The organism is Paraburkholderia sp. D15 (genome assembly GCF_029910215.1).
Taxonomy (GTDB): Bacteria; Pseudomonadota; Gammaproteobacteria; order Burkholderiales; family Burkholderiaceae; genus Paraburkholderia.
The window spans coordinates 2,986,692-3,044,362 of record NZ_CP110395.1; the positions used below are offsets into that span (position 1 = coordinate 2,986,692).

The 57,671-nt window shown below is 64.2% G+C and carries 49 protein-coding genes, 1 pseudogene and 1 riboswitch (2 of these 51 cut by a window edge); of the genes and pseudogenes, 23 read left to right on the top strand and 27 right to left on the bottom strand.

All coding sequences use genetic code 11. The features are described from left to right. Positions 1 to 58: the start of a DUF4397 domain-containing protein gene (locus tag LFL96_RS12805; RefSeq protein ID WP_280995604.1), read on the bottom strand. Its footprint begins 752 nt before the window's first position; the window shows 58 of its 810 coding nt (coding positions 1-58); it begins with the start codon at positions 56 to 58; its stop codon lies off the left edge, out of view. 349 nt (positions 59 to 407) lie between these two features. On the opposite strand from LFL96_RS12805, the gene LFL96_RS12810 reads away from it, so the two are divergent. Next, the gene (locus LFL96_RS12810; RefSeq protein WP_280995605.1) at positions 408 to 2,492 is read left to right on the top strand and encodes an NADPH-dependent 2,4-dienoyl-CoA reductase; all 2,085 of its coding nucleotides are present in this window, start codon (positions 408 to 410) and stop codon (positions 2,490 to 2,492) included. A gap of 23 nt (positions 2,493 to 2,515) precedes the next feature. Here the strand turns inward: LFL96_RS12810 and LFL96_RS12815 are convergent, their stop codons facing one another. From LFL96_RS12815 to LFL96_RS12835, 5 genes are all read right to left on the bottom strand, one after another. Continuing rightward, positions 2,516 to 3,508, bottom strand: coding sequence for an EamA family transporter (locus LFL96_RS12815; protein WP_280995606.1), 993 nt, complete (start codon positions 3,506 to 3,508; stop codon positions 2,516 to 2,518). A gap of 403 nt (positions 3,509 to 3,911) precedes the next feature. Beyond that, entirely contained in the window at positions 3,912 to 4,160 is a 249-nt protein-coding gene (locus LFL96_RS12820) for a pentapeptide MXKDX repeat protein (protein ID WP_280995607.1), read from the bottom strand. Between the two features lie 137 nt (positions 4,161 to 4,297). Next, positions 4,298 to 5,104 (bottom strand): molybdopterin-dependent oxidoreductase, encoded by an 807-nt coding sequence (locus tag LFL96_RS12825; protein WP_280995608.1) that lies wholly within the window; start codon positions 5,102 to 5,104, stop codon positions 4,298 to 4,300. Between the two features lie 76 nt (positions 5,105 to 5,180). Next, the gene (locus LFL96_RS12830; protein WP_280995609.1) at positions 5,181 to 5,831 is read right to left on the bottom strand and encodes a cytochrome b/b6 domain-containing protein; all 651 of its coding nucleotides are present in this window, start codon (positions 5,829 to 5,831) and stop codon (positions 5,181 to 5,183) included. 71 nt (positions 5,832 to 5,902) lie between these two features. Next, positions 5,903 to 6,787: a DUF1223 domain-containing protein gene (locus tag LFL96_RS12835; RefSeq protein WP_280995610.1), complete on the bottom strand. Its 885-nt coding sequence runs from the start codon at positions 6,785 to 6,787 to the stop codon at positions 5,903 to 5,905. Positions 6,788 to 7,313: 526 nt separating this feature from the next. Between LFL96_RS12835 and LFL96_RS12840 the strand changes: the two genes are divergently transcribed. The 6 genes from LFL96_RS12840 to LFL96_RS12865 all read left to right on the top strand — a co-directional run bounded on the left by LFL96_RS12840 (position 7,314) and on the right by LFL96_RS12865 (position 14,805). Next, complete coding sequence (locus LFL96_RS12840) at positions 7,314 to 7,724, top strand: GreA/GreB family elongation factor (RefSeq protein ID WP_280995611.1); 411 nt, start codon at positions 7,314 to 7,316, stop codon at positions 7,722 to 7,724. Between the two features lie 140 nt (positions 7,725 to 7,864). Beyond that, a riboswitch (TPP riboswitch) is annotated at positions 7,865 to 7,983 on the top strand. A 198-nt stretch (positions 7,984 to 8,181) separates the two neighbouring features. Then, positions 8,182 to 10,113 (top strand): phosphomethylpyrimidine synthase ThiC, encoded by a 1,932-nt coding sequence (gene thiC, locus LFL96_RS12845; protein ID WP_280995612.1) that lies wholly within the window; start codon positions 8,182 to 8,184, stop codon positions 10,111 to 10,113. Positions 10,114 to 10,470: 357 nt separating this feature from the next. Next, complete coding sequence (locus tag LFL96_RS12850; RefSeq protein WP_280995613.1) at positions 10,471 to 10,683, top strand: glycine zipper 2TM domain-containing protein; 213 nt, start codon at positions 10,471 to 10,473, stop codon at positions 10,681 to 10,683. A gap of 179 nt (positions 10,684 to 10,862) precedes the next feature. Beyond that, positions 10,863 to 11,429 (top strand): hypothetical protein, encoded by a 567-nt coding sequence (locus LFL96_RS12855; RefSeq protein WP_280995614.1) that lies wholly within the window; start codon positions 10,863 to 10,865, stop codon positions 11,427 to 11,429. A gap of 448 nt (positions 11,430 to 11,877) precedes the next feature. Beyond that, on the top strand, positions 11,878 to 13,476 hold the full coding sequence (locus tag LFL96_RS12860; RefSeq protein ID WP_280995615.1) for an L-lactate permease: 1,599 nt from the start codon (positions 11,878 to 11,880) through the stop codon (positions 13,474 to 13,476). A gap of 402 nt (positions 13,477 to 13,878) precedes the next feature. Next, a complete protein-coding gene (locus LFL96_RS12865) occupies positions 13,879 to 14,805 on the top strand; it encodes a DMT family transporter (RefSeq protein WP_280995616.1) in 927 nt (308 codons plus the stop codon). A gap of 490 nt (positions 14,806 to 15,295) precedes the next feature. On the opposite strand, the gene LFL96_RS12870 is transcribed toward LFL96_RS12865, so the two are convergent. Both LFL96_RS12870 and bamC read right to left on the bottom strand, forming a co-directional pair. Continuing rightward, positions 15,296 to 15,457, bottom strand: a complete 162-nt coding sequence (locus tag LFL96_RS12870; RefSeq protein WP_280995617.1) for a hypothetical protein — start codon at positions 15,455 to 15,457, stop codon at positions 15,296 to 15,298. A 237-nt stretch (positions 15,458 to 15,694) separates the two neighbouring features. Beyond that, complete coding sequence (bamC, locus tag LFL96_RS12875; protein ID WP_280995618.1) at positions 15,695 to 16,927, bottom strand: outer membrane protein assembly factor BamC; 1,233 nt, start codon at positions 16,925 to 16,927, stop codon at positions 15,695 to 15,697. Positions 16,928 to 17,336: 409 nt separating this feature from the next. On the opposite strand from bamC, the gene LFL96_RS12880 reads away from it, so the two are divergent. Then, the gene (locus LFL96_RS12880) at positions 17,337 to 17,768 is read left to right on the top strand and encodes a DUF2844 domain-containing protein (RefSeq protein ID WP_281000734.1); all 432 of its coding nucleotides are present in this window, start codon (positions 17,337 to 17,339) and stop codon (positions 17,766 to 17,768) included. A 136-nt stretch (positions 17,769 to 17,904) separates the two neighbouring features. Here LFL96_RS12880 and LFL96_RS37060 read toward each other — a convergent pair whose 3' ends face one another. Continuing rightward, positions 17,905 to 18,168, bottom strand: coding sequence for a hypothetical protein (locus LFL96_RS37060; RefSeq protein WP_348638397.1), 264 nt, complete (start codon positions 18,166 to 18,168; stop codon positions 17,905 to 17,907). Between LFL96_RS37060 and LFL96_RS12885 the strand changes: the two genes are divergently transcribed. Next, positions 18,167 to 19,198 (top strand): DUF3443 domain-containing protein, encoded by a 1,032-nt coding sequence (locus tag LFL96_RS12885; protein ID WP_348638398.1) that lies wholly within the window; start codon positions 18,167 to 18,169, stop codon positions 19,196 to 19,198. The genes LFL96_RS37060 and LFL96_RS12885 overlap by 2 nt on opposite strands. A 206-nt stretch (positions 19,199 to 19,404) precedes the next feature. Then, a pseudogene (locus LFL96_RS12890) lies at positions 19,405 to 21,285 on the top strand (glycosyl transferase family 1). Positions 21,286 to 21,408: 123 nt separating this feature from the next. Here LFL96_RS12890 and LFL96_RS12895 read toward each other — a convergent pair. After that, complete coding sequence (locus tag LFL96_RS12895; protein ID WP_280995620.1) at positions 21,409 to 22,023, bottom strand: hypothetical protein; 615 nt, start codon at positions 22,021 to 22,023, stop codon at positions 21,409 to 21,411. Positions 22,024 to 22,473: 450 nt separating this feature from the next. Between LFL96_RS12895 and LFL96_RS12900 the strand changes: the two genes are divergently transcribed. Then, the gene (locus tag LFL96_RS12900) at positions 22,474 to 23,160 is read left to right on the top strand and encodes a cadmium resistance transporter (RefSeq protein WP_280995621.1); all 687 of its coding nucleotides are present in this window, start codon (positions 22,474 to 22,476) and stop codon (positions 23,158 to 23,160) included. Positions 23,161 to 23,485: 325 nt separating this feature from the next. On the opposite strand, the gene LFL96_RS12905 is transcribed toward LFL96_RS12900, so the two are convergent. Next, positions 23,486 to 23,815, bottom strand: coding sequence for a hypothetical protein (locus tag LFL96_RS12905; RefSeq protein ID WP_280995622.1), 330 nt, complete (start codon positions 23,813 to 23,815; stop codon positions 23,486 to 23,488). 197 nt (positions 23,816 to 24,012) lie between these two features. On the opposite strand from LFL96_RS12905, the gene LFL96_RS12910 reads away from it, so the two are divergent. From LFL96_RS12910 to LFL96_RS12920, 3 genes are all read left to right on the top strand, one after another. Continuing rightward, positions 24,013 to 24,933, top strand: coding sequence for a methyltransferase (locus LFL96_RS12910; protein WP_280995623.1), 921 nt, complete (start codon positions 24,013 to 24,015; stop codon positions 24,931 to 24,933). 412 nt (positions 24,934 to 25,345) lie between these two features. Next, positions 25,346 to 27,064 carry a 2-isopropylmalate synthase gene (gene leuA, locus LFL96_RS12915; protein ID WP_280995624.1) on the top strand — a complete coding sequence of 573 codons (1,719 nt, stop codon included), beginning with the start codon at positions 25,346 to 25,348 and terminating at the stop codon, positions 27,062 to 27,064. A gap of 468 nt (positions 27,065 to 27,532) precedes the next feature. Next, entirely contained in the window at positions 27,533 to 27,964 is a 432-nt protein-coding gene (locus tag LFL96_RS12920; RefSeq protein WP_280995625.1) for a heme-binding protein, read from the top strand. A 67-nt stretch (positions 27,965 to 28,031) separates the two neighbouring features. Here LFL96_RS12920 and LFL96_RS12925 read toward each other — a convergent pair whose 3' ends face one another. From LFL96_RS12925 to LFL96_RS12965, 9 genes are all read right to left on the bottom strand, one after another. Continuing rightward, positions 28,032 to 28,943, bottom strand: a complete 912-nt coding sequence (locus LFL96_RS12925; RefSeq protein ID WP_280995626.1) for a LysR family transcriptional regulator — start codon at positions 28,941 to 28,943, stop codon at positions 28,032 to 28,034. Between the two features lie 71 nt (positions 28,944 to 29,014). Next, a complete protein-coding gene (locus tag LFL96_RS12930; protein WP_280995627.1) occupies positions 29,015 to 29,782 on the bottom strand; it encodes an amino acid ABC transporter ATP-binding protein in 768 nt (255 codons plus the stop codon). Continuing rightward, positions 29,782 to 30,459: an amino acid ABC transporter permease gene (locus LFL96_RS12935; protein WP_280995628.1), complete on the bottom strand. Its 678-nt coding sequence runs from the start codon at positions 30,457 to 30,459 to the stop codon at positions 29,782 to 29,784. The genes LFL96_RS12930 and LFL96_RS12935 overlap by 1 nt, the downstream gene beginning before the upstream one ends. Positions 30,460 to 30,481: 22 nt before the next feature. Continuing rightward, positions 30,482 to 31,270, bottom strand: coding sequence for an amino acid ABC transporter substrate-binding protein (locus LFL96_RS12940; protein ID WP_280995629.1), 789 nt, complete (start codon positions 31,268 to 31,270; stop codon positions 30,482 to 30,484). A 394-nt stretch (positions 31,271 to 31,664) separates the two neighbouring features. Then, positions 31,665 to 33,116 (bottom strand): dihydropyrimidinase, encoded by a 1,452-nt coding sequence (gene hydA / locus LFL96_RS12945; RefSeq protein ID WP_280995630.1) that lies wholly within the window; start codon positions 33,114 to 33,116, stop codon positions 31,665 to 31,667. 110 nt (positions 33,117 to 33,226) lie between these two features. Continuing rightward, entirely contained in the window at positions 33,227 to 34,738 is a 1,512-nt protein-coding gene (locus LFL96_RS12950; protein WP_280995631.1) for an NCS1 family nucleobase:cation symporter-1, read from the bottom strand. Positions 34,739 to 34,813: 75 nt separating this feature from the next. Further along, positions 34,814 to 36,127, bottom strand: a complete 1,314-nt coding sequence (gene preA, locus LFL96_RS12955; protein WP_280995632.1) for an NAD-dependent dihydropyrimidine dehydrogenase subunit PreA — start codon at positions 36,125 to 36,127, stop codon at positions 34,814 to 34,816. A 173-nt stretch (positions 36,128 to 36,300) separates the two neighbouring features. Further along, positions 36,301 to 37,650 (bottom strand): NAD(P)-dependent oxidoreductase, encoded by a 1,350-nt coding sequence (locus LFL96_RS12960; protein WP_280995633.1) that lies wholly within the window; start codon positions 37,648 to 37,650, stop codon positions 36,301 to 36,303. A 149-nt stretch (positions 37,651 to 37,799) separates the two neighbouring features. Continuing rightward, entirely contained in the window at positions 37,800 to 39,080 is a 1,281-nt protein-coding gene (locus LFL96_RS12965; protein ID WP_280995634.1) for a Zn-dependent hydrolase, read from the bottom strand. Between the two features lie 363 nt (positions 39,081 to 39,443). On the opposite strand from LFL96_RS12965, the gene LFL96_RS12970 reads away from it, so the two are divergent. The 3 genes from LFL96_RS12970 (at position 39,444) to LFL96_RS12980 (ending at position 42,041) form a co-directional block, all read left to right on the top strand. Next, on the top strand, positions 39,444 to 40,205 hold the full coding sequence (locus LFL96_RS12970; protein WP_280995635.1) for a TetR/AcrR family transcriptional regulator: 762 nt from the start codon (positions 39,444 to 39,446) through the stop codon (positions 40,203 to 40,205). 290 nt (positions 40,206 to 40,495) lie between these two features. Continuing rightward, on the top strand, positions 40,496 to 40,756 hold the full coding sequence (locus tag LFL96_RS12975; protein WP_281000736.1) for a helix-turn-helix transcriptional regulator: 261 nt from the start codon (positions 40,496 to 40,498) through the stop codon (positions 40,754 to 40,756). Continuing rightward, the gene (locus tag LFL96_RS12980; RefSeq protein WP_280995636.1) at positions 40,746 to 42,041 is read left to right on the top strand and encodes a HipA domain-containing protein; all 1,296 of its coding nucleotides are present in this window, start codon (positions 40,746 to 40,748) and stop codon (positions 42,039 to 42,041) included. The genes LFL96_RS12975 and LFL96_RS12980 overlap by 11 nt, the downstream gene beginning before the upstream one ends. A gap of 24 nt (positions 42,042 to 42,065) precedes the next feature. On the opposite strand, the gene boxA is transcribed toward LFL96_RS12980, so the two are convergent. The 4 genes from boxA to LFL96_RS13000 all read right to left on the bottom strand — a co-directional run bounded on the left by boxA (position 42,066) and on the right by LFL96_RS13000 (position 47,653). Further along, positions 42,066 to 43,325 carry a benzoyl-CoA 2,3-epoxidase subunit BoxA gene (boxA, locus tag LFL96_RS12985; protein WP_280995637.1) on the bottom strand — a complete coding sequence of 420 codons (1,260 nt, stop codon included), beginning with the start codon at positions 43,323 to 43,325 and terminating at the stop codon, positions 42,066 to 42,068. A 27-nt stretch (positions 43,326 to 43,352) separates the two neighbouring features. Further along, entirely contained in the window at positions 43,353 to 44,780 is a 1,428-nt protein-coding gene (boxB, locus tag LFL96_RS12990; protein ID WP_280995638.1) for a benzoyl-CoA 2,3-epoxidase subunit BoxB, read from the bottom strand. Positions 44,781 to 44,877: 97 nt separating this feature from the next. Further along, positions 44,878 to 46,548, bottom strand: coding sequence for a 2,3-epoxybenzoyl-CoA dihydrolase (gene boxC / locus LFL96_RS12995; RefSeq protein WP_280995639.1), 1,671 nt, complete (start codon positions 46,546 to 46,548; stop codon positions 44,878 to 44,880). Positions 46,549 to 46,675: 127 nt separating this feature from the next. Further along, complete coding sequence (locus tag LFL96_RS13000) at positions 46,676 to 47,653, bottom strand: helix-turn-helix transcriptional regulator (protein ID WP_280995640.1); 978 nt, start codon at positions 47,651 to 47,653, stop codon at positions 46,676 to 46,678. A 203-nt stretch (positions 47,654 to 47,856) separates the two neighbouring features. On the opposite strand from LFL96_RS13000, the gene LFL96_RS13005 reads away from it, so the two are divergent. From LFL96_RS13005 to LFL96_RS13020, 4 genes are all read left to right on the top strand, one after another. After that, positions 47,857 to 48,324: a DUF4863 family protein gene (locus LFL96_RS13005; RefSeq protein ID WP_280995641.1), complete on the top strand. Its 468-nt coding sequence runs from the start codon at positions 47,857 to 47,859 to the stop codon at positions 48,322 to 48,324. 16 nt (positions 48,325 to 48,340) lie between these two features. Continuing rightward, complete coding sequence (locus tag LFL96_RS13010; RefSeq protein ID WP_280995642.1) at positions 48,341 to 49,936, top strand: 3,4-dehydroadipyl-CoA semialdehyde dehydrogenase; 1,596 nt, start codon at positions 48,341 to 48,343, stop codon at positions 49,934 to 49,936. A 204-nt stretch (positions 49,937 to 50,140) separates the two neighbouring features. Next, positions 50,141 to 51,733 (top strand): benzoate-CoA ligase family protein, encoded by a 1,593-nt coding sequence (locus LFL96_RS13015; RefSeq protein WP_280995643.1) that lies wholly within the window; start codon positions 50,141 to 50,143, stop codon positions 51,731 to 51,733. A gap of 8 nt (positions 51,734 to 51,741) precedes the next feature. Next, entirely contained in the window at positions 51,742 to 52,596 is an 855-nt protein-coding gene (locus LFL96_RS13020) for an alpha/beta hydrolase (protein WP_280995644.1), read from the top strand. Between the two features lie 29 nt (positions 52,597 to 52,625). On the opposite strand, the gene LFL96_RS13025 is transcribed toward LFL96_RS13020, so the two are convergent. The 3 genes from LFL96_RS13025 to LFL96_RS13035 all read right to left on the bottom strand — a co-directional run bounded on the left by LFL96_RS13025 (position 52,626) and on the right by LFL96_RS13035 (position 56,597). Then, positions 52,626 to 53,996, bottom strand: a complete 1,371-nt coding sequence (locus tag LFL96_RS13025) for a gluconate:H+ symporter (RefSeq protein WP_280995645.1) — start codon at positions 53,994 to 53,996, stop codon at positions 52,626 to 52,628. Between the two features lie 88 nt (positions 53,997 to 54,084). Further along, positions 54,085 to 55,203, bottom strand: coding sequence for a porin (locus LFL96_RS13030; RefSeq protein WP_280995646.1), 1,119 nt, complete (start codon positions 55,201 to 55,203; stop codon positions 54,085 to 54,087). Between the two features lie 194 nt (positions 55,204 to 55,397). Then, a complete protein-coding gene (locus LFL96_RS13035; RefSeq protein WP_280995647.1) occupies positions 55,398 to 56,597 on the bottom strand; it encodes an aminotransferase class V-fold PLP-dependent enzyme in 1,200 nt (399 codons plus the stop codon). Positions 56,598 to 56,715: 118 nt separating this feature from the next. Between LFL96_RS13035 and LFL96_RS13040 the strand changes: the two genes are divergently transcribed. Together LFL96_RS13040 and LFL96_RS13045 are read left to right on the top strand one after the other, a co-directional pair. Continuing rightward, positions 56,716 to 57,600: an IclR family transcriptional regulator gene (locus LFL96_RS13040; RefSeq protein WP_280995648.1), complete on the top strand. Its 885-nt coding sequence runs from the start codon at positions 56,716 to 56,718 to the stop codon at positions 57,598 to 57,600. A gap of 68 nt (positions 57,601 to 57,668) precedes the next feature. After that, on the top strand, positions 57,669 to 57,671 hold the start of the coding sequence (locus tag LFL96_RS13045; RefSeq protein ID WP_280995649.1) for a RidA family protein. Its footprint extends 459 nt past the window's final position; only the first 3 of its 462 coding nucleotides appear in the window; the start codon lies at positions 57,669 to 57,671; its stop codon lies beyond the right edge, outside the window.

Sequence of the window (57,671 nt, forward strand, 5' to 3'; positions counted from 1 at the left end):
ACGCGCTCAGAACGGTCGCCGCTACAGCCATCGCCGCCATGGTTCGGATCATTTTCATTGTGTTCACCTATATCGAGTGGGGCTCTTTCGCCCATTAGATTTATGGGTGCTTCGCTTCGGACCTCGGAATGTGTCCGGCGTCGCCGGGCACGCGTTCCGAAACGGAGCACTCCCTCCTATCCCTGCCGCACAACGCGCCTGGTGTGTTGGTATTACCGGCGACGCGGTCCGTGTCGATGGACGCTCCCTTCGAGCAATGCGTGTGCCGCAGGCTTCGATATGGCTCGATGACGCTGAAGAATGTCTTACGGCGCAACGATTTGCGTGATTTAGAATTTTTCCTCGGCGGGCTGGCCCGGCACGCGGTGTATCGTTCGTCCGCGTCCCATACTTACACGGTCCCCCGCATGTCTTACCAACGCTTACTCGCCGAACTCGACCTCGGATTCACCCGTCTGCGCAACCGCGTGGTGATGGGTTCGATGCACACCGGCATGGAAGACCGCTTCTGGCATTACCCGCAACTCGCGGCGTACTTCCGCGAGCGGGCGCGCGGCGGCGTCGGGCTGATCATCACCGGCGGCATCTCGCCGAATCGCGAAGGCTGGCTGCTGCCGTTCGGCGGCACGCTCAATTCCGTATTCGATCTGCGCAACCATCGGCAACTGACCGAGGCCGTGCATGCCGAGGGCGGCAAGATCGCGCTGCAGATCCTGCATGCGGGCCGCTACGGTTATCAGCCGTTCGTGGTGTCCGCGTCCGCGATCAAATCGCCGATCTCGAAGTTCAAGCCGCGCGCGCTCACCGTGGCCGGCATCGCGAAGACCGTGCGCGATTACGCGCGCTGCGCGCGTCTCGCGCAACGCGCGGGCTACGACGGCATCGAGATCATGGGCAGCGAGGGGTATCTGCTCAACCAGTTCCTGTGCCCGCGCACCAACCATCGCACCGACGCGTACGGCGGCAGCATCGAGAACCGCATGCGGCTCGCCCGCGACATCGTCGAGAAGGTGCGGGCGGCATGCGGCGAACGCTTTATCGTCGTGTACCGGCTCTCGCTGATCGATCTGGTGGAAGGCGGCAATACGTGGGACGAGACCGTGCAGGTCGCGCAGGCGCTCGAAGCGGCCGGCGTGACGATGTTCAACACCGGCATCGGCTGGCACGAGGCGCGCGTGCCGACCATCGTCACCTCGGTGCCGCGCGCGGCCTTCGCCGAACTCAGCGGACGGCTGAAGCGCGCGGTCAAGGTGCCGGTGATCGTGTCGAACCGCATCAATACGCCCGAGGTCGCCGAGGCGCTGCTCGAACAGGGCGCGGGCGATCTGGTGTCGATGGCGCGCCCGCTGCTCGCCGATCCCGAGTTCGTCGTGAAGGCGGCCGAGGGTCGCGCGCACGAAATCAACACCTGCATCGCCTGCAATCAGGCCTGTCTGGATCACACGTTCAAGAATCAGCGCGCGTCCTGCCTCGTGAATCCGCGCGCGGGACGCGAGACCGAACTGCTCTACCGTCCGCTCGCGGCCGGTCAGCGCGCGCGCTCGGTCGCGGTGGTCGGCGCCGGGCCGGCGGGGTTGTCGGCGGCGAGCGTGGCGGCCGCGCGCGGTCATCGCGTGACGCTGTTCGATGCAGGCACAACCATCGGCGGCCAGTTCAATCTGGCGATGCGCGTGCCCGGCAAGGAAGAGTTCGGCGAAACGATCCGCTATTTCCAGAGCCAGTTGCAACGCCATCACGTCGACGTGCGGCTCGGCACGCGCGTCGATCCGGCGCTGCTCGCGGCGGGCGCTTACGACGACGTGATCGTCGCCACCGGCATCGTGCCGCGGCGGCCGGCGATCGACGGCATCGACGGGCCGAACGTGCTGTCCTATGTCGACGTGCTGCGCGGCGCGCCGGTCGGACGGCGCGTCGCGGTGATCGGCGCGGGCGGCATCGGCTTCGACGTCAGCGAGTTCCTGCTGCATCGTCCGGACGAGCCGCTGCCGATGCCGCGCGATGCGTGGCTCGACGAATGGGGCGTGGATCTCGCGGTGCGGGAACGTGGCGGGCTGAAGACGCCGGCGCCGGCGCAACCGCCGCGCGAGATCTGGCTGTTGCAGCGCAAGGCGGGCAAGCTCGGCGCGGGGCTCGGCAAGACATCGGGCTGGGTGCATCGCGCGACGCTCGCGCGCAACGGCGTGAAGATGCTGGGCGGCGTGTCGTATCGGGAGATCAGCGCGCGCGGCTTGCGGATCGAGCGCGACGGCAAGGACGAGTGGCTGGAGGTGGATACCGTCGTCGTGTGCGCGGGGCAGGAGTCGTTGCGCGATCTGCATCCGCTAGCCGCGGACGGTGGCGCGGCGAAACGTGTAAACAGCGCAGTGAACAGCGCGGGTGGTTCGAACGGTGTCGGCCCGCGTTATCACCTGATCGGCGGTGCGCGGGTGGCGGGCGAACTGGATGCGAAGCGCGCGATCCGGGAAGGCGCGGAGGTGGCAGCGGCGCTTTGAGTTTAGAAGACCCCAGCGCGCCGCTAGGTCGCCAGACGTTTCTTCCGGTAATCGAACCAGAACGACAGCCCGACGCTCGCCAGAATCACGACGGTGGCGATCACCGTCGACCGCGTGACGGGCTCGCCGAGCAGCAGCGCGCCCAGCGCCACCGCGACCACCGGATTCACGTACATGCAGCTGCTCGCGATGATCGGACTGGTGTGCCGGATCAGAAATCCATACGCGACGTAGGCCGCCATCGTGCCGATCAGCATCAGATAGACGAACGCCAGCACCGGTAAAAAATGAACCTCGAGCATGCGTTCGCCCGACACCCACGCGACCATCGTCGACATTGCGCCGCCCAGGCCGATCTGTAGCGAGGTCGACAGAAACAGGTCCGACGGCAGCTTCAGGCGCCCCGCCAGATGCGCGCCGCCCGCCCAGAACAGCGCACCGCAGAGAATCGCCAGACTGCCGCCCGCCGAACCCGGCGCGCTGTCGCCGTGGCTGAGAATCGCGATGCCGACGAGGCCCAATCCGACCGCGAACCACTCGCCCCGGCCGATCCGGCGCCCCGCCACCGCCGCGATCACCGTCGCGAACAGCGGCACGGTGGCCACCATCACGGCCGCCGTGCCGGTGCCGACGGTGCGCATCCCGTATGCGAGCATGCCGCTCGACAGGCCGACCAGCATCGTGCCGACGAGACCCGCATTGCGGACTTCGGCGGCGCTCGGCCAGACCGGATTGCGGCGCGCGGCGAAGATGAACAGCCCGACGCCCGCGAACAGATTGCGCAGGCCCGACAGCAGCAAAGGCGGAAACGAGCCGAGCGCGACATGCACGGCCAGATAGGTCGATCCCCACACCAGATACACGACGCCGAGCGCGAGCGCGATCTGCCCGTTGCGCGACTGCGGCAGACGGATCGGAAAGCCGGTCGAAAAACGGGTGGAAAAGTGGGCAGAAACGCGGTTCAGGAAATCGCGGAAAAAGCCGCCCGCGGAGCGGCCAGGCAGTTGCGGCGCCATGCGTCAGCCCGCCGATGCCGTTCGAGGTCCCGCGCCCCCGCGAAACACCCAGTGGCGGGATGGCGGACACCGCATCGGCGATGCGGTCGGACGGGCGAGGCTGGCGGACATGTCGGTGGAACGGAAGGACGTTGGATGGCCAAAGCAGCAAAAACAAAAGGGCCAAAGCGCCGCGCCAGTCGAACAGGTTCTGCCTTATCGCCGCGCGGCGAACACGCGCCGAATCTGCGGCGCGCATCGCATTATGCAGTAAGCGCCCACCGCGCAAGGTGAAAGAATCGTAACTTTTTGATGCGCAAACAACAGAAAACCCGGGGAGCCAGATGCTGGCCGTCCCCGGGTTTTTTCGTTCCAGCGAGACCGTGTGTGCCGACCGCTCGCGGCCGGCATGCACGGCGTCCGGTCAGTTGGCCATCGCGCCCGACGCTTCGTGCTTCATGCCCATCGCGTCGCCGCTCTTTTTCATCTTGTCGTGCTTCATCGTGTCCTTTTTCATGCTGTCCTTCGACATGGTGTCCTTGGCCATCGAGTCCTTGGACATGCTGTCCTTCGACATCGCGTCGTTGGACATCGCGCCGCTCGCCTGGGCGAACGCGGCGCCGCCGCTGGTCAGAAGGGCGACGGCGACTGCTGCGATTGCGAACTTTTTCATGGGATAACTCCGTTGTTGTGGATGAATCTAAAAACCGGCTGGCCAGTCCAGCCGGGGTGCTTCCGAAGCTTCTGCCGCCCGGGGTCGCGGCACGGCGCGCGGTGCCATGACCGGCACCGTGCCGCGACCCGCGCGCGTCAGGAGCCTCCGAACCAGTTGTAGCCCTGGTCGACCCAATAGCCGCCGGGGTAAGTGTTGGTGACGAACATCTCGACGATGTGCTTCGGGTTCTTGTAGCCGAGCTTGGTCGGCATGCGCAGCTTCATCGGGAATCCGTATTTCGCGGGCAGACGTTCGCCGTCGAACGAGAACGTCAGCAGCGTCTGCGGATGCAGCGCGGTCGGCATGTCGATGCTTTCGTAGTAGTCGTCCGCGCACTTGAAGCCGACGTACTTCGCGCTGGTGTCCGCGCCGATGCGCCGCAGGAAATCGCCGAACGGCGTGCCGCCCCAGCGTCCGATCGCGCTCCACCCTTCCACGCAGATGTGCCGCGTGATCTGCTCGGCGTGCGGCAACGCGTACAACTCCGGCAAGGTCCACGTGCGCTGCCCCGTGACCAGGCCGCCGATCTTCAGCTTGTAGCCGTCGGCGTCGACAGCGGGCACGTCGTCGATGCCGTAGAACGCGTTGAACGGAAACGGTCGCGTGATCTGCGCCTCGGTGTAGGTCGGCGCGAGTTGCCGCGGATCGAACAGCGCGGCTTGCGCGCGATCGTTCAGCCGCGATACGGCGGTGAGAAATGCGTTGACCGAATCGTTGTCGGTCAGCGAGCAGCCGGTCAGCATCGACAGACCGCCGAGCGTCAGCAGGCGCTTGCCGAACAGGCGGCGCGACGGCATCGCGAGTTCGTTGCGCGCGTCGATCAGGATCGACTCGCGGTCGAGCCGGGGCGCGGCCGGCGATGCGGCACGCGATTCAACGGCGGGTCGGGAAGGCTTGTTCATGATTCGATATCCGTAACGTTTCTTGCGATGGCCCTGGCGATGGCGCTGACGCCGGCGTTAGAGGTCATGCGATGTTTCAACGGCCACGCAGCATCGCGAGCAGCGAGCGCGGCACGAGTGCCACCATCGCCAGATGCACGGCGATGAACGCCGCCATCAGCGACATCGCGCAGAAGTGCACGATGCGCGCATTGTCGTAGCCGCCCATCAGTTCGCGCAGCAGCGGGAATTGCACCGACTTCCAGATCGCAAGGCCGGACAGCACCAGCACGATCAGGTCGGCCACCACGAACAGGTAGGCGAATTTCTGCACCGCGTTGTAGACGCGCAGGTCGGCATGCGAGAGCTTGCCGGTCAACGCGGCGACGAAATCGCGCAGCACCGCGCGCGGCGACAGCGGCAGGAACTTGCGCACGAAGCGTCCGCTCGCGAGGTTGAGCGAGAGATACAGCAGACCGTTGAAGACCAGCAGCCACATCGCCGCGAAATGCCATTGCAGCGCGCCGCCGAGCCAGCCGCCGAGGGTGATGTCAGGCGCGAAGCGGAAGCCCGCGAAGATCGGCGACGCGTCGTAGATGCGCCAGCCCGACAGCATCATCAGGATGGCCGCGAGCGCGTTGAGCCAATGCGTGACGCGCACCCAGAGCGGATGAATTGCGCGCCGTTCCGGCTGGGCCGATGGTGCGGCCTGCTTGCCGCTATCGCGCAGGACGTGGGACGTGGTCATGACATGCTCCTCTGTAACGAGCCTTCAACGGGGCTTCAAGGATTACTCAGTTTGGCGGGACATCGTCGGGCTCAATGGCACGCGGCCAGTTCGGCCACCTGCAATACGTCCCCGCTCGCGGCGTTCTCGACGAACGCGACGACCCCGAAGCGATCGGGATCGGCGGCCGCGTTGGCGTTGGCGTTGGTCGTGTCTACGCGAATATCGCGACGAATCTGCGCATTGCCCGCGACTAGCGGCACCGGTCCGATCCATTGCCGCACCACGCGCTCGTGATGCAAGGTCGCCCCGCTGTTTTCGCCCGCGCCGACGCGCGAACTCAGCGAGTTTTCATAGACGGCGAGGTAGGCCTCGAGCTGGCCCGACGTGTTGCCGCTGCCGTTGGCACTGCCCGCCTTGCCGACGAACTGCGCATCGACATGAAACGCGCCCGGCGTTTGCGGCATCCATTCCAGCGCGATATCCACCGGCGACGGTTGCGCGACGAGCTTGCCGACCCGGCTCTCGAAGCTGTCCCGTTGCGACCACGAGCGCAGCTCGCGACCCGACACGAACACTTCGGGCGTGTAGATGGTGTGACCGCCGGCCAGATCGGTCAGCGTCTGCTGACGTTCGCTGAAGCGATGCTGCGAGAAGCGATCGGTCCAGCCGAGGCTATTCCAGTAGTCGACATGCAAGGCAAGCGGCACGATGCCCTGCGAGGCGCCGCTGTTTTTCCATTGGCTCAGCCACGCATCGGCGGGCGGGCAGCTGTTGCAGCCTTCGCTGCTGTACAGCTCGACCAGCGCCACGCGATGCGCGGGACTCTGCGCGCGGCACACGGCGCCGGCCGCATCGGCGAGGCCGCTGGCCGCGAGGAGACTCAGCGCGACGACGCTCGCGGTGAGCCGCGTGGTGAAGCGCGCGGCAAAGCGCACGGTGAATTGCGCTGCGAGGTGTGCTGTGAAGCGGTTCATTGACCGTTCGTCGGACGAGCGGATAAAGGCGGTTGGCATGACGTGCTCCCATCAGGATCTGCACGTTTGTCGAACGGCCCGGCGGCTTATGACAGCCCATCGCGAAAATTTTTGCAGCGGCCGTCTCGCGCGCGACCGGACGGCGCGTCACCGACAGCGTGCTAACATCAGCCTTTCAATTGCATCGCGTCGTCGCTTGCCCGACTCGTCCCGACTCGTCCCGGCTGATGCCGGTTCATGCCGGTTCGCCCTGGCGATGCCCACCACCTCCGCAGACAACCGCCCGACTTCCCATGCGCTCGCCGACTTCCCGCCCCCACGCCCGTTCGCGCCACCGCGCGGCCGCGCGCGTGCGCGCGGACTTCGCACCGCGGCGCACGGTCCAGTCCCGAACGCTCCCGCTTCACGCCGCCCGGCGCCCGCTCTAACGCTGCTTGCTCCCTTGCCCCGAGCCGCGTAGACGGGCTCCGGGCCGATCTCATCCGCACGTATTTTTCTTTTCCGCAGATCGCACTGGAGTACCGTCGTGAAGAAATCCAAAACCTGCTACCTCACCGAACTCGATGTCGCCCGTCTCGAGAAGCACGCGGCCGCGCCCGGCGCCGACGCGCGCCTGCAGGACATGCTCGATCAGGTGCTGGAACGCGCGGTGATCGTCGCGTCGCGCGAGATTCCCGCCAACGTCGTGACGATGAATTCGCAAGCCCTGCTCGTCGACGAGAGCGGCGGCGAGCCGATGACGTGGACCGTCGTCTATCCGCCCGACGCGGACTTCGCAAGCGGCCGGCTCAACGTGTTTTCGCCGCTCGGGCTCGCGCTGCTCGGCGCCAAACGCGGCGAACGAATCCGCTTCACGCCGCCGAGCGGCGCCGAGAAGGTGCTGAAGCTGGAAAAGATCCTGTTCCAGCCGGAAGCCGCCGACGACTTCGTTTCGTAAGACCTGAGTTAAGGCCGAACGTAAGCCCGAACGTAAGGCCGAACCCAAGCCCGCAAATGAAACGGATCGCGCGCTGATACCCGGTATCCGATTTTTTAAGATGGGTTGCCAAGCGGCGGCCGGCCGGTGTATCGTGTGCGCTGCTAACGCGGGGGTCCTGCGTGGCGCGGTGGTAGGAGGTCCGTGCTGCGTGGGTGAGAAATACCCTTTGAACCTGATCTGGATAATGCCAGCGCAGGGAAGCGTACGGATTTCGCACCGGGTCTACCGTTTCACTCTTCTCGCGATCTCCGACTCCTTCCGTTTCGTCTCCTGCTTAGCCGCCCCACATTGCTTCGGCGTTGGGACCGGGTAAGACATGCACGCATGCCCACACCCGTTCCGGTCGACCGCAATAAATTGCATGGGACCGGAGTCAGGCGCTCGGCGTCATCTTCGGTCGACAATGGAGATACGCATGAACGCCAACCCGAAATTCCTTTCCGCCGACGCGCACGTCGACGAAGCCGCCGTCGCGCCGCTGCCGAATTCGCGCAAGATCTACGTGACCGGCTCGCGCGCCGACATCCGCGTGCCGATGCGCGAGATCACCCAGTCCGACACGCCGGACAGCTTCGGCGGCGAGAAGAATCCGCCGGTCTATGTCTACGACACGTCGGGCCCCTACTCCGATCCGGACGCGAAGATCGACATTCGCGCGGGTCTGCCCGCGCTGCGTCAGGCTTGGATCGAAGAGCGCGGCGACACCGAACCGCTGACCGGTCTGTCGAGCACGTTCAGCCGCGAGCGCGCCGCCGACACGGCCACCGCTGAGCTGCGCTTCCAGGGCCTGCACCGCACGCCGCGCCGCGCGATCGCCGGCAAGAACGTCTCGCAGATGCACTACGCGAAGCGCGGCATCATCACGCCGGAAATGGAATACATCGCGATTCGCGAGAACCAGCGCCGCGCCGAGTACCTGGAAAGCCTGAAGACCAGCGGCCCCAACGGCGAAAAGCTCGCGGCGATGATGGGCCGCCAGCACCCGGGCCAGGCGTTCGGCGCGAGCGCGTTCGGCCCGAACGGCCTCACGGCGATCACGCCGGAATTCGTGCGTGAAGAAGTGGCGCGCGGCCGCGCGATCATCCCGAACAACATCAATCACCCGGAAAGCGAACCGATGATCATCGGCCGCAACTTCCTCGTGAAGGTGAATGCGAACATCGGCAATTCGGCGGTGACCTCGTCGATCGGCGAGGAAGTCGACAAGATGACGTGGGCGATCCGCTGGGGCGGCGACACGGTGATGGATCTGTCGACCGGCAAGCACATTCACGAAACGCGCGAGTGGATCATCCGCAATTCGCCGGTGCCGATCGGCACGGTGCCGATCTACCAGGCGCTCGAAAAGGTCAACGGCAAGGCCGAGGACCTGACGTGGGAAATCTTCCGCGACACGCTGATCGAACAGGCCGAGCAAGGCGTCGACTACTTCACCATTCACGCGGGCGTGCGTCTGCAGTACGTGCCGCTGACCGCGAAGCGGATGACCGGCATCGTGTCGCGCGGCGGCTCGATCATGGCGAAGTGGTGTCTCGCGCATCACAAGGAAAGCTTCCTGTACGAGCACTTCGAAGACATCTGCGAAATCATGAAGGCCTATGACGTGGCCTTCTCGCTCGGCGACGGCCTGCGTCCCGGCTCGATCTACGACGCCAACGACGAAGCGCAGCTCGGCGAACTGAAGACGCTCGGCGAGCTCACGCAGATCGCGTGGAAGCACGACGTGCAGACGATGATCGAAGGCCCCGGCCACGTGCCGATGCAGCTCATCAAGGAGAACATGGACCTGCAGCTGGAATGGTGCGACGAAGCGCCGTTCTACACGCTGGGACCGTTGACCACCGACATCGCGCCGGGCTACGACCACATCACGTCGGGCATCGGCGCCGCGATGATCGGCTGGTTCGGCACCGCGATGCTCTGCTACGTGACGCCGAAGGAACACCTCGGCTTGCCGAACAAGGACGACGTCAAGACCGGCATCATCACCTACAAGCTCGCCGCGCACGCCGCCGACCTGGCGAAGGGCCATCCGGGCGCGCAGGTGCGCGACAACGCGTTGAGCAAGGCGCGCTTCGAGTTCCGCTGGGAAGACCAGTTCAATCTCGGTCTCGATCCGGACAAGGCGCGCGAATTCCACGACGAAACGCTGCCGAAGGATTCGGCGAAGGTCGCGCATTTCTGTTCGATGTGCGGCCCGCACTTCTGCTCGATGAAGATCACGCAGGACGTTCGCGAATTCGCCGCGCAGCAAGGCGTCACCGACGACGAAGCGCTGCAGAAAGGCATGGAAGTGAAGTCGATCGAGTTCATGAAGAAGGGCGCGGAGATTTATCAGCGTCAGTGAGTGTGATGGTGCGCCGCTGCGTTGGCGCATCGACGCATCCGCGCCTGCGTTCAGGCGCCCGGATCAGTAAGGTTCGGTGCGCGCGGCGGCTAGTCGCCGTGCGCCGTCCGCTCCGCCATGTCCTTGCATCGCAGCATCGAAGCCCGCCACTGGCGGGCTTTTTCGTTGACGCGACCCAGGCACGCGACATGCTGACACGATGCACACCAGGGGAAACATTTGATTACGAAGCCGACAGTCCGTTGACAAGCGCATACATCCGGAAACGGGTTGCGTGGCTACCATCGAATGGAAGGACTGGGTGTCGTTCATCGTCCCTTCTCCAACAGACAATTCACACTCACTGGAGTCAGCATCATGAAATCGATCCGCAAAATTGGCGCGCTCGCCGCCGTCGTCGCCGTGCTCGCGAGTCTTACCGCGTGTGACAACATGAGCCGTCAGGGCCGCGATACCGCGATCGGCGCGGGCCTCGGCGGTGCAGCCGGCGCGGCGATCGGCGGCAATGCGCTGTCGACGGTGGGTGGAGCGGCAGCGGGCGGGATTATCGGTAATCAGGTTGGCAAGTAAGGCGATCAGTCAGGTGATCAGTCATGGTTCGCGGCGCCGGCTTCGACCGGCTGTCGCGAACGTGGCCTGCAATGACGTGAAATAAGCCGTTACGGTTTTGCAATCCTGCTCACATCGCGCCAGCGTAAGCTCATGGCATCAGCGCCCCGGGCGGCGTTCGATTTAAACAGGAGCGCGTCATGAAGTCCCGCGTCGTCAGTACCTTTTCCAGCGTGTCTGCTTTATCCGCGATTGGCCGTCGGTTGCCGCGCGGCGTTGTACGTCCGCGTCTTTCCTTCCTGTCCGTTCTGCGTGTTTCGCGCATGTCGCGCGCGGGGGTCGCGCTCGGTGGCGCGGCTTGTGTGCTGACGCTGTCGGGTTGCTATTACCCCTACGGCTACTATCCCAACGGTTACTACCCGTACTACGCGACCGTTCCGGCCGGCACCGTGCAACAGGATGTGCAGGTCGGTTCTGGCGATCCGTCGATGGCGCAGCAGCCCATGCCGCCGCAGACGTCGGCGCAAGCTCAGGCTCAGGCGGCTCAGCAGATGCCGCCGGCCACCTATGCGACCGCCGCTGTTCCGCCCGCTCCGGTCTATGTGGCGCCGGCTTATCCCGCGTACTATCCGCCGCCGGCTTATCCTGCCTACCCCGCTTACTACGGCTATCCGGGCTGGTATGGACCGTCCGTGTCGATCGGGTTCGGCTTCGGCGGCTACTGGGGTGGACATGGCGGTTGGGGTGGGCACGGCCACTGGCATTGAACGATTGATGCGCCCGCTCGCCGCGAGCGTTCAGCGTTTCTGCGTTTCTGCGTATTACGCGCGTGCAAGACGGTGGCCTTCAATACCATCTCGCACGCGTTTGCTTTATCTGAGTTCCTCCCTCGTCTGCGTCTCCCCTCTCGTTACCGATCCTCTCTCCAGAACCGTTGCTTCGCCATGCGGTTGCCGCCGCTCGGTTGCTCGCCCACACCTCTGCCCCACCCTCGCCCGTAGTTTCCCTTCTTGACCTCCCCCATCCGGGTTCTATGCTTGTGTAACACCACACGCAGTACCCGTTTAAATAAGCATCCGGCATCGTCCGCAGTCGCTGTCCACCTGTGTTGTCCCCGTGGGCCGCCGCTACCGCCGATGTCCATCCGTCCTGCCCCGCGACGCGCCGGTCGTGCGTAGTCCCGCGTCGAGTCCGAACAACAACGAAGGAGACGCGATGTTTCATCAACTACTCACTCCGGTCGGCAACGCCTTGTTGCCGTCGTTCCTGGTCGCCGTTCTGCCGATCGTCGTCGTGTTGCTCCTCTTGGGCTGGGCGCGCCGGCCGGCCTGGCAGGCGTCGCTCGCGGGCTTGATCACCGGCCTGATCGTGGCCGTGCTGGTCTGGCAGTTTCCGGTCGGCCTCGCGTTGAACGCGGTCGCCGCCGGCGCCGTGTTCGCCTGCTGGCCGGTCATGTGGATCGTGTTCACGGCGATCCTGCTCTACAACATCTCGCAACGCTCGGGCCGCTTCGCGGCCTTTCGCATGTGGATGATCGACAACCTGCCGAACGACCGGCGCGTGGTGCTGGTGGTGATCGGCTTTTCGTTCGGCGCATTGCTCGAAGGGATTTCGGGCTTCGGCACGCCGGTCGCCATTACGAGTTCGCTGCTGATCCTGCTCGGTTTCCCGACGCTCGAAGCGCTCACCTTCACGCTGATCTTCAACACCGCCCCGGTCGCGTTCGGCGCGCTGGGCGTGCCGATCACCGTGCTCGGCGCGGTCACGCACCTGCCCGCCGATTCGCTCGCGAAGATGGTCGGCCGCCAGTTGCCGTTCTTCGCGTTCCTGCTGCCGTTCTACGTGATCGGCGTGTACGCGGGCTTTCGCAACATGCTGCGGGTGTGGCCGGTGCTGCTGGTCTCCGGGCTCAGCTTCGCGCTCACCCAGTTCGTCGCGTCGAACTACGTGAACTACAGCCTCACCGACGTGCTGTCGTCGATGGTGTCGCTGATCGTGACGATCGCGTTCCTGCGCGTCTGGAAGCCGGCCGCCGATCCGAAGTTCGCGGTCAACATCGACCGGGTGAACGAGGTGCGCGGCAAGATCGGCGGCGGCCAGGGCTGGTATCCGTGGATCATCGTGTCGGTGGTCGTGATCGTATGGACCGTGGCGAAAATTTTCCTGATCGGTGACGTCAAGGTGCCCTGGCCCGGTCTCGACAAGGCAGTCTTCATCACGCTGTACAACACGCCATACGGCGCGGTCTGGGACTTCCAGCCGCTCGCGACCGGCACCGCGATCCTGGTCGCCGCGGTCATCACGGCATTCGTGGTCGGACTCAGCGCGAGCGAATTCGGCAAGGCGATCGCCGATACGTGGGTGCAGACGCGGATCGCCATTCTGACGGTGGCGACCATCGTCGGACTCGCGTATCTGATGAACTATTCAGGGCTCACCTATACGCTCGGGCTCGGCGTGGCGTCGGTCGGGCCGTTCTTTCCGCTGGTGTCGGCGTTCCTCGGCTGGGTCGCGGTGTTCCTGTCGGGCAGCGATACGTCGGGCAACGCGCTGTTCGGCAACCTGCAGGTGGTGGCGGCCCATCAGTTGAATCTGAATCCGGTGCTGATGGCGGCGACCAATTCGTCGGGCGGCGTGATGGGCAAGATGATCTCGCCGCAGAACATCTCGACCGGCGTGGCGACCACCGAACTCAAAGGCAAGGAAGGCGTCGTGTTCGCGCGGACGTTCAAGCATTCGATTCTGTTGACCGTCCTGCTGGGGCTGCTGGTGTGGCTGCAGCAAAATGTGTTGCAGGGGATGATTCCGCACTGAGCGGATTGGCCCGGGTTCGGCTTGCCGGACAGCGTCAGGTTCGGGTTGCTGTCGAGCCGATGAAGAGGCACGGGCCATTTGGCTTGTGCCTCTTTTTTCATTCGGCTCCGGGTTTCCGTACTGACAACCGGCGCCGTGCCGCAAAATAATTCACGCCCCGCACGCTTGATCCTTGCCCCACTTGAGCCTTTTCCACAGGGCAACGCTTTTCATCGTAATTTTTCTCACAACAGCGTGAGAATTGCTCGTTTTGCGGATGCCGCCGCGGCGCTTACGATCTCGGCTATCAGACGCCCCTTATCTCCCGGTTCTTGCCGTTTCATTCCACGCTGAAACGTTTCGCAGAACCGCGCTGCTACGATGCCTGGGCGTCTCGACTCAACCGCGCGCGGCGCCCCCACGATGAAAGCCAAAAACCTCCTCCAACTGCTGATCCTCGCCGCCCTGTGGGGCGCGTCGTTTCTGTTCATCCGGGTCGGCGTGACCGATTTCGGCGTGGCGCCGCTGATGGCGCTGCGCGTCGGCATCGGCGCGGCATTCCTCGCCATCGTGCTGATTGCACGGCGGCCGTGGCAGCAATCCGCGACGATCCTGCGCACGCGCGCGTTTCCGCTGCTGGTGGTCGGCATCCTCAATTCGGCGGCGCCGTTCTGTCTGTTTGCCTATGCGGAGTTGACGCTGTCGGCGGGCGTGACGTCGGTGATCAACGCGAGCACGCCGCTGTGGGGTGCGCTGGTCGGTTTCGTGTGGTTGCGCGATCGTCTCAGCGGGATGCGCACGCTTGGCCTCGTGATCGGCTTTCTCGGCGTGCTGATGCTGGTGTGGGATCAGATCGCCGCGCCGAACGGTTCGACCGCGACGCCGCTCGGCACCGCGCTGGCCGCCGGCGCCGCGCTCGCCGCAACGCTGCTGTACGGCATCGCCGCGAACTACACGAAGCGCCACCTGACCGGCGTCGATGCGCTCACCGTCGCCACCGGCACGATGACCGGCGCCACCATCGTGCTGCTGCCGCTCGCGGTGATCTACTGGCCTGCCGCGCCAATCTCGCTGCATGCGTGGGGCGCGGTGATCGCGCTCGGCGTCGCCTGCACCGGTGTCGCGTACATGTTGTTCTTCCATTTGATCGCGGTGGCCGGGCCGGCGCGCGCCATCACGGTGACGTTCGTGATTCCGATTTTCGGCATTCTGTGGGGCGCGCTGTTTCTTGGCGAAAGCGTGTCGCCGGGCATGCTCGAAGGGTGCGGCGTGATTCTGGTGGGCACCGCGCTCGCCACGGGGGTGATCAAGCGGCTGCCGGGCACGGGGACGCGTCGCGCGGGCACTTGACACTTGACGCGCGGGCGACCCGCGTAAAACCACGCCACCACTTTTCGCGCGCAAAAAAATAGCCCGCACTCTTTCGGAGTGCGGGCGAAACCGTCGCCCTACGAGGATAGGCGACGGGGCCACCGAGGCCGCGCGTCTCATGCGCGAGCCGTCATCAGGCGCCACCGCGACTCATCGGTCGCGGCTGGAATCGTCTGGAACATACTGGAACCGTGGATTGAATTGGAAAACTCACGTCGGATCATGCAATCCGGCCCCATGAGTCTTTAAAAGCAGCTTGCGTGCCAGTTTGAGATTTTCCGCGCGACAATCTCGCAATTAATTGATTTTTATAGATATTTATTGCGAGACGGCGAGGTGAAAGGCGGGGCTGAAGCGGCTGGCGACAGTTACGTCACCGGGGTAACGTCACGTTACACGCGGCCGCACACGGCGGCCGCATACGTTCGATTCATACGCGGACCGGCCACGTACGTCAGGCGGATCCGGCTCAAAACGACGGCCCCTTCGGGCGATGGTGATGCGCCACGCCATGCCGCATCCGTAGTCCGGTCGGCGGCCGTGCTTCGCGTGGATTCAACGCCGCGCCACAGACGAGCGCAAGGACGAGCAAGCTCGCCGCCCACATCCAGTAAGGAATCACATCGAACATGGCCAACTCCCCGTTGAGTACCGGTCGATCCCGGTACAGCGGAGCCAAGCAAAACGCATGCGCAGTTGAGTTCGCGATGAAGAACACGCACGACGACGGATGAACACGTGCAATACGGCTGCCCAGGCACCCAACGTCCAAAAAAAAACCGCCCGGCGTGAACCGGGCGGTTTTTTCTGATGCTTCTGCGTGCGCAGCCTGCCAAGGCTTGCTGCGCGGCGCTTGCAGCGATGTCGCTCAGTGCAGCTGGTCGACCATCAGACTCATGATCTGCTTGGCCTGCGGGCTCTGGTCGATGTCGCCCTTGTCCGTGACGACAGCCACGCGAGTCTGATTCGGCGTCACCGCGCGGACGTTCACGAGATACTGCTTGGCAACTTTTTCCTTCTTGCCATGGAAAACCTGGCTCCAGAAGCCCTGTTCCGCCGAAGTCAGATCCTTCGGATCGACGTAACGCACGAAGTACAGGCCGCGCGTCAGATCGCGGTCGTCGACGGTGAAGTTGCTGCGATCGAGCGCGAGGCCCACGCGCAGCCATGCGCGGTCATACGGCTCGCCCAGCGTGAGTTCCGTCGACGAGAATTGCGCCGACGTACCCGCCGACGAATCCGCGTCCGGCATGGGCTGCTGCGCCGACAACGCGACGTTCTGAGCCGCAACCGCCGCTGCCGCCGACCTGGCGCCCGAGGTTGCCGCGTTCGGCGCCGTTTGCGTACCGGCCGGCGACAGTTCCGCGCCCGGCGTGCTGCCCGACGTGCGCGAATTGGCCAGCGCCAGCGCCGCCATCAGACGCTTCAGATATTCCTGTTCCAGACCTGGATCGTTCGGCTTGGCTTCCCACTTGGTCGAATCGTTATTCGTCCCCGTGACGACCTCGCGCAAACCCTTTTCGCTGACGAACACATACGTGCCGCCGTTCGGCGCCGCCTCCAGACGCGTGCGGTACTTGTTACGCACGGAAGCGACGTAGCTGTTGCCCATCGCCTTGGACAGCGTGTTGCGGATCAAGCCGTCGTTGATCTGCGCGTGGGTTTCGTTCCAGTCGGTTTCCATCACGCCCTTGTCGCGCTGGTCGACCACCAGCAGAAAGCCCTGCTCCTGCCAGAAACGACGAATCTGCGCCCATGCCTGATCCGGCGTCTTGTTGTCGAGCACCAGCCAGCTTTCCGTGCCGTCGCGCTGGATATGCATGCCGCTGACCGGCGGCACGACCACCGTGGAATTCGCCGACGGCGCCTGCGCCTGGACCTGCTGGAGCGTGGACAACGACGTTTCGCCGCCTTGCGGGGGCAACGAACGCTGATCGGCCGTCTCATCGATCATGTTCGGCGGGACGGCAAGTGACACCTGCTTCGATTTCGAGTCGCTCTTGTAGTCGATTTTGGTCGGCGACGACGTGCCGCAGCCGGCGACCAGACCGCCTGCCATCAGCATTACTGCAAACCGCTTGGTAAGACGAAGATCAGTCATGTTCAGGGAATCCTTCCGCTACGCCACGGCAAGTTTCCGTGGATCAACCCAACATTTTACCGATCCCGGCGAGTCATGTGCAAAAACCGGGTTCTGCCCATGAAATGAGCAGCGCCGGCGCCTGGGTTAAGGCACGTCGGCCAGTTCATTTCACAGTCTGAAACTTTTCCTAAACGACTGTCAGATCGATCCTCTGATTGCGTCAGACGTTTGTTTTAAAAGGCGCTTTCGGGCGCTGCAGCGCGTCAATATTGAGACGGCGCGGCGGCCCGGATCGCCTATCGGGAAAAGCTCTGGATACCTGAGTGTTATCTTGAATTGAACGTCTCAATAAAGATTCAGCCCTTCCATTGCGAGGCCCACTGCCATGCGAACGCCACGCCTTCTCTCCGCGTTGATTGTTGTCGTGATGGCCTTCCCCGTCCTGGGCGCGAGCGTGCCCGCACATGCCGAATTGGGCGGCACGATGTCGCTCCACGGCAGCTCGGTCGCCGGACCGCCGCGCGTCCTGCTGAACGGCGCCCTGCGCGTACGCACGTTCACCGACGCTGGGGCCACGACGATCAACGAATACGCGACCAGCACCGGACTGATCGTCGCCTATACCTGGCAGGGCCCGACCATGCCCGATCTGCGTGCGTTGCTCGGACTCCATGTTGAATCGTATCGAGTCGGCGCGGCGGCGGCGCTGGCTTCGGCCTCGGGAGGCAACCTGCACGCGTCGCGGATCGAGCGGCCGGATGTGATCGTCGAGTCCGGCGGGCCGATGCGCAGCTATGCGGGTCGCGCATGGCTGCCAGCGGCGTTGCCATCCGGCGTCACGGCGGACGATTTCCAATAGACCGCGCTCGGAACATGCAGACCGATAAACCGTGTGGGCGCCACCAGTCGAGACGTCTGGCCCTTACCCGCTCGCTTTGCGTTCGAGATTTCTAGCGATTCCACAGCACCCAAAATGAACAATCCGGAGACCTCGCTTACACCATGACTTCCGCGCCCACTCTCCTTGCCCTGGCAATCTCCCTCGCCGCCTTCGCGACCCTGACGGGCTGCGGCGGAGGTGGAGGCAGCAGCGGCGATACACCTGCAACCGGCAGCCAGACCAGCACGATGCCCCCACCTTCCACCAGTACGTCGCCCAGCACGCCCGGTACTGGCTCGACGACGCCGATACCGCAGTCGACCACACCGAACGTCCAGCCGGTCATGGTCACGACCGCGCCAGGTCTGACACGCAACATGCTGACGACTAGCGTTACCGTTTGCCAGCCCGGAACAAGCAACTGCGCGACGATCGACAACGTCCAGGTCGACACCGGTTCCAACGGCCTGCGCATTCTCGCGTCCGCACTGCCGCCGAATGTGTCTCTCGCAGCGGTTCCGTCGGGTGGCGGCGCCGGCAGCATTACGGGCGAATGCGCGATATTCGGCAGCGGCTACACATGGGGCGCGGTACGCAGCGCCGACGTGCGCATGGCCGGTCAACTGGCCGCGGCGATTCCCGTCCATGTGATAGCCGACGCTGCGCTTCCCAACGTTCCCGCCGACTGCGCAGGCTCCGGCTTAGCCATGCAAACGGTCTCGAGCCTGCGCGCGAACGGCATACTCGGTATCGGCCTGTTCGCCAACGATTGCGGCGCCGGCTGCGTAACAGCGGCACTGCCACGCTGGTACTACAACTGCGGCGCTAGCGGCAGCGCTTGCGTGGCCACCGCCCAAGCCCTGGCGCAACAGGTGACCAATCCGGTCAGCCGCTTCGCGCTCGACAACAATGGCGTCGTAATCGACCTCCCCGCCATTCCAGACACCGGCGCGGTCAGCGTGTCCGGCTCGCTGATTTTCGGCATCGACACACAGACGAACAACACACTAAGCGGCGCGGAGGTCATCAAGGTCAATGCACAAACGGGCTATGTCGTCACGACAAGCGCGGGCCGTACCTACACGCAAAGCTATATCGATAGCGGTTCGAACGGACTCTTCTTCAGCAACGCCCTACTCACACAGTGCGGACTCTGGTACTGCCCCAGCACAACACAGTCGGCCAACGCCGCGATCACAGGTACGGACGGCGCAACGAACACCGTTTCGTTCGAGATTGGCAATTCAAGCACCCTCTTCGCATCGGCCAACAACGCATTCGACAACCTGGCCGGGGTTGCCAGCAACGCGTTCGGCTGGGGGCTTCCATTTTTCTTCGGACGGCGAATCTATACAGCGATCGACTCGCGCGTGACATCAGTTGGAGCCGGGCCATATTACGCGTTCTGACCATGAAATGCACTCCGAAAATCGCCGTCCAAGTGCCCGTCAGATAGACGGGAATTTGGTCGCGGAAATTTCCCAAACTAGCACGACATACAAATTTGATACTCCGTGCCTGCGATAATTTGCGGACTCGACTAGCCACCATTGAATGCCGTTGATGCGGCACAACTTCATTGTCGTTAGTCATCCGCATTTTCAAGAACTGCACGATGAAAGAAGCCACTTTTTCGCTCGACCATTTCGAGCATCTCGTCTATACACGCCAGCACGTCAAAGCGTCGATCCAGCTTATTGCCGCATTAGCGCTTCTCCAGCATACGCGTGGGTAGCTGGATGAGCATTTCTTCGCGTCGGGCATGCTGGATCTTCAGCCGCATGAGCAACGTCAACGTTTCTGCACGCGACTGGCGAGCGCGTCGTCCGCCTTGTTTGCCGACCCGGATTTCGAGCTGCCGCCCGAGTGCTTCAGTCTCTTCATGACGCTGCACGAATGGCTCGGCCTCGTGTTTGCCACATCGCCGTTTGGCAATGCAGACGCGCTCGCGCGTCACCTGAACCCGCGCGGCGCCGACAACGGCCAGTTTCTATCAGGAGACAGCTTTGTCGAGAAACTGTGTGTACTCTATTCCACCGAATCGGAACTGGAACTGAACTTCGCCGCGCTATGGGCGTATGACAAAACCCTCGCGGCGAGTCTTGCGCTTGTTCTGATGGCGCCGCTTTTCAAGGGTTCGCCGAGCGCCCATCTTAAACGTGAGGCGCTGATCGAATGGCTACCCGGCAAGTTACAGCAGATCGACGATCTCGATGACCTTCCCACCGCGTTGTTGCACAACGCCTATATGTTTTGCAGTTACGCGGAATCGCCGCGACGGCACGAAATCAAGCGTGACATCAACGTGCTGGTGCGACGCAAGCTCGCGCAGTTAGGGCTAACCGATATTGCCGCGTCGCATGCGGCACCGGTTCCGGAGAAGCAGCGCATCCGGCGCCGCAAGAAACCGCTAATGCTTGTCTTACTGGAATGGTTCGGCGGCGCACACTCGATTTACCGCACACACTCCCGCACGCTCGAAGCTGCTCGCGAGCATTTCGAGGTCGTGGCTTTCGGCTTCGGCTATGCGATCGACGATATCGGACGCGTGGTATTCGACCGGTTTATTGAACTGGAGCAACCGGAATACATCGGCGAATGCCTGAAAACCATTCGCGATTTCGCCGAAGCCGAGAAGCCGGACGTGCTGTATATGCCCAGCGTCGGCATGTTCGTGTTGAGCATATTCATGTCGAATCTGCGCGTGGCGCCGCTGCAAATCGCTGGGCTCGGACATCCAGCCACCACGCATTCCGACAAGATCGATTTCGTCAGTGTCGAAGCGGATTACGTCGGCGACCCGGTGCGTTTTAGCGAACGCTTGATGAAGCTGCCGAAGGATGGCCAGCCATACCGTCCTTCGGTTTCATTGCCGGATGTCGCTGCGCGAATTCCACCTGTCCGCGAGACGCTGCGAGTAATCGTCACGGCCAGCGCAATGAAACTGAATCCCGGATTTCTCGACGCATGTCGCGAAATAAGCGAACGAGCCGCGACGCCGGTCGAGTTTCACTTCATGAGCGGCGTTCCCGCGGGTCTACCGCTCGATCGCATGCGTGATGCAATCGGCCAGGTGTTGCCGCGATCCGTCGTCCATGGATTTCTCGACTACGCAAGTTATCTGGAACACGTCAACAATGCGGATCTTTTTCTCAGCCCATTTCCGTTCGGCAATACCAATGGCATCGTCGACGCGCTCACCTTCGGGCTGCCGGGCGTGTGCAAACGCGGCGCAGAGGTGTTCGAGCGGATCGACGGCGCCCTGTTCGAACGCGTGGGCATGCCGTCTTGGACTACAGCGGATAGCATCGAAGACTACATCGCCGCCGCGTTACGGATGATTAACGGGCACGTCGAACGCACGGCCCTACGACAACATTTGATTGACACGCACGCGGTGAACCAATGCTTCGAAGGGCGGCCACAGGCTTTTGGAGAGGCCGTGCGCAAGTTGTTGCGGGAAAGGAAAAACCATCGCGTGGAGCCAATGGCTTGAGGTTTGCTGGCCCGATGGAGCCAGTTCGGGTCACGGCCTTGTCGGAATCAGAAAATGCAGGTGTCGGCAGCTTTACTCGCTGCAGCGCTGTTGTGCTCCGCTGCTCCGAACTCGACCCACCCGCTATTCGGCGGCTTCAGCCGGCGGCGTAGCCAGTTTGGCTGGGGCCAGCCACGTGAAGATACCCAGCGTCGGACCGTGGAACGTGCACTCAGCGGCAGCCGGTGTGGTCGTTTTTTTCGGCTTGGTACTCTTGAGCGACAGCGCATTAACACTTGAAGCGAGTGCGACGCTCGATGCCCCAGACACGCCCGAAGCAGCAGACTCCGTGGACGTAGCGGCCGCATCAGAGACACCCGCCGCACTACCGGCCGCCGACGCCCCGGCCGGTGCCACACGCGCACCCGACGCCGCTGCGGCCACCGCCGCCGAAGATGCCGCAGCCCCCGAAGCGGCGGATGCAGCCGAAGCGCTCACTGTTTTGGCGGCCGTCGGCGGCGTTGCTGCAGCCACTTCCGACGCAGTCATCACATGTTCGATCGTCCCTTCGACAACGACGCGTGAACCGGCAATTCCGGCACCGGTATGGTCGATTTTCAACGTGTCCGACGAGGTTTCGGCGAGCTTGCTCCGCATCAACTGTTCGCATGCGTCCGAGTTTTTATAGACAGCCATGCAGCCTGCCAGTAGCGAGGCAGCGCTCGTGACGCAGACGAGGGAGAGAATGCGAATCTTCATTGACGTTCCGTTTTTCAAGCCGTCGGCAATTGTAGCTTATGGGGCCATTACCCGACGTCATGCAACCGCAGCGAAGGGCCATGCGATCGCCCGCTAACACACCTACAAAGGACAGGAAAACCTGCAGAAAACCACACGCAGCCACAAACATCGCAAGCCAAGGCTCAACCGCGCAAATTACAAAAATCACACGAAGCACCCACAGAACGCACAACGCATCAGGAACACACCGAAAACCACCCCGACGCCCACAGACGCACGCCCCTTCCACCTTGACCTGCACGCTTCACACCGGCATCGTGTTGACCGGCCGCCGTTTCGTGTCCCATGTTTCGCCTCCGTGTTGCGCGCCTCGCCCGAGCCAAGCCGCCATTCCGCGATACGTGACAACGCCGGCGCAAACCTGCCCGCGATTAGGCCTTATCAACCCGACATCGACCCGTTCATCGCATGCTTAGCCTTGCCCTGCTCGCCGTCGCAGCCTATGCCGCGACCAACATCGACAACCTGTTCGTCCTGCTCGCGTTCCTCGCGGAAGCTGGGCGCAAGCGGCGTCGCGTGATTGCTGGACAGTTTGCCGGATCGCTGGCCTTGATCGCCGCCGCGACGCTACTCGCCGCGCTGCTGACCCGGCTACCGGAGGGGTACGTCGGTTTGCTCGGCATCTTGCCGATCGGAGTGGGACTCGCCAAGGCATGGGAGCGCTTCGGGCCAGCCGACCGGAGACACAAAACGGACTCGCTGAAGGAGCACGACCAGGCCGAAAACGCCGACCAATCGGAAAGCGCGAAAAAAACTGAGAGACTTAAAGAACTTAAAGAGTCACGACCGGCGCCATTGAAAGGCTCGTCCTGGTGGACGGTCGCTTGCGTGGCGGTTGCGAACGGGTCGGACAACATCGCGGTCTATGTACCGTTGTACGCGAGTCATTCGCACGCCAACGGGATGTTTATCACGCTGGTATTTATCGCGATGATCGGGCTTTGGTGCGCCGGCGCGGTCTGGCTGGTCGAGCATCCGCTGCTTGGCGCGCCGATCCGGCGTTACGGCACGGCATTGTTGCCGCTGATTCTGCTTGTGATCGGGGTATCGGTCATCGTCCAGAACGACACACTGCGAATCGTTTTCGACTGGTGAACGCTCAAGCATTGCACGCTAGATTGCACGCGAGCGTTCGAGCGTTCGAGCGTTCGAGCACTGGAACGTCCAACCCCGGAACGCCCCAAAACCCGAAAACCACCGCCCAGATATCAATCAACCCGATACATCAGCACACCCGACGGCGTTCAACTCGCGCGGCAGGTACACCTTCACCTGGAGCCAAATAAGTACAGTCGCAATCGCGCGTCGAGACGGCAGCAACGCCAACTCAAGCGGCCCCCGCCACGAATCGCAACGCGAAAACACAACATCAACTCAAGTTAAAACAACATCAGAGCAACGCCGACGCAAACCCGCCCGCTCAATTCGCCGGCGTCCCCGGCTGCACATATGTCCGCACACCCGCAAGCGGCGCCCCATACCCACCCGCATTGACATTATTCGGCAACCCATTGACCAGTTGCGCGCGCGGGTCGGTCGGGTTCAGGTTCATCTCGCCGGCCTGCTGGTTACCGTGCGTCGGGTATTCGCTGCCGCGCGCAGCGCTCGGCATCAGACGCGTGCTGTTTTGCGGTGCGTTGACGTCGTCCTGCGTGCTCAGCCCCTGCGCGCCCGCCTGCGCCGCTACCGTGCATGCGGCAGCGCACAGCACCGCTCCGATTACCCTCGATATCCTCGACGTTCGTTTCATACCTGCCTCCGGCAAAATGAAAAAAAGATCATGTCCGCGATGTCGAAATCGTCGGGTCAGCGCGCGGCAAACGCTGGCCACTCTTTTTATACGCGCGGCGCCCCGCTACGGATTCGACCGTGCTAATTTCAGACGGCGCATATCGTTATACGGATTGCCAATTTCCGTCCGGCCCGATCGCCATCGATAATGAGTTCATGAACCCCGATCCGACTCTCAAATTGCGCGCCACGCTACGCAACGCGCTCGCCACAACCAGCGCCGCCTTGATCCTGACAGCCTGCGCAAATGCGGGCGCACCCGGCGCCTCCGGCACGCCTGGCGCACCGGCCGATTCAAGCGCATCGCCCCCATCCATCGCTGCCGCCAATCCGCAACTGAGCGCCGCAATTTCCGGACCGCAGCGCGGCGATCAGGCGCGCCAGCGCGACATCTACCGTCATCCCGCGCAAACCTTGCAGTTCTTCGACGTCACGCCGTCGCAAACCGTGCTGGAAATCGCACCCGGCGCCGGCTGGTACACCGACATCCTCGCACCGTACCTGCGCGACCACGGCAAGCTGGCCGAAGCGCAATACGATGGCCCACAGGGGGCGCCATCGGCGCAAGCCCAAGCCAGCCGCGCCGAATTCGCGCGGAAAATCGCTGCAACGCCTGCCATCTACGGCAACGTCGACATCGGCACGCTACGCGCCGGCCAGTTCAGCGGTTTTCCGGCCGAAGGCCGTTTCGACCGCGTGCTGACCTTCCGCAACATCCACAACTGGATCAAGGACGGTCAGATCGACGCGAATCTGCGCGCCTTTTACGCGGTCCTCAAACCTGGCGGGATACTCGGCGTCGAGGAACATCGCGCGGCGCCGGGCACGACGCTCCAGCAGACCATCGACAGCGGCTACGTGACCGAGGCCTACGTGATCGACCACGCGCGCGCAGCGGGCTTCGAACTGGCCGGCCGCAGCGAGGTGAATGCCAATCCTCGCGACACGAAGGACTATCCGCACGGTGTCTGGTCGCTGCCGCCCGCCTACAAGGGCGGCGACGTCGATCGCGCGAAATACGCGGCGATCGGCGAATCGGACCGCATGACCTTGCGCTTCATAAAACCTACGCATTGAAGCAATGCGCCCGTCTCTCGCATAAACGGGCCCAAACCCACAAACCCGCAACCCCATCAACCGGCGGCCCAAACCAACCTGATCCCACGCCAACCGGCGCCGCCCCTCGACTACGGCGCCCACCGCCTCACCACCGCACATCCCAAACGACGGCGTCTCTTGACGCCGTCTCGATAATATGTTCCTATTGCGCCCTATGTACCGCGCTCAGACCATCCTATCGCTACTACTAGCCTCCTCTTCCGGGCTAGGTCTGCTGCTGCGCGCTTCCAAGTGATTCTGCTACACCCGAAGCACCGCTCAATTCCCCAGTAACTGACCCAGCCCCGGTTCCCGACCGGCGGCCTCGTAGTGTCTGTTCGTCGTCCGGTCGATTGCCAGCTTTCTGGTCTCACCTTTCCGGATGACAAAAATGTTGAAGAACCCTGCCACCAAGTACAGCTCGTTCAAGCCGATCGACTTGAAGGATCGTCAATGGCCGTCGCGCACCATCACGCGCGCGCCGATCTGGATGAGCACCGACCTGCGCGACGGCAACCAGGCGCTGTTCGAGCCGATGGACGCAACGCGCAAGATGCGCATGTTCAAGACGCTGGTGCAGATCGGCTTCAAGCAAATCGAAGTGGCGTTCCCGTCCGCGTCGCAAACGGACTTCAACTTCGTGCGCGAGTTGATCGAAGGCGGCCACATTCCCGACGACGTCACCATCGAAGTGTTGACGCAGGCGCGCGACGATCTGATCGAGCGTACCTTCGAATCCCTGCGTGGCGTGCCGCGCGCGATCGTCCATCTGTACAACGCGACTGCGCCGGAATTCCGCAAGATCGTCTTCAATCTCGACCAGAACGGCGTGAAGGAACTCGCGCAGAAGGCCGCCCGCACGATGAAGCGTCTCGCGGACGCCGCGCCGGAAACGCACTTCACGCTGCAATACAGCCCCGAAGTGTTCAGCGGCACCGAACTCGAATTCGCGAAGGAAGTCTGCGATGCCGTGTTCGATATCTGGGAACCGACGCCGCAGCACAAGGCGATCGTCAACCTCCCGGCCACCGTCGAAATGGCCACGCCGAACGTCTACGCCGACCAGATCGAATGGATGCATCGTCACCTCGCGCGCCGCGATTCGTTGATCGTGTCGGTGCACCCGCATAACGACCGCGGCACCGCGGTCGCCGCCGCCGAACTCGCGGTGATGGCCGGCGCGGATCGCATCGAAGGCTGCCTGTTCGGCAACGGCGAGCGCACCGGCAACGTCGACCTCGTCACGCTCGCGTTGAATCTGTACACCCAGGGCGTCGATCCGGAACTCGACTTCTCGAACATCAACGAAATCGCGCGTACCGCCGAGGAATGCACGCAGTTGCCGGTGCATCCGCGTCATCCGTACGTCGGCGATCTGGTGTTCACCGCGTTCTCCGGCTCGCATCAGGACGCGATCAAGAAGGGCCTCGCCGTGCAGAAGCCGGACGCGCGCTGGGAAGTGCCCTACATGCCGATCGATCCGACCGACCTCGGCCGTACCTACGACTCCGTGATCCGCGTGAACAGCCAGTCGGGCAAGGGCGGCATTGCGTTCCTGCTCGAACAGAGCTACGGCGTGGTGTTGCCGCGTCGTTTGCAGGTGGATTTCAGCTCCGCGGTGCAGCGCTTTACCGACGACAGCGGCCAGGAAGTGACGTCCGCGCAGATCTGGGAATTGTTCCAGCAGGAATACGTGCAGAACACCGCGCCGATTCATTACATCGGCCATAGCCTTGCCGAGCGCGACGGCCGCGAGCACATCAAGCTCACCGTCGAGATCAACGGCGCGCGCCGCGTGTTGAACGGCGCGGGCAACGGTCCGCTGGACGCGCTGATGCACGCGATCGGCGCACCGGTGCGAATCCAGCACTACGAAGAGCGCGCATTGACGCAAGGCTCGGATTCGCGCGCGGTGGCGGTGGCCGAAATGGCCGGCGCCGACGTGGCAGGTAGCGCGTTCGGCGTGGGCATCGACGCGAATCTGGTGACGGCGTCGATCCGCGCGGTGATCAGTGGCGTCAATCGTGCGTACGACCGCGCGAATGCGGATGCCAAGGCGCGTTTCTTCGACGTCGCGTTAAACGGCGCGACGGCGGATGCCACGGCGTGAGGTCATCGCGCTGATACCGAAAATTGAAGACTGAAGTTTGAAAGAAGGAGCGTTCGGATTCGAACGCTCCTTTTTTATTGCCTCGGCAAGAGGCTCGTTTCCCCTTCCCCCACTCTCCCACGCTGTTCCGCCATTGCGCACCTGCGCTCGCTCCCGCTCGTGCTGCATCTGCAATACCGAATTGCATCGCCATCGCTTTCGGCCGCGAGTCCTGGCTGCGATAGTCGCGCCATCTCCTGTTTTAACGACCAGAAAGCGAGCCCGCCCGTGAGCAACATCGAACACCTTCATGCGAAACGATCCGCCCTTCTCCGCCTTCTCCGACGATCGGCGCGACTCGTGGCATTAGCGTCCGTAGCGGCGGCATCGCTGCCCACAACCGCGCAGACGCAGACGCAAACCCAAGCGCAAACCCAACCGCGATCACAACCGCCATCCCCGGCGGGCACGCTCCCGCTATCGCTAGCCATGGAAGCCGCAGACGAAACGATCCACGCCTGCGAAGCGAAGGGCTTTCGCGTCGCCGTGGCAATCGTGGACGCCGACGGCGTCATCAAGCTGCAGATCCGCGGCGACGGCAGCCCGATCCATTCGCAAGCGTTTTCGTTCCGCAAGGCCTACACGGTCATGAGCATGGGACCGATGATGGGCGCCGACACCAACAGCGCGCTGATCAAACTGATCACGGGCTTCGCCCCGGGGCTGCCGGCCATCGCAAGCAGCGGCACGTCGAGCCTGCTGTTTCTACCGGGCTCGGTGCTGGTGAAGCAGAATGGCCAACCGATCGCGGCGATCGGCGTCAGCGGCGCACCCAGAAGCGCCGACGACGAGCTCTGCGCGCAGGCCGGTCTCGACAGAATCAAGGATCGTGTCGCCGGCGGTCCGCTCGCATCGCGCTGAACATAACGCAACGCAACGCCACGTAACGCATCGCATCGCATCGCCACGCGCCGCGCATAGCGGCGCGTCACCTGAACGCCGCAAAACACGCGGTGAGAAACTCCAGACACGCGCGAATCTTCGGCGCGCGGTTTCTCGGGGCGAGCGTCACGGCCGAGATATCGAATTCGGTCTTGTCCTCGTAATCGGCGAGCACCTGCACCAGCTTGCCCTGCGCGACGAGTCCCGCCCCGATCACCTTGTTCAGGCGCGCGATCCCCAGATTGGCCTGCACCAGCGAAACGACCGCCGACGTATTGTCCGCGAGAATCCGCCCGGCCACCGGGAAGACCGCGCATTCGTCGTCATCGTCGAACTGCGTGTGGAACGGCCATTGGTTGTGGGCGGTCACCGCCGCGTTCGCGATCAGGTCGTGTTGCGCGAGATCGGCTGGCGTACGCGGTGTGCCGCGCGCCGCCAGATACGCGGGCGAGGCATGCAGCGCCCGCCGATGCGCACCGAGCTTGCGCGCGACGTGCGTGTCGCGCGGCGCAATGCCCGCGCGAATCGCGATGTCGATGCCCTCGGTCGACATGTCCACCGCCCGGTCGGAGATATGCAGGCTCACGCTCAAGCCGGCGTGCCGATCGACAAGCTCGCGCAGTTTCGGAATCAGCACGTACTCGGCCAGAATGCAGGGCACGCTGATTTTGACGACGCCCGAGACGGTGTCGCCGCGCGATGCAAGATCGTCCGCGAGACGGTTCGCATCGACGCAGATACGCCGGGCGTGTTCGAGAAAGAGATAGCCGTCGTCGGTGAGCGACAGGCCGTGCGTGCTGCGATGAAAGAGCCGCAGACCACACTGGGCCTCCATGCGCGACAACGCGCGCGACACCTGGCTCGGATGTTCGTCGCGTTCCCGCGCGACGGCGGCCACCGACAACGAATCGGCCAGCCGCACGAACAGATAAAAATCCTGCAGGGAAAAGTCCGTCACGGCAGTTCGCTTTGCGGCAACGGCCGGCCGCTGGTTTATTCGCGGGTCAAGCCGCTACGCTAGCGGCTGCGTCACTCCGTCCACGCATCCGGCAAACTATGCGTGAGCGTCGACACGAAACGCGCGGTTTCCGGCTCGCGCGGCCGCATGAAGATATCGCGCGACGGCCCCGCCTCCTTCACCGCGCCATTGCTGAGAAACACCACGTCGCGCGCAATCGTCGCGGCGAGCCGCAGGTCGTGCGTGGCCATCAGCATCGTCATGCCTTCGTTGGCGAGTTGCTTGAGCACTTCCACCACTTCGGCGGCGAGACCCGGATCGAGCGCGGAGGTCGGTTCGTCGCATAACAGCACGTCCGGCGACGGCGCCAGTGCGCGCGCAATCGCCACGCGTTGTTGCTGACCGCCGGAAAGCGTGACGGGCCACGCATCGCCCTTGTGCGCGATGCCGACCTTCTCCAGCAATTCGTCGGCACGCGCGCGCGCTTTCTCCTTGTCCCACTTCTGCACGGTGAGCAGACCTTCCATCACGTTCTGCCGTACCGTCAGATGCGGAAACAGCTGGAAGTTCTGAAACACCATGCCGGTGCGGCGCCGGATGGTCAGCACCGCATCGCGCGACGGCTGTCTGTCGCGGCTGAATTCGAGCCGCTGATCGCCGACTTCGAGCGAACCGGACTCGGGAATTTCCAGCAGATTCACACAGCGCAGCAGCGTGCTTTTACCGCTGCCGGACGGACCGATCAGCGCGGTGACATTGCCCGGCGCGAGCTGCACATCCACCGACGTGAGCACGCGCTGCCCGCCGAAATACTTGTCGATTTTTTCCAGTCGGATCATCAGTTGCCTGCCTGGAACAAAGCATGACGGCCGAACTTGCGTTCGAGCCGGACCTGCGCCGACGACAGCACCGAGCTGAACACCAGATAAACCAGCGCCGCTTCCGTGTACAGAATCAGCGGTTCGTAGGTGACGGAGGCGATGCGTTGCGCGGCCTGGAACACTTCGGGCACCGTCAGCACCGCCGCGAGCGAGGTGTCCTTGACGAGCGCGATGAACGAGTTGGACAGCGGCGGCAGCGCGACGCGCGCCGCCTGCGGCAGGATCGCGCGGCGCAGCGCCTGGCTGCGCGTCATCCCCATCGAGTACGCGGCTTCCCACTGCCCTTTCGGAATCGATTCGATCACGCCGCGTATCACTTCGGAGTTATACGCGCCGACGTTCAGCGAAAAACCGATGATCGCCGCCGTCAGCGGATCGAGCACGATGCCGACGTTCGGCAAGCCGTAGAAGATCACGAACAGCTGCACGAGCAACGGCGAGCCGCGAAACAGCCACACGTAGAAACGCACGATCGCGACCGCCCACTTCGGTCCGAACAGCCGGACCAGCGCGACCACGAACGCGAGCACGATACCGATCGCGAACGACGCGAGCGTCAGCGGCACGGTAAATACCAGCCCCGCGTACAGCAGCGGCGCCAGCGAATGCGCCATCAGTTGCAACCATGCCGGCATATTTCAGACTCGCGGTTGGGGCTTACTGGGAAACGTCTTTACCGAAATACTTCTGCGAGATCTTGTCGTAGGTGCCGTCTTTCTTCATGTCGGCGAGCGCCTTGTTGATCGCCGTCACCAGTTCCGGGCTGCCCTTGCGGATCAGCACCGCGGATTTGTCGCTGCTGTCCGACGAGGTGTCGAGCGCGGCGATCTTCACCTTCGCGTCCGGCTTGTGCTTCTTGAAGTCGAGGAACGACAGCGAATCGTTGACGGTCGCGTCCACGCGGCCCGAGGTCAGCAGATCGATCGACTCATTGAAGCCCTGCACCGGAATCACTTCCGCGCCGTGCGCCGCCGCGATCTTGCCGAAGTTGCTGGTCAGCGTGTTCGCCGACTTCTTGCCCTTCAGGTCGTCGAAATTCTTGATGGTGGTGTTGTTCGACTGCACGATCAACGCTGCGTGCGACGTGATGTACGGGTCCGAGAAATCGTACTTCACCTTGCGCGCGTCGGTGATCGCGACTTCGTTGATCACCGCGTCGTAGCGGTTCACGTCGAGGCCGGCGATCAGACCGTCCCACTTGCCTTCGACGAACTGCGGCTTGACGCCCAGGCGCTGCGCGATCTGCGTGCCGATTTCCACGTCGAAGCCGGTCAGCTTGCCGGATTCGTCGTGATAGGTGAACGGTGCGTAGGTGCCTTCGGTACCGATCTTGAACACGCCGGCGGACTTGATCTGCGCGAGTTCGTCGGCGGCGAAGGCCGAGCTTGCGGCGACGGCTTGAAACAGCGCGATCAGCAGAATGGAACGAATCGACTTCGACTTCATCAGGGGGCTCCGTCAGGATTGCTACGTCGGTTGTGCTGCGTCGTTGGCCACGTTCGAGGCCCGCAGGTCCCGCCGCGCTTGTGCCGCGGCGGAGTGGGCGGACTGTAGCAAACGGTCTGCTTTTTTACAAAGGATCAGGTTTCCGATCAATATGCGCATACGTGCTAAGCCGACAGCCGCGACCGAAGCCGTGACGCCGAAGAAGACGTTATAGCAGATGAAGCGAACGCGGCATGCATCGCATCATGGAACGACGTGCGCACGCCATCGGGGAAAACACCGGAACGATGCCGGCGCGAAGGCGCGGCGATACGGCGAAGACGCGCCGCCCAAATAGAAAACGGCGCCGTGCATCGGCACGACGCCGCCACCTCCGTGTTCTCGCAACCGGCGCCTAGCGCTCCACCGGATGCGGCTCCTTGAGCTTATTCGCGACACGGATCGCGTCGAAGTAAGCGGGATTCGGCGGGCGTTTCAGATAGCGCCCGGCGCCGCGCACCGCGCGCAAGTCGCCGTTCGTCCACGCGAGCGCGCCGCGCGTCAGCGTATGCATGGCGACGCCCTGCACGGTCATCCCCTCGAACACGTTGAAGTCGACCTTCTGATGATGCGTATTCACCGAGATGGTTCTGCTCGCATTCGGGTCCCACACCACCAGATCCGCATCCGCGCCGACCCGCACCGCGCCTTTGTGCGGATACAGGTTGAAGATCTGCGCGGCGTTCGTCGATGTGATGCGCACGAACTCGTTCGGCGTGAGCCGGCCGCTATTCACGCCGTGATGCCACAGCACCGCCATGCGATCCTCGACGCCGCCGCAGCCGTTCGGAATCTTCGTGAAGTCCTCGCGCCCCATGGCCTTCTGCGACGCGCAGAACACGCAGTGATCCGTCGCCGTGGTATGCAACTGACCGGCCTGCAGGCCGCGCCACAATGCTTCGCGATGCTCGGCCGAACGGAACGGCGGGCTCATCACGTGCGCGGCGGCGCGGGTCCAGTCGGGATCGCGATACACCGCTTCGTCGATCACCAGATGGCCCGGCAGCACCTCGCCGAATACACGCAGACCTTCGCTGCGGGCTCGCGCGATCGCGTCGACCGCGTCTTTCGACGACACGTGCACGATATACACCGGCACACCCAGCACCTGGGCGATGCGGATCGCCCGGTTGGCCGCCTCGCCCTCCACCTCGGGCGGCCGCGACAACGGATGCGCTTCCGGTCCGGTAAAACCCTTCGCCAGCAATTGACGCTGCAACTGGAACACCAGCTCGCCGTTCTCCGCGTGCACGGTGGGCAACGCGCCGAGTTCGAGCGAGCGCGAGAAGCTGTTCACCAGCACTTCGTCATCGGCCATGATCGCGTTCTTGTAGGCCATGAAGTGCTTGAAGCTCGACACCCCGTGTTCGTGCACCAGCGTGCCCATGTCGCGATAGACGGACTCGTCCCACCAGGTGACCGCGACGTGAAAACCGTAATCCGCCGATGCTTTCTCCGCCCAGCCGCGCCACTCGCGAAAGGCGTCCATCAGCGGCTGCTTCGGACTCGGAATCACGAAATCGATGATGCTCGTGGTCCCGCCCGACAGCCCCGCCGCCGTGCCGGTGTAGAAGTCGTCGCTCGCCGTGGTGCCCATGAATGGCAGTTCCATGTGCGTGTGCGGATCGATACCGCCGGGCATCACGTACTGGCCGCCCGCATCGACGATCGTGGCGCCCGCCGACGCCTCCAGGTCCACGCCGATCTGCAGGATCGTGCCGCCGTCCTGCGGGTCCGCGCACAGTACGTCCGCACGATACGTATTCTCCGCGTCGATGATCGTGCCGCCGCGAATCAGGGTCGTCATGTTGCCGCCTCCTTATGAACTGCGGGTTTCGGTGCCACGTGTCTCGTGATTCGTGATTCGTGATTTGTGTTTCGTGCCGCGTGTGCCTGCTGTCCGCTCGCCCGCCTGAATCAGGCGCTCGCCGTGCGCGCGCTCGGTCCCTTGCTCAGCTTCATCCACGCGCTATAGACGATCGACGCCAACGCGAGTCCCACGAACCACGCATACGTGTAGAGCGTATTGAAGATCGCCGGCACGTTCGGGAACGAAGCGGGAAACGCGGTATGCAGGAAGCCCGGCAGATTCGGCAGCACGCCGACCACGAGCGCGACCACCGCGCCGATGTTCCAGCCGCCGGCGTAGCTGTACTCTCCGTGCTCGTCGAACAATGCGCGCGGATCGAGCCGGGTGCCGCGAATCAGGAAGTAGTCGACCATCAGGATGCCGGCCACCGGACCGAGCAGCGCCGAATAGCCGACCAGCCACGTGAAGATGTAGCCCTGCGTGGTGGCGAGAATCTTCCACGGCATCATCACGATCGCGATGGTCGCGGTGATCATGCCGCCCGCGCGATACGAGATGCCCTTCGGCCACAGGCTCGAAAAATCGTAGGCCGGGCCGACGAGATTGGCCGCGAGATTGCAGCACATCGTATCGAGCGTCAGGATGATCAGCGCGACACCCACGCCGATGCCGGTCATGCGGCTCGTCAGGTCGATCGGGTCCCAGATCGCCTTGCCGTAGATCACCACCGTCGCCGAGGTGACCACCACCGAAATCACCGAGAGCAGCGCCATCGGCACCGGCAGGCCGATCGACTGGCCGACGATCTGGTCGCGCTGGGTTTTGGCGAAGCGCGTGAAGTCGGGAATGTTCAGCGCAAGCGTCGCCCAGAAACCGACCATCGCCGTGAGGCCGGGCCAGAACGTGGCCCAGAACAGGCCTTCCTTCTTGCCGCCCGCGACGAATTGCGACGGCGCCGACAGCATCGCGCCCACCCCGCCCGCCTTCGAGGTCGCCCACCACACGAGCGCGATGCACATCACGATCTTGATCGGCGCGGACCAGCTTTCGAGCCAGCGGATCGAATCGGTGCCGTGCACGATGAAGTAGATCTGCAACGCCCAGAACACCAGGAAGCACGCGAGCTGCGCGAGCGAGATGTCGAGAAACGGCAGCGCCGCGCCGTGCAGCGCGTTGCCGGTCAGGATATTCAGCAGCGTGTAGATCGCGCTGCCGCCGAGCCATGTCTGAATCCCGTACCAGCCGCACGCGACGATCGCCCGCAGCATGGCCGGCAGTTTCGCGCCCTGCGTGCCGAACGACGAGCGCACCAGCACCGCGTACGGAATGCCGTGCTTCGCGCCGGCGTGGCCGATCAGCAGCATCGGCACCAGCACGATCAGATTGCCGAGCAGCACGGTCGCGACCGCCTGCCACGGCGACATGCCCTCTTCGGTCAGGCCGGCCGCGAGCATGTACGACGCGATGTTCATCACCATCCCCACCCACAGCGCGGCGAAGTGATACCACCGCCATGTGCGCTGCGCGACGCCGGTCGGCGCAAGGTCGTCGTTGTAAAGACTGCTGCCCTGCGCGCCGGCCGCGAACTGCGGCTCGACGGGTTGCGCTGTCTGCTTCATCGAAAGATCTCCACTGGATCGTTGAGACCCGCGCGGCTTCTGACGGCGCGTCGGGGCCTGGGATGAACTACGGTTTCACGCCGCTGCCTGGGTAGCGGGTGTAACGGGTACAGCCTGCGCGTCGGCCGCGCTCACGCGCGCCGGGTTGTTCGGATGCGTGGTCCAGTTCGCGTACCCGCCCTGATCCACGCGCTCCATCGTGATGCACTGCTCCACCGGACACACATGCAGGCACAGATTGCAGCCGACACATTCGGAGTCCATCACTTCAAAATGCCGGACGCCATCTTTTTCTTTCATGATCGCCTGGTGCGCGGTGTCCTCGCAGGCGATATGGCACAGTCCGCATTGAATGCACTTGTCCTGATCGATGCGCGCCTTGATGTCGTAGTTCAGGTTCAGGAACTTCCAGTCGGTGACGTTCGGCACCGCGCGGCCGCGAAAATCGTCGAGCGTCGCATAGCCTTTCTCGTCCATCCAGTTCGACAGACCGTCGGCGAGATCGTCGACGATGCGAAAGCCGTAGTGCATCGCCGCCGTGCAGACCTGCACGCTGCCCGCGCCCAGCACCATGAATTCTGCGGCATCGCGCCACGAAGAAATGCCGCCGATGCCGGAGATCGGCAGGTTCGGCGTTTCCGGGTCGCGGGCGATTTCCGCAACCATGTTCAGCGCGATCGGCTTGACCGCCGGGCCGCAGTAGCCGCCGTGCGTGCCCTTGCCGTCGACCATCGGCAGCGGCGACATCGCGTCGAGATCGACCGCGACGATCGAGTTGATCGTGTTGATCAGCGACACGCCGTCGGCGCCGCCCTTCCAGGCCGCACGCGAGCCAAGCCGGATGTCGCTGATGTTCGGCGTGAGCTTCACGAGGCACGGCAGCTTCGTGCCTTCCTTCACCCAGCGCGTGACCATCTCCACATATTCCGGCACCTGACCGACGGCCGCGCCCATGCCGCGCTCGCTCATGCCGTGCGGGCAGCCGAAGTTCAGTTCGACGGCGTCGGCGCCGGTGTCCTCGACGAGCGGCAGGATCCACTTCCAGTCGCGTTCGTTGCACGGCACCATCAGCGAGACGATCATCGCGCGGTCGGGCCAGTTGCGCTTGACCTCGGCGATCTCGCGCAGATTGACGTCGAGCGGCCGCTCGGTAATCAGTTCGATGTTGTTCAGCCCCGCGATGCGCTGACCGTTCCATTGCACCGCGCCGTAGCGCGAGCTGACGTTCACCACGTGCGGGTCGAGGCCAAGCGTCTTCCACACCACGCCGCCCCAACCGGCCTCGAACGCGCGGTTCACGTTATAAGCTTTGTCGGTCGGCGGCGCGGACGCGAGCCAGAAAGGATTCGGCGAGGTAATGCCGGCAATCGTACAGCGCAGATCGGCCATGTTCGGCTCCTTGGGGACGGCTGTTCTTTGTCTGTGCAGCTTGCTCGAAGCGGCGGTTGCAGGCCGCTTCTTTGCTCATGCTGTGTCGTTCATGCTTCGCTGCGGGCGTTGCCATGCATGGCAACGTCTGCAAAGCGGCGAGCTATGCGCGGGCGCGCCAGGGTCTCGACGCGTCAGGCCGCTTTCACCGCCGTGCGCGCAAAATGCGCGTCGATCGCCGCGGCCGCCACCTTGCCGTCCTGCACCGCCTGCACGGTGAGATCGATCCCGCCGGTGGCCGCGCAGTCGCCGCCCGCCCACACGCCCGGCAACGACGTCTGGCCCTGCGCATCCACGGCGATCCGGCTGCCGTCGAGCGTCAGCAACTCGCGTTCGATACCGACCGCCACCAGCGTCTGACCGATCGCCTTGAGCACCATGTCCGCCTCGATCACGAAGCGCTCCTGGCTGCCGTCGCTCGATGTGCGTTCGAACTCCACGCCCGTCGCCACGCCGCCCTCGCCGATCAGACGCGTCGGCGTCGCATGCGTGATCAGCGTGACGCCGCTGGTGCGCGCGAAATCGCGCTCGGCCCACGTCGCGCTCATCGACTCGACGCCGCGCCGGTACACCATCGTCACCGTGGTCGCGCCGAGCTTGCGGCTCTGCACGGCGGCATCCACCGCCGTGTTGCCGCCGCCGATCACGACGACGCGGCGCCCCACCGGCACCGTGCCGAGATCGCGCGCGCTGCGCACCTGTTCGATGAAGTCCACCGCGTTCAGCACGCCGTTCAAGGTTTCGCCTTCCATCGCCAGCGCACGCACGCCGGTCAGGCCGATCGCGAGAAACACCGCATCGTGCTGCTTGCGCAGCGTGTCGAGTTCGAGATCGCGCCCTAGCGTCACGCCATGTTCGATCTCGATGCCGCCGACCGAGCACAGCCACGCCACCTCGCGCTGCGCGAAATCGTCGACGGTCTTGTACGCGGCAATGCCGTACTCGTTCAGGCCGCCCGCTTTTTCGTGCGCGTCGTAGATCGTCACGCGATGCCCGGCCAACGCCAGCCGATGCGCGCACGCGAGACCCGCGGGCCCCGCGCCGACCACCGCGACGTGCCGTCCCGTGCCGGGCGCGCGCTCGAACAGCACGTCGCCGCGCGCCATCGCCCAATCGGTCGCGTGACGTTGCAACGCGCCGATCGCCACCGGCTTCGCGTCCTGATGGTTGCGCACGCAAGCGCCTTCGCAAAGAATCTCGGTCGGGCACACGCGCGCGCACATGCCGCCGAGCGGATTGGCCGACAGAATGTCCACCGCCGCGCCCTTCAGATTGCCATTGCCGATCTTGCGGATGAAGCTGGGAATGTCGATCTGCGTCGGACACGCATTCACGCAGGGCGCGTCGTAGCAGTAGTGGCAGCGGCTCGCCGCCGCGGCCGCCGCGCTCGCGTCCAGCAAGGGTGCGATGTCGGAGAACTCGCACGAAAGCTGCTCGGGCGACAGGCGCTGCGCGGCGACGTCGCCGGTTTGCTTGATAGCCATACAGATTCCTTCTTCGATGTGAGGACGTAGCCGGTCCCGCCGGTTGCGCGCGAGCGCAGCCGGGGCGGCATGTTCTATGGGCACGACGGTGAAGCGTGAAGCGCGTGATACGTGAAGCGCGTTAAGGTCGTGAAGCAACCACCATGGCGTTATGAAGCCGGCTCGCACGCACGCTCGACCATCGCGTGCAGCAGCACGTTGGCGCCCGCCTCGATCCATTCGAAGGTCGCGTCCTCGATCTCGTTGTGGCTGATGCCGTCGACGCACGGCACGAACACCATCGACGTCGGCGCGACCTGCGACAGATAGCAGGCGTCGTGTCCCGCACCGGACACCATGTTGCGATGCGGATAACCGAAGCGTTCGGCGGCGGCGCGCACGGACTTCACGCAGGCCGCGTCGAAGGCGACCGGCGCGTAGTAAAAGATCTGTTCGAGTTCGGTTTGCAGACCGATGCCGCCGGCGATCGCGGCAACGCCTTCACGCAACGCGGCATCCATTTTCGCGAGCACCGCGTCGTCCGGATGACGGAAGTCGACGGTGAAGAACACGCGGCCCGGAATCACGTTGCGCGAGTTCGGGTGGACCTGCATCATGCCGACCGTCGCGCAGCCGAACGGCGCGTTGTCGAGACCGATCCGGTTGACCAGATCGACCACGCGCGCGGCGCCGAGCAGCGCGTCGCGGCGGCGCGGCATCGGCGTCGGACCCGCGTGCGCTTCCTGACCCGTCAGCGTGATTTCATACCAGCGCTGACCTTGCGCATCCGTCACCACGCCGATGGTTTTCTGCTCCGCCTCGAGAATCGGCCCCTGCTCGATGTGCAGTTCGAACGCCGCGTGCAACGCACGTCCGCCGCACGGCACGTCGCCCGCATAGCCGATCCGTTCGAGTTCGTCGCCGATGGTCTTGCCGTCCACGTCCTTGCGCGACAGGCCGTAGTCCAGCGTGAAAACGCCGGCGAACACGCCCGAGGCCACCATGGCCGGCGCGAAGCGCGAGCCTTCCTCGTTGGTCCAGATCACCACTTCGACCGGGTGCTCGGTCTCGATACCGTGATCGTTCAAACTGCGAATCACTTCGAGACCGCCCAGCACGCCGTAGATGCCGTCGAAGCGGCCGCCGGTCGGCTGCGAATCCGCATGCGAGCCGGTCATGACCGGCAACGCGTGCGGGTTGCGGCCCTCGCGGCGCATGAACACGTTGCCCATCCGGTCGACGCTGACCGAGCAGCCCGCCTCCTTCGCCCAGCCGACGATCAGGTCGCGCCCCTGCTTGTCGAGGTCGGTGAGCGCGAGGCGGCACACGCCGCCCTTGGGCGTCGCGCCGATCTTCGCCATCGTCATCAGACTGTCCCACAGCCGCTTGCCGTCGACCTTGATCGAGGTCGCGGGTTCTGCGTTCCGCAATGCTTCGGATACCGCGTTCATTCGTCTCGCTCCTTTCGATGAACCGACATGAAACTGGTGCACGGGTGGCGGTTTCTGGGGCGTGGCCGCACGGTGGCAGTGCACGCATCGTGGTTCGATTCGCCTCGCCGACGGGAGGCGAACCCGGGGGCAAACCCTGGGCTTCGACCGCTCTCTCAATCCTGTCCAGTTGGACAGGTTGTAGACGATTAAGCCCGCCAGATCAATGCATTTCGTACGCCGGCAAACACATCAAACACAGAGCGAGAAGCGTGCCATTGCAATGCAGCACGACTTTCCTCGCGACGAAGAATGCGTAGGTGAGCGACGCGTCGAGCGACTAGAATGAAGCGCGACGCGGCATGCCTGCCGCCGAAGGCAAACATGAGAGACGACGACGTGGCGGCCGGCATCACGGAAAACGACGAAACGCGCGCGCCTTTGCGGCGGCGCAAGGCGCACATTCGCGAGTCGAACGAAGCGCATCTTCTGGCGTGCGCGGAGGCGGTTTTCGCCGAGCGTGGTCTCGACGGCGCGAGCACCGCGATGATCGCGGAACGTGCCGGCTTACCGAAGGCCAACGTGCATTACTATTTCCCGACGAAGCTCGCGCTGTATCGCCGTGTGCTGGAGGATCTGTTCGAGGACTGGCATCGCGCGGCGGATACGTTCGAATGCAGCGACGATCCGGTCGAGGCGATCGGCGGCTATGTGCGCGCGAAAATGGCGTTGTCGCGGCGCCGGCCGCTCGGTTCGAAGGTGTGGGCGAGCGAGATCATCCACGGCGCGGAGCACATGGACGACATACTCACCGGACGCGTGAAGCCGTGGCTCGACAGCCGCGTGAAAGTGATCGACGACTGGATCGCGCGCGGCCTGCTCGCGCCGGTGAACGCGCAGACGCTGATGTACATGATCTGGGCGATCACCCAGCACTACGCCGACTTCGACGCGCAGATCCGCGCGCTGGGCGGCAAGCGCGCGCTCACGCAGAAGGCGTTCGAGGCGACGACGGAGGAGGTGGTGCGGCTCGTGATCCGGTCGTGCGGGGCGGTGTCGCCGGATGAGATGTTGCGCAGCACGGTCCTGCAATATCAGGATCCGGCCTCACCGGCTGGAGAAAAAGACTCGGAAGCTGCTGAGTGACCTGCTGGATACGCGTACGCTCGGCTAATGGGTATCCGTTCGTTAAAGCTATCAAGTTAGCCTGCGACCGATTTTCGTATCCGTACGGGAACGATAGGCACTAGAAAAGCGATTCAAACACCATTTCGTACCCGCTCGGGTACGAAACAGCACCGTACTCCCGAATTACGTCGCTTTCGTACCCGCTCGGGTACGAAACGCACCGCCAACCTTGAGATTCCGGCATAATATTCCCGAGCGGATACGAGACTGGAGTCATAACGGTGGAAACGGACTACGCCGTGATCGGAATGACGGACCTCGCGTTTATCGTGCGAGCCGCGCGTCTTGCCCAGAACCTGACTCGCGACGAGCTGGCCAACGTGACGGGGCTTTCCCCCAAATTCATCACTCACGTGGAAGCTGGCAAACCCACCGCACAGATTGGCAAGGTGCTGCAGCTTCTCGACGAACTGGGCGTGCGGCTACACGCGCAACCTACTACGGCCATCTCTACACCATTGAACGAAAAGGGACGAAAACGGCGTCAGCGCACCCAACATGACAAGTAGGACACTGAACATATTTGCCAATGGCGAACGGGTCGGCATGGTCGCCGACCGGGACGATATCTGGTCTTTCGTCTACGACGCGAATTGGCTGGCGTCGCAAAACGCCTTCCCGTTATCGCCTGCGTTTCCGCTGCAAACCGAGTCATTTGTCGACGGTTCCAGCAAACGGCCGGTGCAGTGGTTTTTCGACAATCTGCTGCCTGAAGAAAGAATGCGTACGGTGCTCGCGCGCGACGCCAAGGTCGATGAACACGACGCATGGGGCCTGCTCTCGCACTACGGTCGTGAATCAGCCGGCGCGTTGACGTTGCTCAAGGACAGCGAGATCGAGCCAGCGGCCGGACTCCAGCCTCTGTCCTTCCAGCAACTCGAAGCACGCATCAAGGCCATGCCGGAACGGCCACTCACCGCCGCGGCGCCAAAACGTATGTCGGCCGCTGGCGCGCAACCCAAACTGCTTGTCACGATGAAGGGCGCCCCGCCCGCGTGCGAATTGTTCGAACCGGTCGGCAACGAAGCTTCCATGCAATTGCTCAAGCCTGATGCCATGGAAACGACCGGCTATCCGCACGCCGCCGTCAACGAGTTTTTCTGCATGCAACTCGCGCAGGCGGCTGGACTCACCGTACCGCGAACGTATTTCATCCGGGTGCCGACCGCGTGTTATCTCATCGACCGGTTCGACCGCGACACGTCGGTCGAGCCGCCACGACGCATTCATGTGATCGACGCAACCCAGTTGCTCAATTACGCCAGAACGTTCAAATACGAGCAGGTGAATGCGGAGGGATTGCAGCGAGTCATCGAGATGACCAGCACGCGGGCGTTCTCGCGCTTCGAGATATTCCGTTGGTCGATCTTCAACGTGTTGATCGGCAATGCGGACGCACACCTCAAAAACCTGTCCTTCTTCGTCACACCCTACGGTTACCAGTTAGCACCCTTCTACGATCTGGTCAGCACCGTCGTCTACCACAACAGGACTTATCAGCCGGAAAATGCAGACCACTGGCCCGATTGCGCGCTCTCGATGCCGATCGGCGAAGCCCGGTATTTTTCCGACATGAGCCGGCCCAACATGTTGCAGTTCGCCGAAGCGCTCGGCATACGAACCCGCGGTGCGGAACAACTCCTCGACGACATGCTGCGTGTCGTGGCGGACCGCACGCCGCACACGCTCGCCAAGGTCACCGAGATTGCGAAGCCGCGCGCCGGCGAGGTGCGCTTGCTGAATTCGATCCACAAGATGCCGATCGCAGAGATGTCGAAAGCTCTGGCGAAGTGATGCCGCGCACAACGCCACGCCGCCTCAATACGTCTCCAGATGCAAGCGCCCCTCCCGCTTCAACTTCGCCCACAGCGCGTCCCAATCCAGCCGATGCTGCTCGCCGATTTCCTTCAGCGCCTGCAGCACGCCATCCTCCATGCCCTTTAACCCGCACACGTAGATGTGCGTGTTGTCGTCCTTGAGCATCTGCGCGACATCCACCGCGCGTTCGCGCATCGCGTCCTGCACATAGCGTTTCGGTTGCCCCGGCGTGCGCGAAAACGCCAGATTGGTATCGATGAAATCCTTCGGCAGGTTCGTGAGCGGCCCGAAGTACGGCAACTCCTGCTGGGTGCGCGCCCCGAAAAACAGCATCAGCTTGCCGGTCGCCCCTTTCAGCCGACGCCGCCGGCGATACTCGGTCATCGCGCGCATCGGCGCGGAACCGGTGCCCGTGCAGATCATCAGCAGATGCGAGTTCGGATGGTTGGGCATCAGGAACGTGCTGCCGAACGGGCCGATCACGTTGACCACGTCGCCCTTCTTCAGATCGCACAGGTAGTTGGAACACACGCCGTCGATCGCATCGCCATGGTGTTGCGACACGCGTTTGACGGTCAGCGATACGTTGTTGTAGCCGGGCCGTTCTCCATCCCGCGGGCTCGCAATCGAATACTGCCGTGCATGATGCACGCGGCCGTCGGCGCCTGCGCCCGGCGGCAGGATGCCGATCGATTGCCCTTCCAGCACCGGAAACGGCAACGCGCCGAAATCGAGCACGATGTGATGAATATCGCTATCGGTCGATGCATCCGTCAGCCGGTAATTGCCGACCACCGTCGCCGTGGTCGGCGCCTTGTGCGTGTACAGATTCACGTACGGCTTCGCGGCCGACCACGGCGGCACGAGCGCGCCGCGCACCGTATCCACTTCGATGCCGCCGGGGTCCACCGCATTCCCGGCTGAACCGTCTGAACCGTCTGAACCGGCCGCCGCCTCGCCCTCGTTCGCAACCGGCAACGCCATCGTGTTCTGCTCGGGCAATACGTCCCACGTGAATTGCTCGTCGACGGGATACGCGTCGGCCTTCAGCACCGTGCGCCAGTTGTCGATCGCGCCGGTCGGGCACGGCGGCACGCACGCCATGCAGCCGTTGCAGACCTCGGCCTTGACCACGTAGTTGTTGCTGTCGTGCGTGATCGCATCGACCGGACAGGTCTCTTCGCAGGTGTTGCAGCGAATGCAGATCTCCGGATCGATCAGATGCTGCCTGAGCACGTCGATCGATACTGGCCCGTTCATGACTTCCTCCTCCCGCTGCTCGCGCGCTCAGTTGAAACGCACGTACTCGAAATCCACCGGCTGGCGGTTCACGCCCATCGCGGGCGGCGCGATCCAGTTGGCGAACTTGCCCGCTTCCGTGACGCGGCCCATCAACGACGCGACGAACGCGCGGTCCTCCGGCGACGCGAGCCACTTCGCTTCGTTGGCCGCCCATTCCGCTTCGCCGATCACGCGGCCGTCCGGCGAAACACGCGTGCCTGCAAACGTGCCGATCTGCCGGTTGAACGCCTTGTGCGGCACCGTCATGCGGAAATCGATGCCGGCTTTTTCCAGCACCTTGTTCCAGCGCCCGACGCCCGCCACCGAGTCCTTGATGTAATCGTCGCGCAGCACTTCGTTCATCGCATTGAGCATCGGCACTTCGCGCTCGACCAGTTTGCCGTCCTGCACGTCGAGCAGCTTGTAGCTGTGCCCGCTCAGCCGATGATCGTCGTCGCGCTTGTTTTCTTCATAACGTCCCTTCAAACCCGAGCTATAGAACGTCGCCGCATTCGACGAATGATCCGCGCCGAACAGATCGATCGTCACCGAATAGTGGAAGTTCAGATAGCGCTGGATGGTCGGCAGATCGATCACGCCGGCCGCGCGAATCTTCGCGACGTCGTCGGTGCCGAGTTCGTTCATCACCTGCGCGGTGCGCTGAATCACGCGCGACACGCCCGATTCGCCGACGAACATGTGGTGCGCTTCTTCCGTCAGCATGAACTTCGTGGTGCGCGCGAGCGGATCGAAGCCCGACTCGGCGAGTGCGGACAACTGGAATTTGCCGTCGCGGTCGGTGAAATACGTGAACATGTAGAACGCGAGCCAGTCCGGCGTTTTTTCGTTGAACGCGCCGAGAATGCGCGGATTGTCGTCGTCGCCGGAGCGGCGGCCGAGCAGCGCTTCGGCTTCCTCGCGGCCGTCGCGGCCGAAATAGCGATGCAGCAGATAGACCATCGCCCACAGATGACGCCCTTCTTCCACGTTCACCTGAAACAGGTTGCGCAGGTCGTACATGGACGGCGCGGTCAACCCGAGGTGCCGCTGCTGTTCGACCGACGCCGGTTCCGTATCGCCTTGCGTGACGATGATCCGGCGCAGGTTCGCGCGATGCTCGCCGGGCACGTCCTGCCACGCGGCCTCGCCCTTGTGTTCGCCGAAATGGATCGTGCGGTCGGCGTCGCCCGGCGTCAGGAAAATCCCCCAGCGATAATCCGGCATCTTCACGTGATCGAAATGCGCCCAGCCGCCCGCGTCGACGCTGACCGCCGTGCGCAGATAGACGTCGTAGCCGTGCGAGCCCTCGGGGCCCATATCGCCCCACCAGGACAGAAAATTCGGTTGCCATTGTTCGAGCGCGCGTTGCAGCGCGCGGTCGTCGGCGAGGTTGACGTTGTTCGGAATCTTTTCGCTGTAGTTGATCGTGGACATGGTCGGTTCCTTATGCGGACTGCGCTGCACATGGCGAGAGGCGCGTATGAAGTGGAGGCGGCGATCGGCGCGGGCGCCGTATTACGCGTGACGAAGGTCAGACCCGCGACACGTCGAACTGCGCCTTGCTGCCCTTGCCGTACACCTTGAGCGCGCCCTTCTCGCCCACCGCGTTCGGCCGGTTGAAAATCCAGTTCTGCCATGCGGTGAGACGCCCGAAAATGCGCGTCTCCATCGTTTCCGGACCGTTGAAGCGCAGGTTCGCTTCGAGACCGGTCAACGCATCCGGCGACATCGCCGCGCGTTCCTCCAGCGCGATGCGGATTTCGTCGGCCCAATCGATATCGTCCGGCGAGGCGGTCACGAGCCCGAGCCGTTCGGCCTCCACCGCCTTGACCGGCTGGCCGATGCGCGAGCGCACCGCGTCGAGCGGGCCGGTTTCCTCGTAGAAGCGCCGCGCGAGCCGCGATTGCCGCGTGACCATCGGATACAAACCGAAGTTGACTTCCGAGAGCGTGATGGCCGGCTCCTCGTCTTCATTCGACGGCAGCGCCGCCATGTACGTCCGGTCGCAGGCGAACGCGAGTTCGGCGAAGGTGCCGGCGAAACACGAACCCGGCTCGATCAACGCGAACAGCGAGCGCGACGACACGTCGATGCGGGCGAACGTGCGGCGCAACAGGCCGATCGTCTCGCGTACGAACCAATGGTCCTTGTGTTCCATCAGCGTCGCGTCCACCGCGAGCAGCGCGCGGGCGTCGCCCTCGGTCTTGAACACCCAGGTGCCGACGTCGAGTTCGTTAGTGCGCATCGACAGAATCGCATCGTCGAGTTCGCGCGCGAATTGCAGCGGCCACCAGGACGTGCCGGCAGCCACGATCGCATCGAGACCGTTCGGCTGGGCCGCCTGCGGCGCGCGGGCGGTGAAGGTGGCGACGCGTTTGGCGCGATCGATCGTGACGTCGAGCGTCGCGTAGGTAAGGCCGTCGTCGCGATCAGTCCGTTCGATGCGTGTGAGCGTCACGCCGCGCGCCGCCGCGGGACGGTCGCTCTGTTGGGCGAGTTCGAGCGCGCGAGCCTGAATCGCCTGGTCGAACTGATTCGGCTTCACGACCTCGTCGACGAGTCGCCACGCTTTCGCACGCTCGCCGCGAACGCCCTCCACCACCGTGCAGAAAATATCCGCGCGATCGTGGCGCACCTTGCGCTTGTCGGTCACGCGCGTGAGGCCGCCGGTGCCCGGCAGCACGCCGAGCAACGGCACTTCAGGCAGCGACACCGACGACGAGCGGTCGTCCACCAGATAGATCTCGTCGCAGGCGAGCGCGAGTTCGTAACCGCCGCCCGCGCACGCACCATTCACGGCGGCCAGAAACTTCAGCCCCGAGTAGCGCGACGAGTCTTCGAGGCCGTTGCGCGTTTCGTTGGTGAACTTGCAGAAGTTGACCTTCCACGCATGCGTGGACAGACCCAGCATGAAAATGTTGGCGCCCGAGCAGAACACGCGGTCCTTCAGGCTCGTCAACACGACGCTTCGCACTTCCGGATGCTCGAAGCGGATGCGCTGGATCGCATCGTGCAGTTCGATGTCGACGCCGAGGTCGTAGGAATTCAGCTTCAGCTTGTAGCCGTCGCGAATGCCGCCGTCTTCGGCGATGTCGATGCCGAGCGTCGCGACCGGACCATTGAAGCTCAGCTTCCAGTGCTTGTATTGCGAGGGATCGGTGCGGTAGTCGACCGGCGCGACGGCGGTTGCTGCTGTGGACATGGGGCGTCCCCTGACTGGACGATGCAAAACTGTTTTTTGAACAATAGTGCATCGCCGTGCCCATGTAAAGCACTTTAATGCATGTTAACGCGTAAACCCTGACGTCTCACTGCAGCCTGGGTCGGAATCAACCGCCCAGGTCGTCGGGCGCTTCGGCCGCGAGCCGCGCCGCGACGCGGTCGCGCAACTGCAGATAGGCATCGGCCAGCGTCTTTTCGCTGGTGTCGAAGCTCATGTCCGCGCGGCCGTACAGTTCGCCGCGGCCGGCGAGAATGCGCTTCAGATCGTCCATCGCCTCCTTGTTGCCCGACATCGGCCGCAGATCGCCTTGCGCGACGACGCGGCGCATGTGCTCTTCCGGCGTGGCCTGCAGCCAGACGGTGAAGCAATGCGACAGCAGCGTATTGAAGGTGCCCGACTCGGACACGAGCCCGCCCGGCGATGCGATCACCGCGCGCTCGTGTTCCTGGATCACGGCCTCCAGCGCGCGATGCTCGTAGCGGCGGTACGCGGCCGCGCCGTACAGCGAATGAATCTCGGACGGCGGACAGCCGGCAAGCTGTTCGATCACCCGCGTCAACTCGACGAACGGCACCTTGCGCTCCTGCGCGAGCATCCGTCCCAAGGTGGATTTGCCCGCGCCGCGCAGCCCGATCAGCGCGATCCGGTCCTTGCGATGCGGATCGCGCGGCGCCTGCGCGAACATCTCGGCGAGCGCCACGCGTGCGCGTTGCAGCGCCGCCTGATCGCGGCCGTGCAGCAGTTCGCGGATCAGCAGCCATTCGGCGGACGCGGTGGTTTCATCGCCGATCACCTCGGCGAGCGGACAGTTCAGGGTTGCCGCGATCTGCCGCAGCACCAGCACGGACGCATTGCCGACCCCCGATTCCAGATTCGCCAGATGCCGCTCCGACAAGCCGGTTTCGCTCGCCAGCGTTTTGCGCGTCATGCCGCGGCGCGCGCGCAGCAGGCGCACGCGCTCGCCCATCGCGGTCAGGAACGGGTCGCGTTCCTCGCGCTCGGCGCCGCGCTCCGGCCGCTCGGCGCGCGTAGCGTCGTCGTCAGCGGCATCGTCCGGCGGGACGGAAGAGTAATTTTGATTCATGTTTTAGCCGCCCTCAATTTTCATACATGTACTATAGTGCTTGACACGCACAGGATGAACGTTTAATTTTCGCCAAATATCGATCCAATAACAAACTCTGACAAGCGCGGTCGTGCGATAGCGGCAGCGTGTCGGAGAGGGTGCGCTGTTACGCATGAAGTTACGCATGAACTAAGTTGCGTGCGCATCGATCTGGAGGCCCCATGTCCCCGCATGAATTCCAGCGCCTGCTCGCGGGCGTCACCGCAGAACTCGCCGGCCGGCCGCTGGACGGCGCGCTCGCGGCGTGGTTGAACGACACGTGGCCCGCCCACGGCGACACCTTCCGCGCGCTCGCCGGCGCCTGCCGGACCGGCGTCGCCGAAGGCTGGCTGTGCGGCCGCGAAGCGGGCGGCGTTCGTTACGGCCGCATCTTCAAGGCGCTGCCCGACACGCACGGTTTTTCCGTCGACGTGGTCCAGATGAAGAACATCGCCGGGCCGCATCACGTGCATCCGCACGGCGAGATCGACCTCATCATGCCGCTCACCGAGGGCGCGACCTTCGACGGCCATCCGGCCGGCTGGTGCGTATACGGCCCCGGCTCCGCGCATCGGCCGACCGTCGCGAACGGCGACGCGCTGGTGCTGTATCTGCTGCCGCAAGGCGCGATCGAATTCACTCCTGCCTGATTGCCCGGGATTTGCGATGACTGAACTTCTGAAGAATCATGTGGCCGGCCAATGGGTCGCCGGTCGAGGCGACGGCGTGACGCTACGCGATCCCGTCACGGGCGAGGCGCTGGTGCGCGTTTCGAGCGACGGTCTCGATCTTCCGCACGCATTCGGCTTCGCGCGCGAGCAGGCGGGCGCCGCGTTGCGCGAGCTGACCTATGCGCAACGCGCCGCTTGCCTCGGCGACATCGTCAAGCTGCTGCAAGCGAAACGCGACGACTACTACGCGATCGCCACCGCCAACTCCGGCACCACGCGCAACGATTCGGCGGTCGATATCGACGGCGGCATCTTCACGCTGTCGTACTACGCGAAACTCGGCGCCGCGCTGGGCGACGTGCACGCGCTGCGCGACGGCGCCGAGGTATCGCTCAGCAAAGACCGCACGTTCAGCGTGCAACACGTGCTGACGCCCACGCGCGGCGTCGCGCTTTTCATCAACGCGTTCAATTTCCCGTCGTGGGGCCTGTGGGAGAAAGCCGCGCCCGCCCTGCTCTCGGGCGTGCCGGTGATCGTCAAGCCCGCCACCGCGACGGCATGGCTCACGCAGCGCATGGTCGCCGACGTGGTCGAGGCGGGCATCCTGCCGGCGGGTGCGTTGTCGGTGATCTGCGGCAGCGCGGCGGGTCTGCTCGATCAGGTTCAGGCATTCGACGTGGTGTCGTTCACCGGCTCGGCCGATACCGCCGCGCTGCTGCGCGCGCATCCGGCATTCGTGCAACGCGGCGCGCGCCTGAACGTCGAGGCCGACAGCCTGAACAGCGCGATTCTGTGCGCCGACGCGACGCCCGATACGCCCGCGTTCGAGCTGTTCGTCAAGGAAGTGGTCCGCGAAATGACAGTGAAGTCCGGGCAGAAATGCACGGCGATCCGTCGCGCGTTCGTCCCGGAGCCGGTGCTCGACGCCGTGCTCGATTCACTGAAGACCAGGCTCGCGAAGATCAGTGTCGGCAATCCGCGCAACGACGCGGTACGGATGGGCTCGCTCGTGAGCCGCGAACAGTACGACACCGTGCTGGCCGGCATCGCGACGCTGCGCGAGGAGGCGGTGCTCGCGTACGACGGGTCGGCCGCGCCGCTGATCGATGCGGAGGCAGGCATCGCGGCCTGCGTCGCGCCGCATCTGTTCGTCGTGCACGATCCGGATCGCGCGAGGCTGCTGCACGACGTCGAAGTGTTCGGCCCGGTAGCGACGCTGGCGCCGTATCGCGTGACGACGACGGCGGGCGAGTTGCCCGAAGCGCACGCGGTGGCACTCGCCCGGCGTGGTCAGGGTTCGCTCGTCGCATCGATCTATGCGAACGACGATGCGCATCTCGGTCCGCTCGCCCTGGCGCTCGCCGATTCGCACGGACGCGTGCACGCGATTTCGCCTTCGGTGCAGCAGAGTCAGACAGGGCACGGCAATGTGATGCCGATGTCGCTGCATGGCGGCCCCGGGCGCGCGGGCGGCGGCGAGGAGCTTGGCGGCATGCGGGCGCTGGATTTTTATCATCGGCGCGCAGCGATTCAGGGACCGGCGGCGACGATCGAAGCGATCACGGCAGCGACGCAGTTGCCTGCGACGTGACGATTCGATGCGTTGAGACGCGAACCGTTAGCTGTCGTGGCCGACGCGTGCGCGCGTTGTCAAACACGGCAAACGTTCATCGCAAGACATAGCGCACGAGACACACAACACCCGACACCCGACACGTAACAGGCAACACGTACTCGCATCGAGCGGATCAAGAGCGCACAACAGCCGGACCGCCCCACCCGTTGGAGGAGACACATGCAAGCTCTGCTGGAACCGGCTGCCAACCAGCCCGCCGCGGCGGTCGCGCCGCCGCCCGCGTCGTTCAATTTCGCCGCGCATCTGTTCGCGTTGAATCGCGAGCGCGCCGCCAAGGCCGCCTATCTCGACGACCACGGCGCGACCTCCTACAGCGAACTCGAAGCACGCGCGCGGCGCTTCGCCAGCGCGCTGCGCTCGCTCGGCGTGCATCCGGAGGAACGCGTGCTGCTCGTCATGCACGACACCGTCGAGCTGCCGATCGCATTTCTCGGCGCGCTCTACGCAGGTGTGGTGCCGGTGGTCGCGAACACGCTGCTCACCGCCGCCGACTACGTGTACATGCTCACGCACAGCCATGCGCGCGCGGTGATCGCATCGCGCGCGCTGTTGCCGAACGTCGTGGAAGCGATGGCGGCCGCCGATCACGACGGCTGTCAGTTGATCGTCTCGCAAGCGCTCGCGGACGAAACCCCGCAGACGCCCACGCTCGCCGAACTGATCGATGCGGCCGCGCCCGCGCTCAAACCCGCCGCGACCGGTTGCGACGACATCGCGTTCTGGCTGTACTCGTCGGGCTCGACCGGCAAACCGAAAGGCACGGTCCACACGCACGCGAATCTGTACTGGACCGCCGAGTTGTACGCGAAACCGGTGCTGGGAATCGTCGAGAGCGACGTGGTGTTTTCGGCGGCCAAGCTGTTCTTCGCGTACGGACTCGGCAACGCGCTGACCTTTCCGCTGTCGGTCGGGGCCACCGCCGTGCTGATGGCCGAGCGCCCCACCGCCGACGCGATTTTCGCGCGCCTCGTGCGGCATCGGCCGACGGTGTTCTACGGCGTGCCGACGCTCTACGCGAGCATGCTGGTCTCGCCTGCCCTGCCCGCGCGCGCGGATGTCGCGATGCGCGTGTGCACGTCGGCGGGCGAAGCGTTGCCGCGCGAAATCGGCGAGCGCTTCACCGCGCACTTCGGCTGCGAGATTCTCGACGGCATCGGCTCGACGGAAATGCTGCATATCTTCCTGTCGAATCGCGCGGGCGCGGTCGAATACGGCACGACGGGGCGCCCGGTGCCGGGCTACGAAGTCGAACTGCGCGACGAAGCCGGCCACGCGGTGGCGGACGGCGAAGTCGGCGATCTGTATATCAAGGGGCCGAGCGCGGCGCTGATGTACTGGAGCAATCGCGAGAAGTCGCGCGCGACCTTCCTCGGCGAATGGATCCGCAGCGGCGACAAGTATTGCCGCCTGCCGAACGGCTGCTATGTTTACGCGGGCCGTAGCGACGACATGCTGAAAGTCAGCGGCCAGTACGTGTCGCCGGTGGAAGTGGAAATGGTGCTGGTGCAGCACGACGCGGTGCTCGAAGCGGCGGTGGTCGGCGTCGATCATGGCGGCCTCGTGAAGACCCGCGCATTCGTGGTGTTGAAGAACCACGCGGCGCCGTCCGAAGCACTCGCCGACGAATTGAAGGCCTTCGTCAAGGAACGGCTCGCGCCGCACAAGTATCCGCGCGATATCGTGTTCGTCGACGATCTGCCGAAAACCGCGACCGGTAAAATTCAGCGCTTCAAACTCCGCGAACAGTCATAAGGTCAGCCATGCGCAATCCTGCCAGCGAAACCCCGGTCAGCGTCAATGCCAAGGCCAAGGCCAACCTCGGCCGCTTCGCTGAACTACCCGCCACGGCCTCGCGCGGCGCGCTGCGGATCGAATATCGCTGGATCAACGAGGCGGCCGGCGACGCGCCGATCGCCGTGTTTCTGCACGAAGGGCTCGGCTCGCTCGCGATGTGGCGCGACTGGCCGCAGGCGTTGTGCGAACGGCTGGGCATGCGTGGGCTCGTCTACTCGCGGCCCGGTTATGGCCAGTCGACGCCGCGTGCGCAGGAAGATCGATGGCCGGTCGATTTCATGACGCTGCAGGCGCGCGACGTTCTGCCCGCGCTGCTCGACGCATTGCACGTCGATGCGAAAGAGCGCCGCCGCATGTGGCTGATCGGCCACAGCGACGGCGGCTCGATCGCGTTACTGTACGCCGCGCTGCATCCGGATGCGCTGGCCGGCGCGGTGGCGATCGCGCCACACGTGTTCGTCGAAACGATCTCGGTCGAGAGCATCGCGCAGACGCGGCAGCTTTACGAAACCACGGATCTGCGCGATAAGCTCGCGCGCTATCACGCGGATGTCGACTCGGCGTTTTATGGCTGGAACGATATCTGGCTGAACCCGGCGTTCAGGTCGTGGTCGATCGTCGACGAACTCGCCGCGATCCGCGCGCCGCTGCTGGCAGTGCAAGGCCATGACGACAACTACGGCACGATGGCGCAGATCGACACCATCGCGCGGCAGGTGAAGCACGCGCGGCTCGTCAAGCTCGACGCGTGCGGACACTCGCCGCACCGCGACGCGCCGCAGGCGCTGAACGAGGCGATCGCGGCGTTCGTCGAGCGGTAGCGCAATCGCCGGATCGCGCAGCAGTGCGGTCACACCACCGCGGCCAATCCCAACGTCAACAGCAGCGCCGTCACCGAAATAATCGTCTCGCACACGGTCCACGTCTTGAACGTCTGCGGCACGGTCATTCCGAAGTATTCCTTCACCAGCCAGAAGCCGCCGTCGTTCACGTGCGAGAGGATCAGCGACCCCGCGCCGGTCGCCAGCACCAGCAACTCGGGGCGCACACCGCCCGCGGTGCCCACGGCCGCCGCCGCGATCGGCGCGATGATGCCCGCGGCGGTGGCCATCGCCACCGTCGCCGAACCCGTCGCCACACGAATCAACGCCGCCACCAGCCACGCGAGAATCAGCAGCGGCACGTGCGCGCCGGTGGCCACATCGACGATCGCCTTCGACGCGCCGCTGTCGATCAGAATGCGCCCGAAGCCCGCGCCCGCGCCCACCACCAGCGTGATGCTCGCGGTCGGCGCGAGACATTCGTTGGTGAACTTGAGGATCTGCTCGCGGTTGAAGCCGCGCGCCTTGCCGAACGTGATGAAGCTCAGCAGCACGGCCAGCAGCAACGCCATGTCCGGATGGCCGATCAGCCGCAGCACGTTGTTCGCCGTCGACTTCGCCGGCACGATCGCGTCGGCCCAACTGCCGACCAGCATCAGCAGCACCGGCAGCAACACCGTCAGCAGCGTGATGCCGAAACCCGGCAGTTCCTGCTGCGAACGTTTTGCGTCCTGCTCGATGAACTGCTGCGCCATGGGGTTCACGCCGTCGAGCACGACGAACCGCGCGATCAGCTTCGAGAACAGCGGCCCCGCCAGCGCGGCGGTCGGAATCCCGACGATCAGCGCATAGAAGATCGTGTGGCCGATGTCCGCGTTGTACGCGGTCACCGCGAGCAGCGCGGCCGGGTGCGGTGGAATCAGACCGTGCACGACGGAGAGCCCCGCCACCATCGGAATGCCGACGCGGATCATCGACGTGCCGGTGCGTTGCGCGACGTTGAACGCGATCGGAATCAGCAGCACGAAACCGACTTCGAAAAACACCGGCAGGCCGACCAGAAACGCGATGCACATCATCGCCCAATGCACGTTCTTCGGTCCGAACACACCGATCAGCGTGCGCGCGATCCGCTCCGCGCCGCCCGACTCGGCCATCATCTTGCCGAGCATCGTGCCGAGCCCGACGACGATCGCGATATGGCCGAGCGTGCCGCCCACGCCGGTTTCGAACGACTTGAGAATCGACGTCGCCGGCATGCCGACAGCCAGCGCCAACGCCACCGACACCACCATCAAGGTGATGAACGGATTCATCTTGAAGCGCGCGATCAGCACGACCAGCGCGATGATCGCGATCAACGCATAGACGAGTAACAGACTTCCTTGAACGGTCGCCATAGGTGCTCCTGAATGGATGGAACCGCGCCGCCGCGCACGCGTCGAGCGCGTGGCGGTTCGATTGCCGTCGACGGCGCGGGCCGCGTGCTTAGAATTTGTGGCGGATGCCGGCGACGGTCACGAACTGGCCGTTGTTGCTCGACGGATTCGAAATGCCCTCGACCCAGGCATGCGAGCCGGACGCGCGCTGGTAGATGCCGTTCAGGTACAGGTCGGTGGTCTTCGACAGGAAGTACTCGCCGCCCACGCTTAGCTGGTTGTAGTGCGCGTTGCCCGCGGTCGTGCCGCTCGCGTTCTGAGTGGTGTAGATGTAGCCGAGCGCGAGCAGCGTGGCCGGCGTGAGCTGATACTTCAGGCTCGCCTCGTAGTTGGCGAAGCGCAGGCTGCCGCCGGTCAGCAACTGGAATTGCGAGTTCGTGTACAGCAGCGCGACGGTCGCCGGGCCGAACACGTAGGCGCCGCCCGCGCCCCACACCTGGTTGCGCTTCACGCCGCTGATGATCGACGAGCTGGTGCCGTAGTAGTTATCCGACGGTGCCGCGCCGGCCGTGTTGCTGGCCGGCTGGTTGACCAGCGAGTACGCCGCGTCGAGGCGCAGCGGACCGTTCACGTAGTCCGCGCCGACGCTCCATGCGCGGTTGTTGGCGAATTCGCCCGCGGTATTCGAGAACGCGTACATCGCGTTCGCGGTGAAGCCCGCGATGGTCGGCGTGGTGTACTTGACGGCGTTGTCGGTGCGGTACGTGTTGTTGATGTCGTCGTTGTCGTAGATCGCGTTGCCGTACTGGCTCATCGCGCCGACGCCGTTGATCTGCAGGTTCGACAGACAGTCCTGCACGCTGTTGTACTGACGGCCCAGCGTGATCGTGCCGGCCTTGTCGTTGGCGAGCGCGACCCATGCGCTGCGGCCGAACATGCGGCCGCCCTGACCCGATGCACCCGACTCCAGGCTGAAGCCGTTCTCGAGGCGGAACATCACCTTGTTGCCGCCGCCCAGATCTTCCGTGCCGAGCAGACCCCAGCGCGAACCCTGCACGTTGCCCTGGGTCGCCTGCCAGGCCTTGTCGCCCTTCTGGTTATTCGTGAAGGTGAAGCCCGCGTCGACGATACCGTAAAGCGTCACGCTGCTTTGCGCGTGAGCGGCTTGCGCGGCGAGGCCTGCCGCGGCGAGAGCGAGCGTGGTACGAAGGATCTGCTTGTGCATCATGGTTTCCTCAAGTCGTGAGAGAGTGACGAACGCCGGTCACATCGCAGTGTTCCGGCGATATTTGGAGTACTAAACAGGCAAGTCAAAGCGGCGCCGGACTGGCGCCCGGCGCGGAGGTGCAACACAGTTATCGATGTGGCGGGCGTTGGCCAACACCCGCCGGAAGATACTCCGGCCCGGACTCGGCCCCGGACTCAGTCCGGCCAGTTGCGGCGCGCGGCCAGCCGGCGCGCGTCGCGTCGATGGAACGGCGTGACGACCGGTTCATCCGCGCCACGCGCCCGTTCCAGCTCGGCCAGAATGCGCGCGAGCACGACCTGCTCCTCGCCCGGATGCAGATTGCACGGGTCGAGAAAGAAGAAATGCAGTTCCGCTTCGTGATCGCGCACGATCACCGGCGCCTCGCCCTCGGGCGGACGCGCGAGCGCATCCGCGAGATCCCATGCGGAGATGCCGGCCTGTTTCGGGTCGATATGCAATTTCAGACGGTCGAGCGGATTGCCGGTCGGATCGGCGTCGATTTCCGCCCACACGCCGTCGCAGCGATTCAGCGATTCGCGCCACAGCGTCAGATAGCCGCGCTCGCGGGCGCGAACCGCGACGTGATCGCGCTGCCGCCACTGTTCGAGCGCGACGATCGTGCCGACGATACCTTCCTTGCCGACCTTCATGCCGCGGCCGATGCCGCCGTTCTGGAAATACGCGGCACGGACCAGCTTTTTCGTGCCCGCGACGATGCCGGCCGTCAGGCCGCCGAGAAATTTGTGCGCCGAATACAGCGCGAGATCCGCGCCGGCCGCGATGAAACGCTTGAGGTCGTATTCGGAAGCCGCGTCGACGATCACCGGCACGCCACGCGCATGCGCCAGCGCGACGAACTCCTCGAACGGAATCAGCCCGAACTGCACCGTATGATGCGAGACGACATACAGCGCGGCAGCCGTGCGCTCGTTGATGGCGGCGTTCAACTGGTAACCGTGCGCCTCCGTGGCCGCCCCGACCGGGACCACGCGCGCCCCCGACAGGCGGATCGCCTGATCCACCGGTGCGCCATAATTGACGAGATGGCCGGTCTGGATCACCACTTCATTGCGCAGCCCGGTGGTGTCCGGCAGTCGCTCGATCAGGCCGAGGTCGTCGCCGGTCATCGCGGCGGCAATGCCCAGCGTGATCGCCGCCGAACACGACGCGCTCACGTAGCCGGCCTCGCTGCCGCACGCATCGGCAATCGCCGCCGACGCCTTGCGTTGCAGATCGTCGATCTCGACGAAGTGCGGCAGTATGTGCGCCACCGCGTCGATCACCGGCGCGCCGACGCTGGACGCGCCCAGACTCGTCATCGTGCCCGAGGCATTGATGACGGCGCGTAAGCCATAACGAGAGCGAATGTCCATGAAGCGCCTCCAACCTGGTATTTCTTAATTATGGAATATATGTTGTAATTACGGATCAGTCTAGCATACAATCCCCCTGCGTCAACTGGACAAAAACAACCTGCGACAGAGGAGCACGATGGCCCGCACGTCCCGACCTTCCGCGTCGGCAACCTCCGCCGAGAGCACACCTGTCGACCCCGCATCCGTCGACACCCCAGCGCACGCCGGGGCCGGCACGCCCGCGCCGCGCACGCGCACCAGCGCGCTCGACCGCGCGGTGCAGATTCTCGACGCGCTCCAGCAGGCGAACCGCCCCGCCACCGCGTACGAGGTCGCGCGCATGGTCGGCGCGCCGCTGTCCACGGTGTATTCGATCATCAACGATCTGGTGGACAAGAATCTGCTCGCGCGCCGTCTCGACGGCACGATCTGGCTCGGCTCGCGGCTGTACGGTTACGGGCTGACCTACGCGAGTTCGCTCGATTACTTCGCGGTCGCGCACGAGGAAATGGAGCGTCTGTCGGCGGAAGTCGAGGAGACCGTGCAGGTGTGCGGTCTCGAAGACGGCATGATGGTCGTGCAGCAGATGGCCGAGGGGCCGGGACATTTCCGCGTGACGTCGCGGGTCGGCAGCCGCGTGCCGCTGAACTGGACCGCATCGGGCCGGCTGCTGGTCGGTCATCTGCCGGACGCCGAGCGCGTCGCGTTCTTCGCGCAGCACGCGCAAAGCTCGCCGACCGGCCGCGCGGAAACGCGGCCCGAGGTGCTCGCGCGGATCGCCCGCGAAGCGCTCGACGCGAGATTGTCGATCCAGATCGGCGAATCGGACGCGTCGGTGGCCTGCCTCGCGGCGCCGGTGCTGGATAACAGCGGCGCGTGCGTGTTCACCATTTCGATCGTGATGCCCGAGGCGAAGGCCGAACTCGGCACCGAACGTTTCGCGCAAGCCGTGCAGACGGTGGCCGCGCGCATCGAAACGCGCCTCGGCTGGCGCCGCCGCGATGCGGAACCGGCTGCCTGACCGAACCACACGCCAATCCACGCCGGTTCAAACAACCTGATAACCGCTCACCCTCACGACTCCATTCGATG

Bases quoted from the DNA above. Each gene is read 5' to 3' on its own strand.
- LFL96_RS12810 (WP_280995605.1), top strand. From the start codon at position 408: ATGTCTTACCAACGCTTACTCGCCGAACTCGACCTCGGATTCACCCGT.
- LFL96_RS12815 (WP_280995606.1), bottom strand. From the start codon at position 3,508: ATGGCGCCGCAACTGCCTGGCCGCTCCGCGGGCGGCTTTTTCCGCGAT.
- LFL96_RS12820 (WP_280995607.1), bottom strand. From the start codon at position 4,160: ATGAAAAAGTTCGCAATCGCAGCAGTCGCCGTCGCCCTTCTGACCAGC.
- LFL96_RS12825 (WP_280995608.1), bottom strand. From the start codon at position 5,104: ATGAACAAGCCTTCCCGACCCGCCGTTGAATCGCGTGCCGCATCGCCG.
- LFL96_RS12830 (WP_280995609.1), bottom strand. From the start codon at position 5,831: ATGACCACGTCCCACGTCCTGCGCGATAGCGGCAAGCAGGCCGCACCA.
- LFL96_RS12835 (WP_280995610.1), bottom strand. From the start codon at position 6,787: ATGAACCGCTTCACAGCACACCTCGCAGCGCAATTCACCGTGCGCTTT.
- thiC (WP_280995612.1), top strand. From the start codon at position 8,182: ATGAACGCCAACCCGAAATTCCTTTCCGCCGACGCGCACGTCGACGAA.
- LFL96_RS12850 (WP_280995613.1), top strand. From the start codon at position 10,471: ATGAAATCGATCCGCAAAATTGGCGCGCTCGCCGCCGTCGTCGCCGTG.
- LFL96_RS12855 (WP_280995614.1), top strand. From the start codon at position 10,863: ATGAAGTCCCGCGTCGTCAGTACCTTTTCCAGCGTGTCTGCTTTATCC.
- LFL96_RS12860 (WP_280995615.1), top strand. From the start codon at position 11,878: ATGTTTCATCAACTACTCACTCCGGTCGGCAACGCCTTGTTGCCGTCG.
- LFL96_RS12865 (WP_280995616.1), top strand. From the start codon at position 13,879: ATGAAAGCCAAAAACCTCCTCCAACTGCTGATCCTCGCCGCCCTGTGG.
- LFL96_RS12870 (WP_280995617.1), bottom strand. From the start codon at position 15,457: ATGTTCGATGTGATTCCTTACTGGATGTGGGCGGCGAGCTTGCTCGTC.
- bamC (WP_280995618.1), bottom strand. From the start codon at position 16,927: ATGACTGATCTTCGTCTTACCAAGCGGTTTGCAGTAATGCTGATGGCA.
- LFL96_RS12880 (WP_281000734.1), top strand. From the start codon at position 17,337: ATGGCCTTCCCCGTCCTGGGCGCGAGCGTGCCCGCACATGCCGAATTG.
- LFL96_RS12885 (WP_348638398.1), top strand. From the start codon at position 18,167: ATGCTGACGACTAGCGTTACCGTTTGCCAGCCCGGAACAAGCAACTGC.
- LFL96_RS37060 (WP_348638397.1), bottom strand. From the start codon at position 18,168: ATGTTGCGTGTCAGACCTGGCGCGGTCGTGACCATGACCGGCTGGACG.
- LFL96_RS12895 (WP_280995620.1), bottom strand. From the start codon at position 22,023: ATGAAGATTCGCATTCTCTCCCTCGTCTGCGTCACGAGCGCTGCCTCG.
- LFL96_RS12900 (WP_280995621.1), top strand. From the start codon at position 22,474: ATGCTTAGCCTTGCCCTGCTCGCCGTCGCAGCCTATGCCGCGACCAAC.
- LFL96_RS12905 (WP_280995622.1), bottom strand. From the start codon at position 23,815: ATGAAACGAACGTCGAGGATATCGAGGGTAATCGGAGCGGTGCTGTGC.
- LFL96_RS12910 (WP_280995623.1), top strand. From the start codon at position 24,013: ATGAACCCCGATCCGACTCTCAAATTGCGCGCCACGCTACGCAACGCG.
- leuA (WP_280995624.1), top strand. From the start codon at position 25,346: ATGTTGAAGAACCCTGCCACCAAGTACAGCTCGTTCAAGCCGATCGAC.
- LFL96_RS12920 (WP_280995625.1), top strand. From the start codon at position 27,533: ATGGAAGCCGCAGACGAAACGATCCACGCCTGCGAAGCGAAGGGCTTT.
- LFL96_RS12930 (WP_280995627.1), bottom strand. From the start codon at position 29,782: ATGATCCGACTGGAAAAAATCGACAAGTATTTCGGCGGGCAGCGCGTG.
- LFL96_RS12935 (WP_280995628.1), bottom strand. From the start codon at position 30,459: ATGCCGGCATGGTTGCAACTGATGGCGCATTCGCTGGCGCCGCTGCTG.
- LFL96_RS12940 (WP_280995629.1), bottom strand. From the start codon at position 31,270: ATGAAGTCGAAGTCGATTCGTTCCATTCTGCTGATCGCGCTGTTTCAA.
- hydA (WP_280995630.1), bottom strand. From the start codon at position 33,116: ATGACGACCCTGATTCGCGGCGGCACGATCATCGACGCGGAGAATACG.
- LFL96_RS12950 (WP_280995631.1), bottom strand. From the start codon at position 34,738: ATGAAGCAGACAGCGCAACCCGTCGAGCCGCAGTTCGCGGCCGGCGCG.
- preA (WP_280995632.1), bottom strand. From the start codon at position 36,127: ATGGCCGATCTGCGCTGTACGATTGCCGGCATTACCTCGCCGAATCCT.
- LFL96_RS12960 (WP_280995633.1), bottom strand. From the start codon at position 37,650: ATGGCTATCAAGCAAACCGGCGACGTCGCCGCGCAGCGCCTGTCGCCC.
- LFL96_RS12965 (WP_280995634.1), bottom strand. From the start codon at position 39,080: ATGAACGCGGTATCCGAAGCATTGCGGAACGCAGAACCCGCGACCTCG.
- LFL96_RS12970 (WP_280995635.1), top strand. From the start codon at position 39,444: ATGAGAGACGACGACGTGGCGGCCGGCATCACGGAAAACGACGAAACG.
- LFL96_RS12975 (WP_281000736.1), top strand. From the start codon at position 40,496: ATGACGGACCTCGCGTTTATCGTGCGAGCCGCGCGTCTTGCCCAGAAC.
- LFL96_RS12980 (WP_280995636.1), top strand. From the start codon at position 40,746: ATGACAAGTAGGACACTGAACATATTTGCCAATGGCGAACGGGTCGGC.
- boxA (WP_280995637.1), bottom strand. From the start codon at position 43,325: ATGAACGGGCCAGTATCGATCGACGTGCTCAGGCAGCATCTGATCGAT.
- boxB (WP_280995638.1), bottom strand. From the start codon at position 44,780: ATGTCCACGATCAACTACAGCGAAAAGATTCCGAACAACGTCAACCTC.
- boxC (WP_280995639.1), bottom strand. From the start codon at position 46,548: ATGTCCACAGCAGCAACCGCCGTCGCGCCGGTCGACTACCGCACCGAT.
- LFL96_RS13000 (WP_280995640.1), bottom strand. From the start codon at position 47,653: ATGAATCAAAATTACTCTTCCGTCCCGCCGGACGATGCCGCTGACGAC.
- LFL96_RS13005 (WP_280995641.1), top strand. From the start codon at position 47,857: ATGTCCCCGCATGAATTCCAGCGCCTGCTCGCGGGCGTCACCGCAGAA.
- LFL96_RS13010 (WP_280995642.1), top strand. From the start codon at position 48,341: ATGACTGAACTTCTGAAGAATCATGTGGCCGGCCAATGGGTCGCCGGT.
- LFL96_RS13015 (WP_280995643.1), top strand. From the start codon at position 50,141: ATGCAAGCTCTGCTGGAACCGGCTGCCAACCAGCCCGCCGCGGCGGTC.
- LFL96_RS13020 (WP_280995644.1), top strand. From the start codon at position 51,742: ATGCGCAATCCTGCCAGCGAAACCCCGGTCAGCGTCAATGCCAAGGCC.
- LFL96_RS13025 (WP_280995645.1), bottom strand. From the start codon at position 53,996: ATGGCGACCGTTCAAGGAAGTCTGTTACTCGTCTATGCGTTGATCGCG.
- LFL96_RS13030 (WP_280995646.1), bottom strand. From the start codon at position 55,203: ATGATGCACAAGCAGATCCTTCGTACCACGCTCGCTCTCGCCGCGGCA.
- LFL96_RS13035 (WP_280995647.1), bottom strand. From the start codon at position 56,597: ATGGACATTCGCTCTCGTTATGGCTTACGCGCCGTCATCAATGCCTCG.
- LFL96_RS13040 (WP_280995648.1), top strand. From the start codon at position 56,716: ATGGCCCGCACGTCCCGACCTTCCGCGTCGGCAACCTCCGCCGAGAGC.